The following is a 50,457-nucleotide window of genomic DNA, read 5'->3' as shown; positions in this document are numbered from 1 at the left end:
CCGCATTTACTACGGAATCCATTCAAAAGCGGACTCAAATTAACCCCTGTTTTTTCTTTGTCATTCCGCACCTGTTGGGGAATCCATCATAAACACAACAATCGGGCATGAACCCCTTTTCCTTCTGCGCTTGAAGTTTATTGAATTGAGCAGGCCCTTTACGGACGCTTAGAACACTTGATGAAGTTTGAATTCATGCAATAAAAAAAGTCAACCTGGATAAGGTTGACTTTGTAGAGCGGGAGACGAGGTTCGAACTCGCGACATTCAGCTTGGAAGGCTGACGCTCTACCAACTGAGCTACTCCCGCAATTGCCCGGCAAATATAAATAAAGATTCAAATTACTTGCAAGTAAAAAATAGAATTTCTTTAAAAAAAATGATGTTTTGCTTGAGTGCGATTCGCTGGAAAAGGACCGATTCAAACAGGTGATTTTATAAGTTGTTAATTATGAGGAATAAACCACGTTTCGGAATGTAAAATGTCAATCACCATCTTTTAGATCATAAAATAAAAGAATAGATTAATTTTTCCTTTAGATAGCTTTATATTTTCGAATTCCAGTTGATTTTTACATTAATTTAGTGCCAGTGATAAGTTGAATTGATCTGTTGCCAATGAAATATATAACTGAAACCGAAAGAATTTATCTTCGTGAATTTAATACGGAAGATGCACGACATATATTTGAGTTACATAAAGACGAGGATGTTGTGCGTTTTACTGGCGATAAAATTAAAACATTAAAAGAAGCCGGGCATGAAATCACTCAACTATCCGGGAGTTATAAAAAATATGGTTTTGGAAGGTGGGCTGTGATTAGAAAAAGAGATGAATCTTTTTTGGGTTGGTGCGGACTAACATATTATCCGGACCTGGCCAGGGTAGAAGTAGGGTTTCGGTTTAATAAAAAGTTTTGGGGACAAGGTTTTGCTACAGAGGCCACCAAATCTGTGATTTCATATGGTTTTTCGAGTATAAAACTTTCAAAAATCTATGCCCATGCCCATAAGCTTAATACGAGTTCGCAAAAAGTTATGGAAAAGTGTGGCTTTACCAAGATCAAAGAATTCGAATATAATGACGTGCCCGTGTATCTGTATGTTAAAAAAAATCCAGACTTGCTGATTGAGTTTATATCAGCGCAAGAAACCTTTCAGGTTCGTCATCCTGTTTTAAGACCGGGAAGGCCTTTGGAGACATGTGTGTTTGAGGGGGATGATTTAAAATCAACATTTCATTTAGGTGCTTTTTACAATAAAAACCTAGTAGGAGTGGTTACTATGATGAAATCAGCAGAGAAGACTGAAAACGTTTTTCAGCTAAGAGGAATGGCAGTATTGGATGACTATCGGAAAAAAGGAATTGGTGAAGAGCTTGTGTGTCATGCAGAAGAAGAGGTTAGAAAAAAAGGAGGGACTTCTGTATGGATGAATGCCCGGCAGGTAGCTTTAAACTTTTATATGAAATTAGGGTATGAAAAGTTTGGTGAAAAGTTTAATATACCCAAAATTGGAGCACATTATAAAATGAAAAAACAACTATGATACAACGACTATTGCTGTTAATGATAATTACGAGCATTAATGTTCAGGCACAAAATAAAGCTATTTCAGTGGAAGAACTTCTTGGTAAAGGAGATCCAGAGCTGTATGGTAAAGGAATAAACCTTAGAAAGGAAGCTTATGAGTGTTTTGTTCAGATGCAGGAAGCGGCTGCCAGGGAAGGTATTGTGATAACCATAGCATCCAGTTATCGTAGCTATGAGAGTCAACGAAAAATCTGGGAGCGAAAGTTTAAAAGATTTACTGCAAATGGATTGTCTCCTTCCCAAGCTGTATCAAAAATTGTTGAGTATTCTACGATTCCAGGTACTTCAAGACATCATTGGGGAACGGATATTGATATTATTGATGGAACAAAAAAGGTTAAAGGTGACGTTTTGATACAAGATAATTACGAAAATGGAGGGCCTTATGCAAAGCTTAAACAATGGATGGATAAAAATGCACACAAATTTGGTTATTATTTAGTGTATACAAATGATTCTCAAAGAAAGGGATTTAATTATGAACCATGGCATTACAGCTATGCTCCCTTGTCTATTAGCTACCTCAAACAATATAGAGAGTTAGCTATAAAAGAGCAGCTGCTGGAATATAAGCTATTAGGGGCAAAGGCTTTTACAGATTCTTTTATCAATAGCTACATAGACAATAATATTTTAGATATAAATCCTGAATTATTGTAATAATCTTTTTGTAACTTTATTAAAATAAGGATACTACCCCGTAATCTCTTACCTTGAGGTTTGAAGAATTTCTAATATTTTATTAATATTTCTGATATAGGGTCGTAATGAAAAGATTAATACCAATTTTAATTTTGTTTGTTTTTCTTCAGGTGTCCTATGCTCAAAATATAACGGTTAAAGATTATCTGCTTTTGGGTGTTGATGCAGCACAGGATTTAATGTCAAAATATACAGAGCCGGCAGATGAAGGATTAATTTACGCTATAACCGGTGGGTGGTATAACGATGCCCGGGTTTTAGACAAGTGGGGTATGGATATAGCCCTTGTAACCAATGGTTCCTTTGTTCCAAGTGAAAAAAAAATATATAGACTCGATGTAAGTAGGTTTGATAATCTTGAAATTGTAGGGGGCGGAGAATCAGTGGATATTCCTACAATTATTGGCGATACCAAGTCTTCAGTGAGGTTAGCTGCTATTTTAGATGATGAGCGTTTTGAGTTTGATGTTCCAACGGGTATTACTGGCTTAGCTGATATAAATCTTTTGCCGTCTGCTTTCCTGCAGTTTAGGATGGGTATTCCATATGGTACCGAAATAAAGCTGAGGTATTTTCCTAAACTCAATATTGATAATTCAGAGTTAGGAATGCATGGGGCCGCAATACAACATCAGATTTCAAACTGGATAGAACCCATAAAAGAATCAATGTTTGCAGTTTCAGGTATCGTGGCCTATACAGCTATAAATGCTGATTATGAATTTCAAACAGGAGGTTTTGTTTCCGGAACTGGACAGCATATTGATTTTGATTATGATTCATGGTTGTTTGAAATGATAGTTTCAACAAAATACCCTAAGTATAATGCCTATGGAGGGGTGGGGTATATTACCGGTACCTCCGATGTTGCCATGAAAGGAACTTATGTGATTGAGACACAGCAACAGACCAGAACTTTCAGCGATCCATTTGTTATTGGGAATAATGTGTCGGGTTTAAGAGCAAATATAGGAGGGAAAGCAAGCTTTGGGAGGTTTAGTATAAATATTGATTATACATTTCAAGGATATAACAACCTATCTCTGGGTTTTAATTATAATATCAGATAGTTGCTAAAGTATAGAAATGAAAAATCCCGTGAAACGGGATTTTTCTGACTAATTCAAATTATGCAAATGAGCTTATTTTTTATGCTCTAAGTGCCTCTTTAATGATTTTATGCGCTTTGGTAGCTTTAGATAATTCAGCGTATTTTAAGGCTGTTCTTCCAAATTTTGAATCCTTAACTTTTAAGTCCGCACCCTTGGCGATTAATAGTTGTAAGATTTCACATCTGTTGTACCTGGCGGCAAACATAGCTGGAGTCATTCCATTGGAAGATTTTTGATTAACATCAGCTCCTAACTCAATTAATTTTTTTACGGTTTCCACATCACCCTTAACAATGGCCATGCAAAACGGACCTACATTTGGTTTGACGGTTAACTGAGTTTTTTCAGCGGTTGGTTCTAATTTTGTAGTTTTAGCATTCGAAATGCTTACTCCAATAAATAATAATGCGGTTACTAAGGCTAACTTTTTCATAATTGATGAATTTTTAATTGTTGAAATTTTATAGGTTATATAGAAAAGACGACCAATTCGGTAGGGTGTTTCACTTTTTATGTTGCTTTAACATTTGTTTAACCTACTTAAGATAAATTTAAGGAAGTGATGAAGGCAGGTATTCATTGTTAGGAATATAACTTCTTCCCGAGATAAGTTATGATACACATTAATCCCTTCTTATTTTTAGTACAGAATAGTATCTTTGAAAAATATAATCAGAATTACATATGAACAAGAAAGTTTTATTAATGATATTAGATGGTTGGGGGAAATCACCAGATCCTAAAATTTCAGCCATCGAAAATGCCAAAACGCCTTTTATAGATTCTTTGTATACCAATTATCCGGATGCAAATCTATTAACAGATGGATTAAATGTAGGATTGCCGGAGGGGCAGATGGGGAATAGTGAAGTAGGGCACATGAATCTTGGAGCAGGGAGAATTGTTTATCAGGATTTGGCTAAAATTAACCTTGCAGTTAAGGAGCATACACTGGCTCAGGAAACTGAGTTGAAAAAAGCCTTTGAATATGCTAAAGAAAATGATAAGGATGTTCACTTTATAGGTTTAGTAAGTGATGGAGGTGTGCATTCTCATATCAATCATTTGAAAGGATTACTTGATGCCACTAAGGACTATAATTTAAACAAAGTTTTCGTTCATGCCTTTACTGATGGTCGGGATGTAGATCCTAAAAGCGGAAAAGGGTTTATAGCAGATGTGCAAAGCTATTGTGAAAGAACCAATGCAAAACTGGCATCTGTCGTTGGGAGGTATTATGCGATGGACCGTGATCAAAGATGGGAGCGTGTTAAATTAGCCTACGACCTTTTAGTGAATGGTGAAGGTGAGCCATCGCATGATGTCTTAAAAGCTATACAGGAAAGTTATGATGCTGGGGTTACGGATGAGTTTATAAAGCCTATTGTTATTCAGGGCGATAATGATCAGCCTGTTGCAAAAATAAAAGATGGGGATGTGGTGATGATGTTTAATTTTAGAACCGATAGAGGACGACAGTTAACCCAGGCTTTGACTCAGCAGGATTTTCATGAGCAAAACATGCATAAATTGAATTTGTACTATGTGACCATGACAAATTATGATGAAACCTTCAAAGGGGTTCACGTTGTTTATGATAAAGAAAATATTACCCACACGTTGGGAGAAGTACTCTCAAAAGCAGGGAAGAAACAGATCAGGATTGCCGAAACCGAAAAGTATCCTCATGTTACCTTCTTCTTTAATGGCGGACGTGAAGAACCTTTTACAGGAGAGAAACGTATTTTGTGCCCTTCTCCTAAGGTTGCTACCTATGATATGCAACCTGAAATGAGTGCCTATGATATACGTGATGCTATAGTTCCCGAATTGGAAAAGGGTGAGGTTGATTTTGTTTGTTTGAACTTTGCAAACCCTGATATGGTTGGGCATACGGGTGTTATGGAGGCAGCTGTTAAGGCATGTGAGGTTGTAGACGAATGTGCTAAAGATGTTATTACAGCAGCCAACGAGAATGGATATACCTCCATTGTCATTGCAGATCATGGTAATTGCGATACTATGATAAATCCTGATGGAACACCTAATACAGCGCACACTACAAATCCAGTACCTGTGATATTAGTGGATAAGGATATAAAGACCATTAAAGATGGAATACTTGGAGATATTGCGCCAACCGTGTTGAAATTAATAGGTGTGGAAAAGCCTGAGGCTATGTCACGAGAATCACTGGTTTAAAAACTATAAAAAAGTTCATATTAAGAAACGATCAAATTGCTTTCAGGCTTTGATCGTTTTTTAATTTTTAAAGACTGTTAAATTATAACATTTCATTTGTGGTAACACGCATAATGTTCTATATATTTGCAAAGAATAAGAAAGAATTATGATGTTTCTTTTTATAAGCGGAACCGAAATTGTATTTATCCTCTTTATAGTGGTAATGGTTTTTGGTGCAGATAAGATACCGGAAATTGCCAGAGGGTTAGGGAAAGGTATGCGTCAACTTAAGGATGCAACGAATGATGTAAAAGCGGAAATACAAAGAAGTGCCGAAAAACAAGGTATAAATTCCGATGAAATTACAGGTAATATAACCAAAGAAATAGACGATATTAAAAAAGACATTGATGATGTGACAGGTTCTATTAAGCGTCGCATGTAGGTTTATGTTTAATGATATCAAGGATATAGATACCAGTTTTTTTATTTTTCTTAATAGTCTGGGGGCCGAAAAGTATGATTATTTTTGGATCTCAATAACCCAGATTTATTTCTGGATTCCCTTCTACATAATTTTAGCTTTGATCCTGGTAAAAACCTTTGGCAAGAGTTTGGGCAAAAGAATAGCTATGTATGCAGTCTTCTTGCTTGGCGTTACCATACTGATTACAGAATCAGTTAGGATGATCGTTGGACGAATAAGACCTAATAATGCTGGACTTGAAGAAGTGATTAGAATCTTGCAATTTCCTGTCAATAACAGCTTTTTTTCCGGGCACGCTGCAAATTCATTTAGCCTTACCACCTTTTTCGTGATGTTGCTTTGTAGAAAGAGTAAGTGGTATGTGTTGCTATACCTATGGCCACTGCTTTTTAGTTATAGCAGGATATATGTTGGAGTTCATTACCCTTCTGATATTTTGGTGGGAAGTATAGTAGGAGTTCTTTTAGGGGGTTCTGCCTACAAAATTTTAAAAAGGAATAGCCTGTTAAATAACCCGACATAAGGTTAACCCATCTCTGATAGGCAGTAATACAGTCTCCACTCGCTTATCTTCTTTGAGTTTTTTATTATAGGCTTTTAAAGCAATAGTGCTTTTGTCGTTAGGCTTGGCTTCTTTCAGTACCTTACCACTCCAAAGAACATTGTCTGATAAAATGATGCCTCCGGGATTCATTTTTTCAATAATCAGATCAAAATAATGAGAATAATTCTCCTTGTCGGCATCGATAAAGACTAAATCGAAATTTGAATCAATCCCGGGAATAAGATCTAGGGCATTTCCTAAGTGCTGAACAATTCGATCCCCAAAACCACTTTTGTCAAAGTAGGTGCGTTGCAGCTCTTGTAGTTCTTCATTAATGTCAATGGTGTGGAGTGTACCGTCTTTTTTAAGGCCTTCCGCCAGACAAATTGCCGAATACCCGGTATAGGTCCCAATTTCCAGTATGCACTTGGGGTTAATTAATTTTGATAAGATGCTGAGTACTCTACCTTGAAAATGTCCACTAAGCATTCTGGGTTGTAGTACTTTTAAGTGGGTCTCACGATCTAACTCCTGAAGTAATTTAGGTTCATCCTCAGAGTGATTTGCAATATAGTTTTCAAGTTCTGGCGAGATAAAATGCATCTTAATGGTTTTTTACAAATGTACTTAATTTTGATTGTTTATTTTTGAATTAAAAAAGGATAAGGATGCAATTTGAAAATACCAGAGCATATGCCGCGAGCCTGGATCGTCAGGATGAACTATTGAAATATCGTAATGAATTCATTTTTCCCAAAGTGAATGGGAATGATGTTATTTACTTTACAGGAAATTCTCTTGGGTTACAGCCAAAAAATGCTAAAAAGTATGTTGATGAAGTGATGCAGGATTGGGCAGAACTGGCTGTGGAAGGGCACTTTTATGCTGAAAAACCATGGTGGGACTACCATGAAAGATTAGCAGCTCCTTTAGCCAGGGTGGTAGGGGCAAAAACAGATGAGGTCACAGTGATGAATACGTTAACCGTGAATCTTCACTTGCTTATGGTTTCTTTCTATAATCCCAGTGCTGCCAGGTTTAAAATTATATGCGAAGAAAAAGCGTTTCCTTCAGATCAGTATATGTTGGCGAGCCAGGTGCGTTTTCATGGGTACGACCCAAAAGAAGCTATAGTGGAGATAAAGAAGCGTCCGGGAGAGAATTTTTGGCGCGAAGAAGATGTTTTAGCTAAGATTGAGGACGTCGGTGATGAATTGGCATTGGTGTTGATTGGTGGTGTGAATTATTACAACGGACAGGTTTTTAATATGAAAGCCATTACCCAGGCAGGGCACAAGGCAGGAGCAATTGTTGGTTTTGATCTTGCCCATGCAGCAGGTAATATTAAATTAGAACTTCATGATTGGAATGTAGACTTTGCAGCTTGGTGTAGTTATAAATATATGAATTCCGGACCTGGAAATGCATCTGGGATTTTTGTTAACCAAAGACATTTAGGGAAGAAAGATATACCGCGATTTGAAGGTTGGTGGGGTCATAATAAAGACCGTAGATTTCTTATGGAGCCGGAGTTCGATCCTATGCCAAATGCAGAAGCCTGGCACCTTAGTAATGCTTCAATATTGTCTTTTGCACCGTATTTGGCCTCGCTGAAAATGTTTGATGAGGTTGGGATGGATGCCCTGGTAGAAAAAAGTAAATTGTTAACTTCTTATCTCGAGTTTATTTTAAAGGAGGTCGACAAGAATGTGGATGCCTCGTTTGAAATTATTACACCGGAAGATCGCGGATGCCAACTCTCAGTGTTTTTACACGGAAAGGGACGTGAGATATTTGATTACCTTATGAAAAATGGAGTAATTGTAGACTGGAGAGAACCCAATGTGATTCGGTTAGCTCCTGTGCCTTTTTATTGTTCTTTTGAAGATATGTTTACGTTTGGCGAAATTTTGAAAAAGGGGTTGACGTCTTAGTATTATTTTGTGTGAATATAAAAAAAGAGCCGGTTATTTAACCGGCTCTTTTTTTATTATAATAGCTTAAAACGTAGTAATTATGCAGTAGCAACTTCTACTTCAACATTCTTTACAGTTTCAATGATTCTTCCAGCTACTTTGTAAGGATCTGCATTTGATGCAGGACGTCTGTCTTCTAACCATCCTTTGTATCCTTTCTCTACAGTGATAATAGGGATTCTTATTGAAGCACCTCTATCTGAAACACCGTAGCTAAAGTCATTGATTGAAGCTGTTTCGTGAAGACCTGTAAGACGTTCGTCGTTGAATTCACCGTAAACCTCAATGTGTTCTTTAGTAACAGGACGGAATGCTTCACAAACTTTATCGTAGATTTCTTTAGAACCACATGTTCTAAGAAGCGTGTTTGAGAAATTGGCGTGCATACCTGAACCATTCCAATCACCTTTAACTGGTTTTGGATGGTATTCAATATAGTATTGATATTGTTCAGCTAGTCTGTCTAATAAATATCGTGCAACCCAGATTTGGTCACCCGCATTTTTTGCACCTTTTGCAAAAATTTGGAATTCCCATTGTCCACAAGCTACTTCCTGGTTGATACCTTCGAAGTTAAGTCCAGCCTCGATACAAAGATCAGCATGCTCTTCTACGATGTCTCTTCCGTGGGTGTTTTTCCCTCCAACAGAACAATAGTAAAGACCTTGAGGTCCAGGGTATCCACCAACAGGGAATCCTAAAGGAAGCTCTGTTTTGGTGTCCATGATAAAATATTCTTGTTCAAATCCGAACCAGAAGTCATCATTTTCATCGTCAATCTGAGCTCTGCCGTTCGTCTCGTGTGGTGTTCCATCTGCATTTAGAACTTCAGCCATAACAAGGTATCCGTTCTTTCTCGCTGGATCTGGATAGATAGCAACAGGCTTTAAAAGACAGTCTGAATCTCCACCTTCAGCTTGTTTGGTAGAAGAACCGTCGAAAGACCATATCGGGCAGTCTTCTAGTTTTCCACTAAAATCTTCTTCAATCTTCGTTTTACTTCTCATGTTTTGAGTTGGATAGTAACCATCCAACCAAATGTATTCGAGTTTTGCTTTACTCATATTTTGGCGGTTTAAAAATTGAACACTAAATACGATGCAAATATAAGTTATAGAACAATATACGCATTAAAATTAGGGGGTGTATTTTTAATTTTCATGTAATTTTTATTATTACCCCATTTTAGAAGGGGGTGTATTGAGATTATTGGTATTTTTGAGGCTTCATATTGAATATTTTTTAATAATGCCCATTTTAAATGCTTGAAAAATTGTAACTTACATTTGTCTTATTGGAGAATGTTTTAATAGAAATACAAAACTTATATAATATGTCAAACATCAGATTAGAGGCGATCAAAGAGACCTTTAACAGAAAACCTCTTGAAGTTGCCGAACAGGGAAAACGTTCAGATTTGTTTCAGGTGAATGTTTTTAACGAAATGTCGATGCGTCAATTTATGACCAAAGAGGCTTTTACCTCTGTAATGGATGCCATCGTCCATGGAAAGAAAATAGATCGTAAAATAGCTGATCAGGTAGCTTCAGGTATGAAGGCATGGGCATCCAGTAAAGGAGCGACGCATTATACGCACTGGTTTCAACCATTAACTGGAACTACAGCAGAAAAGCATGACGCTTTTTTTGAAACTCAAAGTGATGGACAAGCGATTGAAAAGTTCGGGGGAGGACAGTTGGTTCAGCAAGAACCCGATGCGTCTAGTTTTCCAAGTGGTGGAATAAGGAATACATTCGAAGCAAGGGGGTATACTGCCTGGGATCCAACATCTCCTGCTTTTATATATGGAACGACGTTGTGTATCCCTACCGTGTTTGTTTCTTATACAGGAGAGGCTCTCGATTATAAAGCACCTCTGCTAAGGGCTTTGCAGGCTGTTGATCAAGCAGCAACCAGCGTTGCTAAATATTTTGATAAAAATGTAACGAAGGTTAATGCTACTTTAGGTTGGGAGCAGGAATATTTCCTGATCGATAAAGCGCTTGCCTATTCCAGACCGGATATAGTTCTTTCAGGGAGGACTCTTTTAGGGCATTCACCGGCTAAAGGACAGCAATTGGATGATCACTATTTCGGTTCCATTCCAAGTAGGGTGATGAGTTATATGCGCGAATTGGAAATGGAGTGTTTGAAGCTTGGAATTCCTGTAAAGACAAGGCACAATGAAGTTGCGCCGAATCAATTTGAATTAGCCCCAATTTTTGAGGAAGCCAATTTAGCTGTTGATCATAATACATTATTGATGGATGTTATGGATAAGACGGCAGATAAGCATAACTTAAAGGTGTTATTTCATGAAAAACCATTTGCAGGAATAAATGGTTCGGGAAAACATAATAACTGGTCTTTGTCTACGAACACAGGAGTGAATTTGTTGGCGCCCGGATCTACTCCAATGAAAAATTTGCAGTTCCTTACCTTTTTTATTAATACCATAAAAGCAGTTAATGAGCATGAGGAGTTGCTGCGAGCGTCAATAGCTTCGGCTACCAACGATCATAGATTGGGGGCGAATGAAGCTCCGCCGGCAATAATTTCAGTGTTTATTGGAGCCCAATTAACCAAAGTGCTTGATGAGCTGGAAGATGTTTCTAAAGGTAAATTATCTCCACAGGAAAAAACAGATCTCAAGCTTAACGTTGTAGGTAAGATTCCGGATGTTCTGCTTGACAATACAGATAGGAATAGAACTTCTCCATTTGCTTTTACAGGTAATAAATTTGAGTTCAGAGCTGTAGGGTCAAAGGCAAATTGTGCAAACCCCATGACGGTGCTGAATACGATTGTTGCCAAGCAATTAATGGAATTTAAAAAAGAAGTAGATGCACTTGTAGCAAAGAAAAGCCTGAAAAAGGATGAGGCTATCTTCAATGTATTACGAGAGTATATTAAAGCCTCTAAGAAAATCAGGTTCGAAGGAGATGGATATAGTCTTGTCTGGGAGAAAGAAGCGGGTAAAAGAGGATTGAGCAATAATAGGAAGACCCCTGAAGCTTTAAAGGCGATGGTGAGTAAAAAGACCATTGAGCTTTTTGAGGAAATGAGTGTGATGAATAAAATTGAATGTGAAGCTCGACATGAAATAGAACTCGAAGAGTATACCCTTAAAGTACAGATAGAAAGTAGGGTACTGGGAGATATTGCAAGAAATCATGTTATCCCAATTGCAATCCGATATCAAAATACCTTAATTGATAACGTAAGAGGTTTAAAAGATATCTTTAGTAAGGAGTATAAAAAGTTAGCTTCAGAGCAAATGGATTTAATAGAGCATATATCGTATCATATAGCTGAAATTAACTCCAGTGTTAGCGCGATGATAGAGGAGCGTAAAAAGGCAAATAAATTAGAGAAATCACAGATTAAGGCAGATGCATACTGTGAAAAAGTATTGCCGTTCTTTGATACGATTAGGTATCATTGTGATAAATTGGAATTGATGGTTGATGATGATCTTTGGCCATTGACAAAATATAGAGAAATGTTGTTTACTAAATAGTGTAAGACTAATTAATTAGATATGTTTTTATCTGTTTTTTTAATGGCTTTGTCGATTTAGAACCTGGTTAGTAGGAGTTGTGGAAGATGTTTTAGTATCTTTAGCTTGCTATTAATCAATATAATATTGTGGGTCAAGGATATTTTGTCCTAACCAAAAAAAAGGGAAGTAATTCCCGAAAGCACGTAAACTTTTGTTTGCGTGCTTTTTTTTAATATGTACTTTTGTGCAAACAATATAATTATGGGTTCGGATATAAGTAAAAGATATAGTCAAAGAGGAGTTTCGGCATCCAAAGAGGATGTGCATAACGCTATTAAAAATGTAGACAAAGGGCTCTTTCCTAAGGCTTTTTGTAAAATAGTGCCAGATTATTTGACAGGTGATGACGAATATTGTTTGATTATGCATGCGGACGGGGCTGGGACCAAAAGTTCGCTAGCGTACATGTACTGGAAGGAAACAGGGGATGTTTCTGTTTGGAAAGGGATAGCTCAAGATGCGCTAATAATGAATATAGATGATTTGCTGTGTGTAGGGGCTGTTGATAATATCCTGCTTTCTTCAACCATAGGTAGAAATAAGAACCTGATTCCCGGCGAAGTTATTTCAGCAATTATTAATGGTACAGAGGAGTTGATTGAAGAATTGAAAGGCTTCGGTGTTGAGATTCATTCAACAGGTGGTGAGACGGCTGATGTAGGTGATTTGGTTAGGACTATTATTGTAGATTCTACCGTGACTGCAAGAATGAAGCGTGATAATGTTATAGATAATGCTAATATCAAGGAAGGTGATGTTATTGTAGGCTTGGCCTCTTATGGTATGGCGTCTTATGAAAAAGAATACAATGGCGGTATGGGGTCTAATGGGTTAACCTCTGCTCGTCATGATGTTTTTAATAAATACTTGGTAGGGAAATACCCGGAAAGTTTTGATGCAGCGGTACCAGAAGAATTGGTGTATTCCGGTAACGTTAAATTGACCGATGATGTAGAGGGTGCGCCTGTCGATGCAGGGAAATTGGTGTTGTCGCCAACCCGTACCTATGCCCCTATAATTAAAAAGGTTTTGTCAAAATATAATGCAAATGATATTCATGGGATGATTCATTGTAGTGGTGGAGCTCAAACCAAAATACTCCATTTTATTGACAACCTCCATATCGTAAAAGATAATATGTTTGATGTGCCGCCTTTGTTTAAATTAATTCAAGAGCAGTCTAAGACAGATTGGAAAGAAATGTATCAGGTTTTTAATTGTGGACATAGAATGGAGCTTTATGTTGATGAGTCAATTGCTTCGGATATCATAAGTATTTCTGAATCTTTTAATGTAGATGCAAAGATTGTAGGTAAGGTTGAAGCTTCTGATAAAAAGAAGTTGACTATTAAATCTGTATACGGTACCTTTGAGTATTAGAATATAATTGGAAGCGTTATATGTAAAGACACAGTGTGATGCAGTGTCTTTTTTTATGAATTTATTTTAATTAAATTTTACAAAAAATTTAAAAACTTGTAAACTTTTCGATGTTTATAAATTTACAAAACACTGTTAATCAGATATTTAAGTTCTTTAATTTGTTCACTTTATGATATTTGTCATGATTTAGTTTTATTTTTTGTTTACTTTTATAGTGTGTAAATCAAATTAGTCTCACCTAAAACCTAATGCTATGAAAGTGACAAAGGCAGCTTTGCCAAGTAAGACCTATTCTCAAGAAGAAGCTTATCAGGCTTCGTTAAAATACTTTAATGGTGATGACCTGGCTGCTCGTGTCTGGGTTAACAAATACGCCTTAAAAGATTCTCAGGGGAATATTTACGAATTGACCCCTGATGAAATGCATAGAAGAATTGCTAAGGAAATCGCCAGAATTGAGGTGAAATATCCGAACCCCATGTCTGAAGATGAAGTTTATGAGCTTATTAAAGGTTTTAAATATATAGTTCCTCAGGGTAGTCCCATGGCAGGAATCGGTAATCCTTTTCAAATAGCTTCTCTGTCCAATTGTTTCGTTATTGGTAATGAAGGGATGTCTGATTCTTATGGGGGAATTATGAAGATCGATCAGGAGCAAGTTCAATTAATGAAACGTCGTGGAGGTGTTGGTCATGATCTGTCTCATATACGCCCGAAAGGCTCTCCTGTTAAAAACTCAGCATTAACATCTACAGGGTTAGTGCCTTTTATGGAGCGTTTTTCGAACTCTACAAGGGAGGTGGCTCAAGACGGAAGAAGAGGTGCTTTGATGTTGTCAGTGGCTATAAACCATCCGGATGCCGAAGATTTTATCGATGCTAAAATGGAGCAAGGTAAAGTAACTGGTGCCAATGTTTCTGTCCGTATTGATGATGAATTTATGCGAGCCGTCGAATCAGATAGTATTTATACTCAGAAATTCCCGGTTTATAGTGATAACCCAAAGGCAACAGTAGATATTAAAGCAAAAGTTCTTTGGGATAAAATAGTGCACAATGCATGGAAGTCTGCCGAACCAGGTATTTTGTTTTGGGATACCATCATTCGTGAATCAGTGCCTGATTGTTATGCAGATTTAGGCTATAATACAGTTTCAACGAATCCGTGTGGCGAGATTCCATTGTGTCCTTACGATTCTTGTCGATTGTTAGCTATTAATTTGTTCTCTTACGTAGAGAAGCAGTTCACTAAAGAAGCGAAGTTTAATTTTGAACTCTTTGCGAAGCATGTGGCGTTTGCCCAACGTATAATGGATGACATAATCGATCTTGAGTTGGAAAAAATAGATGCTATACTTGCTAAAATCGATGCAGATCCGGAAACTGATGAAGTTAAATTAGTGGAGCGTAATTTGTGGCTGAATATTAGAACCAAGGCCATGGAGGGTAGAAGAACAGGAATTGGTATCACTGCAGAAGGAGATATGCTTGCAGCACTGGGGATGCAGTACGGAAGTGATGAGGCTGTAAACTTTTCAGTTAAAGTTCATAAGACGATTGCACTGGAGGCATACAGGGCTTCGGTGAATACGGCAAAAGAGCGCGGGGCCTTCAGTATTTTTAATTCGGAAAGAGAAAAGAATAATCCATTCATTCTTCGTTTAAAGGAGGCAGACGATAAACTGTATTATGAAATGTTGGAGCATGGAAGACGAAATATAGCGCTACTGACCATAGCACCGACAGGTACCACAAGTTTAATGACCCAGACATCATCGGGAATTGAGCCCGTATTTTTGCCTGTATACAAAAGAAGAAGAAAAGTAAATCCTAATGATAAAGATGCCCGGGTTGACTTTGTGGATGAAGTAGGAGACTCTTGGGAGGAGTATACCGTTTTTCATCATCGATTTAAGGAGTGGATGACTGTAAACGGATACAGTACAGAGAAGAATTATACGCAAGTGGAATTGGATGAATTAGTAAAAAAATCTCCATACTATAAAGCGACTTCTAACGATGTAGACTGGTTGAGTAAGGTACACTTGCAAGGAGCGGTTCAAAAATGGGTAGATCATTCCATAAGCGTAACTATTAATATGCCGAACGATGTTTCAGAAGAACTCGTGGGTAAACTATATTTAGAAGCTTGGAAGTCTGGATGTAAAGGGGTGACGGTTTATCGTGATGGATCGAGGTCAGGAGTGTTGATTTCTAACGAAGAAAAGAAGGATGATGAACAAGATACCTTGACTCATTTTCCAACTGACAGGCCTAAAACATTAGAAGCAGATGTCGTTCGCTTCCAAAATAATAAAGAGAAATGGATAGCATTTATTGGGTTGATAGATGAAAAGCCATATGAGATTTTTACCGGTTTAGCAGATGATGAAGATGGTATTCACATACCTAGATGGGTAGAAACCGGTCTCATAATTAAAAATAGAGATGAAAAGGGAAATTCTCGTTATGATTTTCAGTATCAAAATAAAAGAGGATATAAAACTACCATTGAAGGGTTGTCTCAAAAATTTGACCCCGAATACTGGAACTACGCTAAATTAATTTCAAGTACACTTCGACATGGTATGCCTATTGAAAAAGTGGTAGATTTAATAAATAGTCTGCAATTAGATAGTGAGTCTATTACAACCTGGAAGAATGGTGTAGCAAGAGCATTGAAAAGGTACGTTCCCGATGGAACCGAAATTAATGGACAGAAATGTACCAATTGTGGTGGCAAGAACTTAATTTATCAGGAAGGTTGCCTGACATGCAAGGATTGTGGGTCCTCTAAATGCGGATAATTTTTGTTTTCAATACTATAAAAAAACCTCTCTTTTAAAGAGAGGTTTTTTATGTCTATAGTTTATTTACGTAATTATAGTCTTCCAGTTGAGTTAATTGGTTTATAGGAATCGAACAACCATTTTTTATCAGGAAAATAAAATCAGAAGTATTGACAATATGTGCATACATATGATCTGTAATTAGAATCCCTTTATTTTTCTTCTCTTGATGAATAATGTCAATTAAAGTTTCAATATAAACAGGGGTGATATGTGAGAATGGCTCATCTAAAAACACAAAGTTTGTTTTGCTTTTAATAATCAGGTAGACTTCAATAATTCTTTTTTCACCTCCGGATAATAACTTGAAGGTGTCTGTTTTGTGCTTTTCTAGCAGAGGAAAAAGAGTGACGAACTTATTCCAGTCGACATTGAATAGTTTAAAAGCCCTATAGACTTTAAGGTCATCCGGCATAAAATGGTGCTGGGGCAGGTATTTTGCCTGGTTCTTACTATAAAGTGGCCTTAGGTGTGGTTTTTTATTTATTCTGATTAGTTTTCTCTCCGGACTCAAATATCCAAATAGCACAGCTAATAAGCTGCTTTTTCCGGAACCATTGTTTCCCAGTAATCCGGTAATCTTCCCTTTTTCAATTTTAATGTAAATGCCTTTGAGGACTTCAAGGTTCTCAAAGCTTAGTTCTATGTTGTCCGCTTCAAGAATCATATGAATAAGTTGTAAAGACTTTTGCAAATGAAGGTGAGGATGATTTCTATCGCGAAAACGAATACAAATAAATAGCGAACTCCTACACCCAGGTTAAGGTAAAAAACAAGCTTTTTTTTAAGCGTGGTTTTTGTGTAAAAGAACCATAAGAGACAAATTAATAAAGCTTTTAATCCAATAATTTGTAGTGAACTCGAATTGCTCCATAGCATGAAAAGGTTGATTATTAACGATGATATTATAAATTTTTGATAAAATAGAAATATAACAGCTGTTCGGTTCATATTATAAATTTAAAAGAATGTCTTATTTAAAAGTGGATATTTTAAACATTTTTCATTTTTGTTTATATTTCATATGGAACCCAGTCCGTAATATGTTCTTAAAAAATTGTACTTTTGCTGGGCATTTAGAATTGCTTTTATGTTAGATAGATTAAATATAGTTAAACAGAGATTTGATGAGGTTTCGGACCTTATTATTCAGCCAGATATCATTGCAGATCAAAAACGTTATATACAGTTAAATAAGGAGTACAAAGACCTTAAAGAAATTGTTGATAAACGTGAAGAGTATATTCTCCTTACCGGAAACATCGAGGAAGCCAATGAAATAATTGAAGATGGTAGCGATGATGAAATGGTGGAGATGGCCAAAATGCAAATGGAAGAAGCCAAGGAAAAACTTCCTCAATTAGAGGAAGAAATAAAATACATGCTTATTCCGAAAGATCCCGAAGATGCAAAGAATGCTGTAATTGAAATACGAGCAGGAACAGGTGGTGATGAAGCATCTATTTTTGCAGGTGACCTTCATAGGATGTACACTAAGTATTGTCAAAGTAAAGGTTGGAGTGTAAATGTGGTTGATTTCAACGAGGGTACTTCAGGAGGCTTCAAGGAGGTTATTTTTGAAGTAAATGGTGAAGATGTTTACGGTACTATGAAATTCGAAGCTGGGGTTCATCGTGTGCAAAGGGTGCCGCAAACAGAAACGCAGGGTCGGGTTCACACAAGTGCGGCTACCGTAATGGTTTTACCTGAAGCTGAAGAGTTTGATGTTGAATTGAATATGAGTGATGTTCGAATTGAAAGAACAACCTCAACTGGTCCTGGAGGTCAGAGTGTAAACACTACCTATTCGGCAATTAAGTTGCATCACGAACCAACAGGTATTATCGTGAGTTGTCAGGATGAGAAATCTCAACATAAGAACTTAGAAAAGGCGACTAAAGTGTTGCGTTCACGTTTATATGAAAGAGAGCTTCAAAAGAAAATGGAAGCAGATTCTGCCAAGCGTAAAAGTATGGTTTCTAGTGGTGACCGAAGTGCCAAGATTAGAACGTATAATTATCCGCAGGGTAGGGTAACCGATCATAGAATTGGACTAACACTATACGATCTTTCCAAAATAATGGATGGAGACATACAGAAGTTTATTGATGAACTTCAGTTGGTGGAAAACACCGAAAAATTAAAAGAATCAGACGTTTTTTAAATACACAAACCTTGAGTAAATTCAAGGTTTTTTTATAATATTTTTTGAATGACAACCGAGCAACTTGTAGAGCAAATTAAGCATAAAAAATCCTTTTTAACTGTTGGGCTGGATGTAGATCTGAATAAAATCCCTAAACATTTATTGGCGACTGAAGATCCGATCTTTGAATTTAATAAAGCTATTGTAGATGCTACACATCATGTAACAGTTGCTTATAAGCCTAACACTGCCTTCTATGAGGCATATGGAATCGATGGGTGGAAGTCCTTAAAAAAGACCATTGAGTATATCAATGATGCCTATCCAGAAGTATTTACGATTGCTGATGCAAAAAGGGGTGATATTGGAAATACCTCTACAATGTATGCCAAAGCATTCTTTGAAGATATGAATTTTGACAGTGTTACAGTAGCACCCTATATGGGCAAGGACTCTGTAGAACCGTTTTTGAGTTTTGAGGATAAACACACCATCTTGTTGGCACTAACATCAAACCAGGGCGCTTTTGATTTTCAGACTAAAGAAGTCGATGGGGTTACATTGTACAAACGGGTGTTGGAAACTTCAAAAGAATGGAAGAATAGTGAAAATTTAATGTATGTTGTGGGCGCAACCAAAGCAGAATATCTTGGGGATATCAGAAAAATTGTTCCCAATAGTTTCTTGTTAGTTCCCGGAGTTGGCGCTCAGGGAGGTAGTTTGTCTGAGGTGTGTAAATATGGTATGACTAATGAGGTCGGTTTGCTGGTAAATTCTTCCAGAGGAGTTATTTATGCTTCCAATGGAGAAGATTTTGCTCAGGCAGCTTGTATAGAAGCTGAAAAACTTCAGCAACAAATGAAAGACATCATGACCGATGCAGGTATTTAAAGATCAGTTAGATCGATTTATTTATCTTAAAGGGAGCCCGAAAAGAATTGTTTCCTTAGTACCTTCCCAAACCGAACTATTGTATGATCTTGGTTTGGGAGACCAAATTATCGGACTTACAAAGTTTTGTGTACATCCAAAAGATTTTAAAAAAAGTAATACGATTGTAGGGGGAACCAAGCAAGTTCGGGTTAAAAAAATCGCCGATCTTAAGCCCGATATTATATGCTGCAATAAGGAAGAGAATACCAAAGAAATGGTTGAGGAGTTAATGAAGATAGCCCCTGTTCATGTATCTGATATCAATACCTTATCAGATAGCTTATCACTAATGAGACAATACGGTGAAATTTTCAACTGCGATGTGGTAGCTCAGAAACTAATACAGGAAATAAGAGAAAAGCATAAACAATTCACCACTTATGCCTTAGAGCAGCCTCCGGTTAAAGTAGGGTATTTTATATGGAAGGACCCTTGGATGGTAGCAGCTGACAATACTTTTATAAATCATCTTTTAGAGATGAATAATTATAAAAATGTATTTTCCGGACTTGTAAGATATCCGGAAATAAGGAAAGAAGATCTTGAAAACTTTGAAACTCCGGATGTGGTTTTTCTTTCCTCAGAACCATTTCCCTTTAAAAAAGAACATATGGCGACCGTCAAAGAAATGTTTCCAAAATCAAAAGTTAAATTGGTTGATGGAGAATATTTCTCTTGGTATGGATCAAGGCTGAAAAGCGCTTTTGATTATTTCCTGGAATTACGAAAGCAATTAGAGATTATATAAATAAAAAAGGGTGCATTGCACCCTTTTCTAAACTAGCTAACTCTAAATAATTATAAATGTGAGAACAAATTATTTACTTGCAAAGATCTTCTTTTAAATCTAAATTGATGTTAATTATTCGTTAGTTATGTATTAAAATATTCGAATACAAACACCAGTATTTAAATTGTTAAAACTGTATGAAATATCCAACGGCAGATTTTTAATTATATTGTATAGATATCCGAAAAAGATTCATTTTTCTAGTAATTATTATTTTCTGTTCTGATTTTTCCACAAACTAAATATAACTGCTATAGAGAATAATATTCAAAACTGATGTTTGAATAGCACGCTGACAGGTAGTTCATTACAGATAAGAAGTAAGTCAGGAATTATATATAAAAGACAAGTTAATTACCTGCTAAAAGAATATTACCTGCCAATTTAAAGTTGTCTAGGCCCGGTGCAACAGTATAGATAGAGTATAGATAAAGTATGGATAAGGTATGAATAACCCATGTATGAGCTAAGGCAACATTATAGGTAAACTATCAAAGACAGTATTCATTAGAACCCGTCTTTGATAGTCATTATAAGATACAATATGATTAATCTTGTAAGGCAAATACTTGTTGTAGTAAAGCTGTGGATCTCGAAGAAATGTTATTTCTAATTTTATTTTCTTCAAAGGCGATCATAGTGAAAACACCTTGCATAGTTTCACCGGTAACATAATCAGGTAGATCAGTATTCACAGGAACCGTAAGGGGTAGCGCGTTATATTTTTTAATAATCGTACTCCATATTTGAGTAGCTCCGACATTATCCAGTGAACTTTTTATTACCGGATTAAATTTGCTGTATAATTCATTGCTGGTTTTCTCCTCTAAATAAAGCGTGGCTGCATTATCGGGTCCCATTAAAATATTTTTCGCATCATTAAAGGTCATTTCCTTTACCGCATTGGCGAATATAGGGGTTCCTTCCTTCACAGCATTTTCAGCTGCTCTATTTAAAACCTTTAACCCCTCATCTGCCAGACTCGATAAGCCAATCTTTCTAAGGGTTTTGTCAACCTTTTGTAATTCTTCTGGTAATATGATTTTTACTAAATCATTTTTGTAAAACCCATCTTCTTGAGTGAGTTTAGAAACCTGTTTATCAATGCCTTGGTCCAGAGCCTCCTTAAGACCCGTGGCTATTTGATCGTTACTTAGTCCAGCGCCAGGTAATTGATTAACTACTTGCTGTAACTCTGAACAGCTATAAGTGGTGATAATTAAAAATAAAGCAATTAGCTTTTTCATAAGATTTAAGGGTTTTTATTTTCGAGTGGATCAAAGATAAATAAAACTGACAGTATACCATGTTAAGTATTGATTATCTGGAAACGCCCTTATCAAACCTTAAATAAGAGGTTAGTTTTTTGCATTTTACGTAAATTGCAACGATTAAAACTTATCATAACACACATGACACACACTAAAAAACCATATCAACCAAAGAACAAAATACGGATTGTTACTGCTGCTTCACTTTTCGACGGCCACGACGCTGCAATTAATGTGATGAGAAGGATTATTCAGGCTACTGGAGTTGAGGTAATTCATCTCGGACATGACAGAAGTGTTGAGGAAGTTGTTAATACAGCTATTCAGGAAGATGCAAATGCCATCGCAATGACCTCCTATCAAGGTGGACATAATGAATATTTTAAGTATATGTATGATTTGCTTCAAGAAAAAGGAGCGGGTCATATTAAAATTTTTGGAGGAGGTGGTGGAGTAATTCTGCCAGAAGAGATTAAGGAATTAATGTCGTATGGAATTACCAGAATTTATGCTCCTGATGATGGACGGGAAATGGGATTGCAGGGCATGATTAATGATCTTATTGAAAAGTCCGATTATCCAATCGGTGATCAGTTGGATGGAGAGTTAGAAGTACTGAAAGATAAAGAGCCTCAAGCCATTGCGCGTTTAATATCATCAGCAGAAAATTTTCCGGAAATAGCCCAACGATTTATTGATGAGATTCACAAAAGGAATGAAAGTGTTAATGTTCCTGTTCTGGGTATTACCGGTACTGGGGGTGCAGGTAAATCTTCGTTGGTAGATGAATTGGTTAGAAGGTTTTTGCTTGACTTTCCGGATAAAACGATAGGAATTATATCGGTAGATCCCTCTAAAAGAAAAACTGGAGGAGCTCTTTTAGGAGATAGGATTAGAATGAATGCCATTAATGACTCTAGAGTTTACATGAGGTCTTTGGCTACTCGTCAATCCAATTTGGCCTTGTCCAAACATGTGGCAGAAGCTGTAGAGATTCTAAAGGCGGCTAAATATGATTTAATTATTTTAGAGACTTCTGGAATTGGACAGAGTGATACCGAAATCCTTGATCACTCTGATGTTTCACTCTATGTGATGACGCCTGAGTTCGGAGCGGCTACCCAGTTAGAAAAAATTGATATGTTAGATTTTGCCGATCTGGTGGCTATAAATAAATTTGATAAAAGAGGGGCGCTGGATGCATTAAGAGATGTTAAAAAACAATATCAGCGAAACCACAACCAATGGGAGGTGAAAGTTGACGACATGCCTGTTTTTGGTACAATTGCTTCACAGTTTAACGATCCAGGTACCAATACGCTATATAAGGCTATTATGGATAAAATAGTGGAGAAAACGAAAGCTGATTTAACTTCAACTTTCGAAATCTCGAAGGAGATGTCCGAAAAGATCTTTGTAATACCACCAAATCGAACTAGATATTTATCTGAAATTTCCGAGAATAACAGAGGGTATGATAAAACCGTAAGCGATCAAGTAGAGGTAGCACAAAAATTATACGGAATTTACAGAACCTTGTGTACAGTAATCGACAAGAAGGCTTCACATCAGTGGATTACCAAAAACGGTATAGATGAAACAGCAATTTTGAAGGAAGCTATTGAAGAGGATAAGGGATTTGTAAATCTTTTAATAGCACAGTTTAATAAAACCAAAATGGATTTTGATCCATATAATTGGGAAGTTATAGTTGGTTGGTATGAAAAAGTGAATCGTTATAAAGATCCTATTTATTCATTTAAGGTTAGAGGCAAGGAAATAAAGATTCAAACACATACAGAGTCACTTTCTCATACATCAATACCCAAGGTAGCCTTACCGAAATATACGGCTTGGGGAGATGTGTTAAAGTGGGTCTTACAAGAGAATGTGCCAGGAGAGTTTCCTTATACCTCTGGATTGTATCCTTTTAAAAGAACAGGGGAAGATCCAACAAGAATGTTTGCTGGAGAGGGAGGTCCTGAACGAACCAACAGGCGTTTTCATTATGTTAGTTTAGGGATGCCAGCTAAAAGGCTATCAACAGCTTTCGACTCAGTTACACTATATGGGAATGATCCGGGATTACGACCTGATATTTATGGTAAGATTGGTAATTCCGGGGTCTCAATATGCTGTCTGGACGATGCGAAAAAACTGTACTCAGGTTTTGACTTAAGTCACCCTTTAACCTCAGTTAGTATGACCATAAACGGGCCTGCGCCGATGTTGTTAGGGTTCTTTATGAATGCTGCCATTGATCAAAATTGTGAGAAATATATTTTAGAAAACGGCCTTGAAGAGGAGGTTCAGACTAAAATTGAATCAATTTATAAAGAAAAAGGGGTTAAAAGACCTGTTTATAATGGAGAATTGCCGGAAGGGAATGATGGTTTAGGACTGATGCTTTTAGGAGTTACCGGTGATGAAGTTTTGCCTTTAGATGTTTATAATTCAATTAAAACCGAAACTTTATCTAAAGTTCGAGGGACTGTTCAGGCAGATATTTTAAAAGAAGATCAGGCTCAGAATACCTGTATTTTTTCTACTGAATTTGCTTTAAGGTTAATGGGAGATGTTCAGGAGTACTTTATCGATCAGAACGTTCGGAATTTTTATTCAGTTTCAATTTCAGGTTATCATATAGCAGAGGCAGGAGCGAATCCAATAACACAGTTGGCTTTCACATTGGCAAATGGATTTACTTATGTGGAGTATTATTTAAGTCGAGGAATGGATATTAATAAGTTTGGTCCGAATTTATCCTTCTTTTTCTCCAATGGTATTGATCCGGAATATGCAGTTATTGGTAGAGTCGCCCGAAGAATATGGTCTAAGGCCCTGAAGTATAAATATGGGGCCAACGAGCGAGCCCAGATGCTTAAATATCACATTCAAACTTCAGGTAGATCACTTCATGCTCAGGAAATAGACTTTAATGATATAAGAACAACTCTTCAGGCCTTATATGCTATTTATGATAATTGTAATTCTTTGCATACTAATGCTTATGATGAGGCTATAACTACTCCTACAGAGGCATCTGTTAGACGAGCAATGGCTATTCAGCTCATTATTAATAAAGAGTTAGGATTGGCTAAAAATGAGAATCCTATACAAGGGGCATTCATTATAGAAGAACTAACTGATCTGGTTGAAGAAGCCGTTTTAACAGAGTTTGATAGACTAACAGAAAGAGGAGGAGTTCTTGGGGCGATGGAGACCATGTATCAACGTTCTAAGATACAGGAAGAGAGCCTCTATTATGAGACACTTAAACACACTGGAGAGTATCCAATCATTGGAGTAAATACTTTTTTAAGTTCAAAAGGATCCCCAACGGTAACACCAGCTGAGGTTATAAGGGCTACAGAAATAGAGAAAAGAGATCAGATTAAAACGCTTGAGAATCTACATAAAGCCAGAATGAATAAGGCAGATCATGCTCTGAAAAATGTTCAGGAAGCAGCGGTTAACAACAGAAATATTTTTGAAGAATTAATGGAGGCTACTAAAATATGTTCCCTCGGTCAAATAACAAAAGCCTTGTTTGAGGTAGGAGGGCAATACCGAAGAAATATGTAATAAAGAAAAATGATTATGTATATGATGACAAAGAGGTTGTTAAAACAACCTCTTTGTGTTTAGTGTAATTAATGATTCTTGACTATTTTAATAAGAAATTTTATGCAATTTATTTGATGGAATAATATTTGATGTAACTTTAAAAACAGAAAATGTATTCATACATGAAAAAACAGCTATTCTTTTTAATATGGCTTTTAGTCTTTTATGCAGGTAATGCCCAGTCTTCGAAATATATAAAAGGAGAAGTCAAAGATTCTGTTAGGATTAATAATGCTGATGCAAGTGAAACTTACGCATCGTATGTTCCATCCGCTTATGATGAAAGTAAAAGGTGGCCTGTGGTTTACGTTTTTGATCCATCTGGAAATGGACAAGAAGCCATTAAAAGGTTCACGGCTGGTGCAGAAGAGTATGGATACGTGGTCATAGCTTCCAATACTGTTAAAAATGGCAGTTATCAGGAAAACTTTATGAAAATAAGTAAGTTGTTGAATGATGTGAATGCTTCTTTTTCTGTGGCACCCGATAGAATTGTTTTTGCAGGTTTTTCTGGTGGAGCAAGACTTGCTACCTCTTCAGCCGTTCTTGCAAAGAATATTTCCGCCGTAATTGGTTGTGGGGCTTCTTTCGATATTGGGGGTGAATATATGCCCGTTAAAAATACCTTTATGTATATCGGACTTATTGGTGATGAAGATTTTAATTACATAGAAATGCTTGATGGGATTTATTATTTGAATTCCCGGAACTTCGATTCGGAACTTTTTTTCTTTAATGGAGGGCATGAGTGGCCAAATGAAGAATATATTTCAAAAGCTTTAAGAACGCTTACCGTAAAATATATGGCAAAAGGGTTGGTCACGAGAAATGAATCGCTTTTGGAACGATGTTTTCAAAAGGATTTTAATTTTGCAGATGAACTCTATAACAAAGGTGAACTAGTAAATAGTTATGAGGCCTTTGAGGCTTTAATTGAAAATTATAAGTTTTTTAAAGAGGTAGATTCTTTGAAGGATAAGATGAAGGAGATTAAACGAAGTAAGTTGTATAAAGCACAATTGAGTGAATATAGAAGGGTTTATCAGGCAGAAACCTTATATAGAGAGGATTACTATTCATTTTTGCCCGGAGATATTGAGCTAGCCGATACCAGGAATTTAACTTATTGGTCTGATGAGATTGAAAAAATTAATGAGTTAGAAAAGAGTCCGAAGCTTGAAAATCAAAAAATGGCTAAGCGATTAAAAGGTTTGTTGGGTGGTTTAGCGAAAATGTATGAAAATCAATTAATACCCGAGACTCAGGCAGAAAGCTTATTGTTCATAAATATTTTTTATACTTTACTTACCCCTGATAAAAATGAACCTTATTTGAAAACGGTACAGCTATCAACACTATTAGGGAAATATGATATGGCCTTGTATTATCTTGAAGAGTTACTGAAGAAAGGGTATAAAGATGTAGCTGTATTAGACAATTTAGAAGGAATCGCTCTGTTAAGAATTAGTACCGAATATAATGATTTATTGACCAAATATAATTTAAGAACAAGGTATTGATTATTTTTCCAGAAGTTCTTTTTCCCATTTGAATTTTTCCTTAGAGAAAAGCGATATTTCACGCCTTAAAAGGTGTATGTAATCTTTAGCCTGAGAATAATTGTACTCTAAGTATTCGCAATAACTGTTTAATTTTGATATAGCTTTTTCTAAAGATTTAATGTGTTTTCTTTTACTTGAATACTCTTTTGAGATATGAAGTTTAATTATTTTTTGAGATAAAGACATAGATTCCATAACTAAGTAAGCGGAGTAGTTGTCCTTTTTGATCTCTGAATTGTGTAAATGTAAAATGGATTGATCGTCTCCTACATAGCTGGCAATAGCTCTACTGATACCAAAAATATTAATGGCTTTTTTGTAGATTTCATGTTGAGTAATGCTATTTGAGTTGTAACCTGCCATATTAATCTTCTTTTAATCAAAATTACTACGAGTTGGTAATTTTTAGCCTTATATTTGAATGTAAAATCATGTATATGATTTAATTTTTAAATCAAAATTCAAAATTATATTTAAATGATAAAGGATGATGTTAATTGGGCGATTCTTATGTTACTGCAAGAAAATGCGAGGTTGACAAATGCAGAAATAGGTAGACGTGTGGGACTCTCATCTCCGGCAGTTTCGGAACGCATAAAAAAAATGGAGGATTTAGGTGTTATTAAGGGGTATAGAGCAGATATAGCTCATACAACTACAGGACACCGACTAAAGGCTATTATTACATTAAAGGTGTTTACTGGCAGGTTAAAACCATTTTTAGAGGTAGTGAAGGGTTATAAGGAGGTAATAAACTGTTATAGAATAACTGGCGTTGAAAATATAATCATGGAGGTTATTCTTTATGATCAGCAGCATTTAGAGGAATTTATAGACCGGGTAATTCAATACGGTGAAACAAAGACGCATATCATTCTTTCAAATGTAGTTGAAAACCGGCCTATATCTGGGAGGAGAAGAGTTTTAAAGTGATTTGACCTCTGCTACGGACTCTTCTTCTGTGTACTCCTCTTTTGTGCGCTCTTCCTCTGTACGCACTTCAGCTTTTATTTTTTTTCTTAATACAATAAGTAAGAGGCAGCAGACTAATCCAAGTGCCGTCATTACATACCAGGTAGTCTCAAAACCATATTTTTCTATAAGTTGCAAGCCTGAATTATGACCGAATATATGGGAAAATGAAAAGGCAATACTGTATAGTGCCATGTATTCACCGGCATTTCCTTTTTTAGCTCTTTTTAAAGCGAAGGCATTTGAAAAAGGAAAAGCAATCATTTCACCTAGAGTCATAAATAACATCCCAAACACAAGAATCCCTATCCACTCACTCATATTGAGTAGTAGCATGCTAATGGTTGTTAAAAATGCTCCAAATAGCATATTGGCTATATTGGACCAGGTTTTGGTTTCAAAAAATTTAACTAAAGGCATTTCAAATAAAAAAATCACAAAACCATTCATTCCTAATAATAAACCAATTTGGTCTTCGGACATCCCATGAACTTTTTCATAAAAAATAGGAACAGTCGAAAAATACTGTAAAAAGATAAACCCAAATAAACCCATTGCAAAAAAGAAAATCCAGTAAGGGTAATCTTTGTATGCAGACTGTGGATTTTCTACAGTCTTAACTTCATCAATAATCCTGGCTTTTTTAGGGTTCAGGATGTATAGAAGTAAAATTCCAGCAAAGAAGCAAGTTATACCATCTATCCAAAACAAACCTGCATATCCCAGGGTAGTAATGATAATACCACCTACCGCAGGACCAACCGAAAAACCAAGGTTTATAGCCAACCTGATAAGTGTTAAAGATCTTGTTTTGTTTTTTGGTTTACTATATGCATTCAATGCTACGAAAATAGCAGGTCTAAAAGCATCTGCAACAAGTATAGTTATAAATACTCCGAAGCAAATACTCCAAAACGATTGATAGAATTGCAAGGAAATAAACATTAAACTTGATAATATAAGGCTTCCTGCCATTACTTTGTAATAACCAATGGTGTCTGTTAATTTTCCTCCAAGCCAAGATCCTGCAACTGAACCCAAACCGAATGCTGTCATGATCCACCCAACATCACCCAAGGTAAAATTTAAACTCTTGGTTAGGTATAGCGATAAAAACGGAATTACCATTGTGCCGGCTCTATTTATCAAAGTGATTAATGCCAACCACCATACTTCTTTTGAAAGGCCATTGAAAGAAGCAATGTAGCCTTGGTAGATTTTTTTCATGGTTAATTAATTATAATAGATTGAATAAAAAAGGCCCGGCAAAATTTGCCGGGCCTTCATGTTTTTATAATGAGTTTGTATTCAACATAAATCAGCACCGACATCGATATATCGTATATACACAAAGCTTATATGTTGAAAATATTTTCATTTATTTCTTTTTTGTTGTACACAAAACTAAATAAAAATTGTATTCGTTGTACATTTGAATTAAAATTAATTTACATGAAAAGGGTTTTATTTTTAATATTGATAGTAGTAACTGGCTGTAAGTCTGATAAAAAATACCATGATGTTAAGGTTCAGGAAGAGGTAATGACGAATATTTCTGATAAAGTGAGTTCTGTGGTTGAATTCCAAAATAAGCTGAATGAAGAATTTAAAAATCCCGAAACATCCCCTTTGAAAGATAAGGATAGGAGTGAATTCTCAGAATTAGACTTTTTTCCGATTGATACTAATTTTATTGTAAAAGCAAAATTAACCTTCACGCCTGACGCTGAAGTTTTTTTTATGCCTACAACTACTGATAGAAAAACACAAGAACGGTTATATGCAGTGGCCAATTTCAAAATTAAAGATGTCGATTACAATTTGAATATCTATCAAAGTATGGCTTTGCTTGATTCAGAAGAGTATAAAGACTATTTGTTTTTACCTTTTTCAGATTTAACTAACGGAGATGCTACTTATGGAGGAGGACGGTATATTGATTTAAGAATTCCTGAAGGAGATGAAATAGTAATTGATTTTAATAAGGCCTACAATCCATATTGTGCATATAACAAAAAGTTTTCATGTCCAATTGTACCCAATGAAAATAACTTATCTCTGGCGGTAAAGGCAGGGGTGAAGAAGTTTAAATAAAAACCAGTGTGAAAACACACTGGTTTTTATAAAACTATCGAAAATATAAAATAAAAGGGCGCAAAAATTTAAAAGCTATAAATTGCCGCAATTAAAACAGAAGAGAGGCTTTTATTGGGTTCTAAATCTCCATTTAAGAAGGTGTCTTCAGAAGCAGTGTCAATTCTAAACTCCGGTTTTATCATTAAATCTCCTAGAGTATAGCTTCCGGTTAAGGTAGCTGCAAACACATGGCCGTCTCCATCTCCGTCTAGTCCAATCACTCCATCCAGTCCGTTATCAAATACTGAAAAATACTCACCTCTTAAACCAATGCTGAAATTTTCGGTAGCAGCATACTGTGGATAAAGAGCAGCTCCGTAAAATCCAGCGCTATCAGTTGTGTTATATGTTGCGTTAATCCCTAAAAAAATGTTTTCTGAGAAATCAAAACCACCAGTATAATCTATTTGAAAAGTGGGGTCTACATCAGCAATTAAAGCTCCTGTTCCGTCATAAGCTGTTTGCTTTCCGTAAAGTACATTTAAGAATTGACCTTTGTATCCTAATTGTAATCCTCCAGTATATTTTCCGTCAGGATTAAATTCAGTAAAATCAGTACTGTTCATTACTGCCAACATTAAACTTAGATCTTCAGTGAGTTGAAAATCTGCTTTTAGACCCGTGTGAGAAAAAGGTCCGTAGGAAAACATATATGAGGTGCTGTAATTGAAATTGGCAACCGGTGAAATGACTTCATAACCTAAAAAAGTATTAAAGTTTCCTAGCGTTAGTGTAATGTTTTCTGAGACATTCCAATAGGCGTATAATTGATTTATGATTCTGCTTGAACCTCCATCTGGAGTATATAAAGGAGAGTTGAATACGGCATCTTCACCTCTTGGTCCTAAAACCAGATCCGCAACAAAACCCACTTTTTCCCCTTCGTAATTAACTATTAAGTTAGCCATTCCTAAAACGAAGCCGTTTAAGTTGGCAAAAGAGGTAGCCGGAGCAATGGCATCATCTCCATTAGGCCCGCCGATGTTTTGTCGGAAATATGTGTCTATACTACCGCTTAAAGAGAATTTCTTCTCTTCCTGAGCATGTAGTGTAAAAGATGTGTAAAATAAAATTGAGGAAAATAGAATTTTTCCGAAATTTGCATTAAATATTGCTTTCATAATTATGGTATAGTTAGTTGTAGTTTTGGTAATTGTTTTTTAAAGTGTATTATTGAGCTGTAAGCTAATTGTATAATGGGAGTGATAGTAATCGGAGCGTTCCGCCAAACGCTCCGATCTTTTTACCCATCTAACCAATTAACTATTCATCATTAGTGATGATTTAACCTCTGCTGAGGTTGTACTCATTTCTGGGTAAGCCTCCATTCCATGTTCGAAATTGTCTAGTCCTTCTAGTTCTTCTTGTTTACTCACGCGAATACCAACAGTTTTCTTAAGAGTATAAAGAATGGCGAAAGCTGTAGCACAACAGAATACACCATAAGCAGCAACGCCTCCTAATTGTATTAGGAACTGGCTGAAACCAGCTTTACTTCCAAAGATTCCAACTGCAAGGGTGCCCCAAATACCACAAATTAAGTGTACCGCGACTGCACCAACAGGATCATCTAATTTTAATTTGTCAATTAAGGCCACCCCGAATACAATAATTGCACCCGCAATAAGACCAATTAAAATAGCGTCTGTAGGCCCCATTAGGTCGGCGCCAGCTGTAATACCAACAAGACCTCCTAAAATTCCATTTAAAAACATGGTTAAATCATATTTTTTATACATAGCTGTTGATACCAAAAATGCGGCTACACCTCCTGCGGCGGCAGCTAAACATGTTGTGACAAGAACCAGGGATGTAAGTGCCGGATCTGCGGAAAGCACTGAACCGCCGTTGAATCCAAACCAACCTAACCATAGTATGAGTACCCCGCCCATAGCAAGAGGTATATTATGTCCTGGGATAGCACTTGGTTTTCCGTTTTCTTTGAATTTTCCAATTCTGGCACCTAACAATGTGATGGCAATAATAGCAGCCCATCCACCAACAGAGTGAACTAAAGTCGAACCAGCAAAGTCATAAAAGCCCATTTCATCTAAAAATCCGCCTCCCCATTTCCATGATCCGGCTATTGGGTATACCAGGCCTACATAGATGATAGTGAAAATCATAAAAGGAACTATTTTAATACGCTCTGCAACTGCACCAGAAACTATTGTTGCCGCAGTTGCTGCAAACATTCCTTGGAATAAGAAATCAGTCCAGTAGGTGTATCCCTCACTATAGGTTAGATCAAGACCTTCAGCGGTCATTGGAGATTGTAAACCGATTCCTGAAAAGCCCAAAAAGCCGTTAAATTCTCCAGGATACATAAGATTGAACCCAATGAGGCAGTATAATAATAAACCAACAGTTAGTATGAATACATTTTTGAATAATATGTTTATTGTATTTTTTTGTCTGGTTAATCCAATTTCTAAAAATCCAAAGCCTAAATGCATTATAAACACTAGACCTGTACAGATCATCATCCAGACGTTATTTGTAGTTAATAAAGTTTCCATAATCTTTCTAGTTAATTGATTGTTATTTTATTTAAGTGAAATTTCTCCTGATTCCTTAGTTCTGATACGATATGTTTCCTCAATAGGAGAAATGAAAATTTTGCCATCCCCAACACTTCCGGTGTATGCGAATTTGAGGATAGTTTCGACGGTCCTTTCTACGAAATCATCTGAAACGACAATGGAGAGGTACCTTCTTTGAATGTCAGTGGTGCTGTACGAAACTCCTCTGTATACATGACCATGCTTCTCATTGCCTACGCCTGTAACATCCCAATAACTAAAAAAGTTTACTTCGATTTGCTGCAATGCATCTCTCACTTCATCAAATTTTGATTTACGGATAATTGCTTCTATTTTTTTCATAATTATAAAGGTTAGATGTGTAAAACTATATATTAATTACAAATAGCCCTATAAAAAATAGGGGTTGAATGTTATTTTTTAGTATAATTTATTTTCACACCCTATTTATTTAGGGGTATTTATTTTTTTATTGAATTTTTGATAAAAATGAAATTGAGGATGGGTAAAATGTTGTTTGAAATATAACACACTACCTACCAGTGTGTTATAAATTAACTTAAGGGATGTTGAAAATGATGCTTTGAAGGATAAAATAAACTATATCTACTTGGTTATTATAAAGCCAAGAAATACAGCAAGAATTCCAAAAATGATGGAGCCAATTGTGTAAAGTATGAAATTAAGGTAATCCCCTTGTTTTAATAAGGAAACATTTTCAAGGGCGAAAGTGGAGAAAGTTGTGAATCCACCACAAAAACCTGTAACTGTAAATAAAAGAAAACTTTGAGAGAGACCAAAGTTTTTAGATGCTAAACCGGTAAGTAGACCAATGACCAAGCTTCCTATAACATTCACGGTAAATGTAGATAGCGGAAAGTTATAACTTGAAGTGTATACCAGTTTACTTACCAGAAACCTGACTACACTGCCAAGCCCACCTCCTAAAAAAATCCATAGAAACTCTCTCATGCTGTAAATATAATGCTTACTGGTGGCTAGCTGTTAAAAAGTTTTTTGCAATGTTAAGGTTTTTTTTACAGGTATGTATATTTCTGTTATCCAATTCGCAGGATTTGGGACTTTACTTGGATCGGTAATGTAGACTTCCATAGGATCCCTTTTAGGATCTTCGACTAACCTATTAGTGTTGATGGCTTGAGATGCTTTACTCCATGCTTCTTCTATGTTTTTATAGTTGCCTTTTAAAACGGTTTTAAAGTATCTTCCAGAATCTAGAAATCCACATAGCACCTCGCTTTGAAAATCAGGAATTATCTTTTCTCTAATTGGAATGCATGTCGAAAATATTGTTGTTTTGTTGAGGTCATCCCATTCATGATAAAGTACAAATGGAGGTCCGGACAAAGTTATATTATTTTCCTTTGCAAACTTTTTGACCTTAAGAAACATCTCAGTCATTTTACTTGAAATCCCCGATTGTTTAGATGCTGTAGTGAGGTATAGATAATATCCTCCACTATATTCTGAAATACCTTTAGGGTTGATGGTGTATTGTTCTATAGCTAACTCACTCAAACTATCAATCTTGAAAAGACCTCTTTCTAAATTACTTCCAATTAGGTTGTCCATTCCACCTTTATAAATCATAATAGCTTTTTCTAAAAAGCTTAACTCCCCTTTAATACCCCAGGTTACTATAGATTGTGAAGGAGTTTTTGAAGAAAGCTTCCAGTAAACATCACCTTGAGATTCTCGTGGTTTGGTAAACTCAATTTTTTGGAGAATAGAATCTTTATCAGAATGAATAGTTTTAATGATTCCTTCTCCTATAATATCACCATTCCAGTGATAAAATGAATTTATGCCGGCTGTACTATCACTTAAGGAAATATTGGCAGAAGGTTCCTGTTCAATCCAAGGTGACCACTCAGGCCATTTTTTATAATCATTTATATATTCATGCACTACTTCTTTAGGAGCATCGATAACTGCTTCTCTATGTACATTGTAATAGCCTGATCGTGTAGCTATGTATAACGATAACCCTATGACAATTATAACAATAAGAAAGAATAAATATTTAATGATTTTCATTGAATGCTGAAAAGTTAGATTGAGAGCTTACAAAGTACAAAAAATAAGATAAACTTTCTGAGGAATGCCTATATGCTATTCACGAATAAAATATTTAAGAAGCGATAATATGGTTACAAATAAAATAAACCCAACCAGTACCCAAAGGGCACCTTTATAATATTTGGAATGTAATTTTTTGTCTTTAGTGTAAGTGTAAATTATTACTCCTACAAAGGCAATGAAAAAGAGTATTGCAAAAATGATTTGTCCCTTACTAAGCATTATTCTATTTTTATGCAAAACTAAACAAAAAATAAACGATGAAGCGAAAATTACAAGCAGTTGCAGAATTTCATAGTGCCTTTGGTTTGGGGATTGCTGAGACTCCTATGGCTGACCTTGGAAGCGATAAACTAAACTTACGTTTTAGTTTGATGGCAGAAGAGAATGAGGAATACTTAGAGGCTGCAAGAAATAATGATTTAGTTGAAGTTGCTGATGCCTTAGGTGATATGCTGTATATTTTGTGTGGTACTATTTTGGAACATGGAATGCAGCATAAGATTGAAGATGTTTTTGAAGAGATACAAAGAAGTAATATGAGTAAATTAGATGAAGATGGTAAGCCAATTTACAGGGAGGATGGAAAAGTTTTAAAAGGGCCTAACTATTTTAAGCCGGATATTGAGAAAATCTTAGAAAAATAAAAAAGACCCAATTTGGGTCTTTTTTATTATACTGAAACCTTATGGCGCCAGCCAAATTTATCTTTTGCTTTATTACATTGTATATCAGAGATTCGTTTTTTAAACAAATCAGCAAACTTATTTTCGATCTCAGGAAGATCATAATGAGCTCCTTTATATCCGAATCCAGAAATTGGGCTTATTACTGCAGCAGTTCCCGATCCAAACATTTCTTTTAAGGAGCCTTCTTTAGCGGCTGCTATGATTTCATGAACAGTAACAGGTCTTACCTCTACATCTAAGCCTTCGTCTTTGGCAATTTCTATAACACTTTTACGGGTTACACCGTCTAATATTCTATCGGAGGTTGGTGCTGTAATTAATTTGTCACCAACTCTGAAAAACACATTCATTACACCAGCTTCTTCCAGGTTTTCATGTGTGCTTGCATCAGTCCACAATACCTGATGGTATCCTTCCTGGTTTGCCAGGTGTGTCGGATAGAATTGTCCTGCGTAATTACCTGCACATTTAGCAAACCCAACGCCTCCGTTGGCTGCTCTACTATATTTTTCTGCAAACAAGACTTTAACTCCACTCATGCCTTTTTTGAAGTAGGATTGAGCCGGAGAACAAATGATCATGAATTTATATTCTAAAGATGGTGAAGCTGAAACACAGCTTTCGGTGGCAATCATAAATGGACGGATGTATAGGGAGTTACCCTCACCTTTCTTAATCCAGTCCTTATCCATTTTAAGGAGTGTTTCAAGGCCATCAAAGAAAATTTCTTTTGGAATTTCAGGCATTTGTAATCGAACGCAAGATTTATTCATTCGCGTATGATTTTCATCAGGTCTGAATAGCCATATGCTATCATCATTACTCTTGTAAGCTTTAAGTCCTTCAAAAATGGCTTGACCATAATGAAAAACTTTAGCTGAAGGGTCTAAACTCAAAGGTCCGTAAGGTTTTATTTTTGGTGTTTGCCATGCACCGTCCTTAAAATCACAAACCAACATATGGTCTGTAAAAACTGAACCGAAGGCTAAATTGTCGAAATCAACTTGTCCTATCTTTGAAGAAGTGGCTTTTTCAATTTCAATTTTTAATGTAGTACTGCTCATCTCTCAAAAATCTTTTGTGCTAATTTACGGAAATATGTTTCATGGTTAAATATAAACTTGTTCAAAAAAGCTTAATTTGCATGAATAATATCAGATTCTAACTCAAAAGTTTTAAAAAATGAAAAAAGTTATCTTTTTAGCAGTCTTAGGGCTATTAGCTTCATGCAAAAATGTTGACCAGAAGCAGGTCTCTGAAAGGATAGATATGAATGAACAGGAAAATATATATGACTCTTTTGGAAAAGAGATAGATATTGATAATACATTAAATATTGAACTTGCTTCCAGTAATTATAAAGGTCTAAAAATAGGGGATACCTTGTCTTTTAAATTCAAAGGTAAAGTGAAAGAGGTATGTGTTAAAAAGGGGGGTTGGATGAAACTTGATCTGGATGATGGAGAAGAGGCTATGGTTAAGTTTAAAGATTATGGATTTTTTGTTCCCAAGGATATTGTAGGTAAAGAGGTTATTGTAGATGGAAATGCATTTATAGAAGAAATGTCTGTCGATGACCAAAAGCATTATGCAAAGGACGGAGGGGAAGGAGATGATGAAATTTCTAAAATCGTAAGCGTGAAAAGAACAAATTTATTTGTTGCAGAGGGCGTCTTAATTGAAAAGAAATAAATTGAAAAGAAGAGTAATAAAAACAGCTGATGGCTCATCCACAATATTCATTGAAGATTGGGATGAAAATTACCATTCAAAGCACGGAGCTATTCAGGAGGCTTATCATGTTTTTTTAAAAATGGGATTATATCACCACCTTGAACAATACAATGTGGAGAATGAAATCAAAATACTTGAAATAGGATTTGGAACGGGGCTTAACGCTCTGATAACCTATTTGGAAGCTGTAAAGAATAACCTTTTTGTTGATTACCATGGTGTAGAAGGTTATCCGGTGCTAGCAAGTGAAGTTGAACAACTTAATTACATTGAAAGGTTGTCCGCTCAAAATGAGAAAGATCAGTTTAACAAAATGCATGAAACATCTTGGGATGAATATTTTAAATTGAGTGATCAATTTCGAATGATAAAAAGAAAGCAGTTTTTTAATGAAATAGATGATCAAAATGTTTTTGATTTGATATATTTTGATGCTTTTGGAGCAAGGGTTCAGCCTGAGTTGTGGACTGAAGAAATATTTCAGCGTATGTATAATGCTCTCAAGTCAGGAGGTGTTCTCGTGACTTATGCTGCTAAGGGAAGTGTCAGGCGAGCAATGATCGCTTGTGGGTTTTCTGTAGAAAAATTACCCGGTCCTCCCGGAAAAAGGGAAATGCTCCGCGCTACGAAGTAAGGAGTATTCGAATTTCTTCAAATGCTCCGCGCTACGAAGTAAGGAGTATTCGAATTTCTTCAAATGCTCCGCGCTACGAAGTAAGGAGTATTCGAATTTTTTTCGATGTTTTAAGAGGGGTTGCTCTATTAGAAATAAATATTTAAAGAACCTACATAGAGTAGCTATATAAAACTGTTAAACCTTGTATAAATACCCGATTTTCTCAAAATAAATCTCGTAAATTGATAAAAAAGCTTTTTTAATGCGAATTTTGATAACAGGTGCCACAGGGCTTATTGGACAAGAAATAGTAAGAAAGTGCAGAGATAGAAAGATAGCAGTTAATTACCTTACAACAGATAAGTCTAAGATTAAATCGGAAGAAAATTATAAAGGCTTCTACTGGAATACCAATGAGCTGGAAATCGATAAGAGTTGTTTCAATGAGGTTGAGGCTATAATTAATCTTGCAGGATCAAACATAGCAAAACGTTGGACTAAAAGCTATAAAGATGAAATCATTAGTAGCCGAATAAATAGTTTACGGACACTGAGGAAAGGTTTAGCTGAAAGTAATAAAACTGTTAAATCGATAGTGTCTTCTTCAGCAATTGGTATTTACCCGGATTCATATGTTAAATATTATCAAGAGGATGAAACTGAAATAGATGATTCTTTTTTGGGAGTGGTAGTTGAAAAATGGGAAGACACAGCCAAAGAATTAGAATCTTTTACTGAGGATTTAGCAATTATACGAACTGGTTTGGTATTGTCAGATCATGGTGGGGCATTACCAAAAATGATAGGGCCGGTCGAAAATTATATAGGGTCTGCATTGGGTAATGGGCAACAATGGCAAAGTTGGATACATATTTCTGATCTGGCTGAAATGTATTTATTTCTTATTGAAAATCAGGTTTCAGGAGTGTTTAATGGTGTTGCTCCTAATCCTGTAACGAATGAAAAACTAATCAGAAGTATTGCTGAAATTGTTCAAAAACCAATACTGTTTCCAAAGGTGCCTAAATTTGTTTTAAAGGCGGTGCTGGGAGAAATGTCTAAAGTAGTACTTGCCAGTCATCGGGTAAGCTCTAAAAAAATTCAGGAAGAAGGATTTAATTTTAATTATACGATTTTGTCAGCTGCTCTGGAAGATCTCATTTTATAGGATAAAAAAAGCCAATTCGATGAAGAACTGGCTTAATTGAGATTTTTTTATAATGTAATTATGCTTTGTTAGCTTTAATTGATATCTTAAGTTCAATATCATCATTAATGAATTTGTCTCCAAGATCTTCAAAAATTGATTTAGATCCGTAATTTACTCCCCAATCTGTGCGATTGATTGTAAATACTTCGCTCGATACAACAATGTTGTTTTCGTTTACAGAAATATTAACAGGGAAGGCAATATTCTTTTTAATCCCCTTTAAAGTTAAGTTCCCTTCTAAAACGGTTTGACCTTCAGCTTGTTTTAAACCTGTTATTTCGAAAGATCCTTTTGGGTGTTCTTTAACATTAAAAAAGTGATCCTCTTTTCCTTCTGCATTTCCTTTTAAGTGTGCTTCAAGGTTTTCTTTACCATTTCCAGGTTCAAGATCTGTTACAGTTATTGAATTCATATCGATTGAGAAACTCCCGCTTTCTATCATGTCGTTTTTTAGACTGAAAACTCCAGATTCTATCGCGATGGTTCCTGTGTGAGATCCTGTAGGTTTAGAACCCACCCACTCAATTGTACTTTCAGTTGGAAGGGCATTAAATTTAATTGCTTCTTCAGAAGAATTTGCGGCAACTTCAGCTTCATTGGTTTGAGCTTCATTTTTTTTGTCGTTCTTACAAGCAATTGACAAGGCAGCGAAGACAACTACCATAGCAAGTTTCAAAGATTGTTTTTTCATCAGATTTGTAGATTTTTAATTTTCGATAGCAAATGTAGCGGATACAATTTTATTCAAATAATAAAAATGTATTAAATATTTTGGTGACATTTTGACATTTTCAACTAAATGGCAGTACTTTTGCCGTGAAAATGAAGGTGCAATATAATTATGTTTAAAATGAGTAAAAAATCGAAAGAATCAAAAAATACTGTGGAAGATAAGGATACAGCACAAACTCAGGAAAAGACTCAAAATGTAAATGGTGAGCAAAATCCGGAGAACCAGGAAACGGTAGTTGAAGAAGTTTCTGAGTTGGATGCATTAAAGGAAGATTTGGCAAAGGAAAAAGATAAGTTTTTACGTCTCTTTGCCGAGTTTGAAAACTATAAAAAAAGAACTTCTAAGGAACGAATTGAATTGTTCAAAACTGCTGGTCAGGATATTTTACAAGCCATGCTGCCGGTTATTGATGATTTTGACAGGGCCTTGGTAGAGATATCCAAATCTGAAGATAAAGAAATGCTCAAAGGAGTAGAGCTTATAAGTTCCAAATTAAAGAACGTATTGGAAGGAAAAGGTTTGGAGGTTATAGATACCAAAGCTGGAGATACCTTTGATGCAGAAGTTCATGATGCCGTTACTCAAATACCGGCCCCATCTGATGATCTAAAAGGTAAAATCGTAGATGTTATTGAAAAAGGATACAAATTGGGAGACAAAATTATTCGTCATCCAAAGGTTGTGTTTGGACAATAATTTAATAGACCCAATGCTATAATAAACGAAACCTAGAGTTTAAAAAATGAAGCAAGATTATTACGAAATATTAGGAATTAGTAAAGGAGCGACTGAAGCTGAAATAAAAAAGGCATATCGAAAAAAGGCTATTCAATATCACCCTGATAAAAATCCAGGAGATAATGAGGCTGAAGAAATGTTTAAAAAAGCAGCGGAAGCCTATGAGGTGTTAAGTGATCCGGAGAAAAAGGCTCGTTATGATCAATACGGCCATGCGGCATTTGATGGAGCTGGAGGTTTCGGCGGAGGTGGAATGAACATGGAAGATATTTTCAGTCAGTTTGGAGATATTTTTGGTGGCGCCTTCGGAGGAGGTTTTGGCGGATTCGGTGGTTTTAGCGGAGGAGGAAGAGCTCGTGTCAAAGGAAGTAACCTTCGAATTCGTGTTAAGCTATCCTTAGAAGAAATAGCAAAAGGTGTTGAAAAAAAGGTTAAAGTTCGACGTAAGGTTAAGGCTGAAGGTGTAACCTATAAAACCTGTTCGACTTGTCAGGGATCCGGTCAAATTACCCGTATAACCAATACAATATTAGGTCGAATGCAAACTGCTTCAACTTGTAATGTATGTGGAGGTTCTGGACAAATTATTGATCATAAACCTGCTGGTGCAGACGCGCAAGGTTTAAAGGTAAATGAAGAAACCGTTTCCATCAAAATACCTGCGGGTGTGGTGGAAGGCATGCAGTTAAAAGTAGCTGGAAAAGGTAATGAGGCTCCTGGGAATAGTGTTCCGGGCGACTTATTGGTGCTAATAGAAGAACAAGAACATGCAACTTTAAAGAGAGAAGGAGATAACCTTCATTTTGATCTGTATATTAGTTATCCTGAGGCAGCATTAGGAACGTCAAAAGAAATTGATACCGTAACAGGAAAGGTTAGAATTAAGCTTGAAGAAGGCATTCAGTCTGGTAAAATATTAAGGCTGAAAGGAAAAGGTATTCCAAGTATCAATGGATATGGAAGCGGTGATCTTTTGGTGCATGTAAATGTTTGGACACCAAAAACCTTGAATAAAGAACAGAAGGAGTTTTTTGAAAAGATGTTGAATGATGACAATTTTGAGCCTAAGCCTAAAAAGTCGGATAAATCTTTCTTTGAAAAGGTTAAAGACATGTTTTCTTAAATTAATCTAAAAAAATTATATTTGTTATTAACTAAACATTGTTTAGTGAAATTTTTTCTTTTTCATAGCAATTTTTCCCATCCTTAGGTTAAGCCAAAGGGTGGGTTTTTTGTTTAACAACGAGAGTGATATTAATAAGATTGGAAGTTATAAGGTTTTTACTATTTCTATATCTTTGAAAAAATCAGATTAGGTATGAGCAATTTATTGGTAGCAGAAAATGTGACCAAAAAGTTTGGTGGTTTTACAGCCCTGAATAATGTGTCTTTAGAAATTCCAGAAGGAAGTATTTTTGGTTTGCTGGGACCTAATGGTGCGGGGAAAACAACCTTTATAAGAATTATCAATCAAATTACCTATCCCGATCAGGGTAATGTTATTTTAAATGGAGAAACCTTACAGCCAAAGCATATCTCTCAGATAGGTTACTTGCCTGAAGAACGCGGACTTTATAAAAGTATGAAGGTGGGAGAACAGGCTCTTTATTTGGCCCAGTTAAAAGGGTTGAGTAAAGTGGAGGCTAAGAAACGTTTGAAATATTGGTTTGAACGACTGGAAATTGGAGATTGGTGGAATAAAAAGGTGCAAGAACTTTCCAAGGGAATGGCCCAGAAGATACAATTTGTAGTTACTGTATTACATGAACCAAAACTTTTAATCTTTGATGAACCCTTTAGTGGCTTTGACCCCATAAATGCAAACCTGATTAAAGATGAAATATTATTACTCAAAGAAAAAGGTGCAACTGTAATTTTTTCAACTCACAGAATGGAGTCAGTAGAGGAACTATGTGATCATATCGCATTAATAAATAAATCCAATAAAATCTTAGATGGTAAGCTTATCGACATTAAAAGAGCTTTTCGAACCAATACATTTGAGGTGGGGATTGAAACACCAAACAAGATGATGTTGCGAAATGAGTTGTCAGATAGATTTGTGACTTCAGAAGCTTTTTTTAAAACGGTAGGGGACGAATTGAAGATGAAAATTCAGTTAGAGCAAGGTGCTTCTCCAACCTCGTTGATAAACTATCTTAATGGAAAAGGAGTAATTACCCATTTTGTGGAAGAAATTCCAAGTGCAAACGATATTTTTATTCAAGCTGTTAAAAACAATAATTAAAATGAATCACTTATTGCTGGTTATAAAGAGGGAATATATTAATAAGGTTCGAAACAAGTCATTTATTGTAATGACTTTTTTGAGTCCATTAATTTTTGTGGGATTAGCAGCTTTGGTAGCATATCTGTCACAGATAAATAGTGATAGTACGAAGACAATTGCCGTATTAGATGAATCGGGATACTTTGAAGAATTGTTTTTGTCGGATGGAAACTTAAGTTATCATGTGCTTGAAAATACAACACTGGCGGATGCTCAAAACCTTGTTAAAGGAGGAAATACATCCGGTTTATTATATATACCATCTGTTTCCCTGAAAGATTTGTCAAATTCTATCGAGTTTTTCTCTGAGGAATCACCAAGTTTTAATATGATAGAAGGTTTAACAGATAAAATTGAAAAGAAAATATTTAATCTTAATCTTCAGTATAATAATGTAGATGCCACTAAAATTGAAGACTCCAGAGTAGACGTAGATATAGTTCTTGAAAACTTTTCAGGAGAGAAAACTTCAAAGCTTGGTAATGTGTTGAAACTTGTTTTTGGTGGGGTGGCCGGATATCTGTTAATGATGTTTATTATCATTTATGGAAATATGATTATGAGGAGTGTAATTGAAGAAAAAACGAATCGTATTATTGAAATTATCATTTCGTCGGTTAAGCCTATACAACTCATGATGGGAAAGATTATAGGAACATCCTTGGCCGGAATAACCCAATTTTTAATGTGGCTTATAGTTGGAGGCGTTTTGTTAGGTTTGGTTTCTGTTATTTTTAATGTTGACCTTGTGGAGGCTAGAATGCAACAACCACAGATGCTGCTAGAAAACGCTGCACAACAAGAAAATATTGATGTAATCGCTCAATCATTAATCTCAGAGTTGTTCCATTTACCTTTAGGAACTCTCATTGCGAGTTTTGTGGTTTATTTCATAGGAGGCTACTTGCTTTACAGTTCTTTATATGCCGCTATAGGTGCAGCCGTGGATAATGAGACAGATACACAGCAGTTTATGCTGCCAATCATTATGCCTCTGATGCTTGGAATCTATGTTGGCTTTTTTACAGTCATGGAAGATCCACATGGTACTGTTTCGACAATATTTTCGTTCATTCCTTTTACATCTCCAATTGTCATGCTAATGCGAATACCATTTGGTGTTCCGATTTGGCAAATTATTTTATCGATATTAACATTGTATCTTACATTTAGCTTAACGGTATGGTTTGCAGCTAAAATTTACAGAGTTGGAATTTTGATGTATGGAAAAAAAGCGAGCTATAAAGAGATTTTTAAATGGATAAAATATTCATAAATGGAAATTGTAAAAGACGTAGTTAAGGAAATTAAAGATCTTTTGGGAATTACGCTTCTCGGGGGAGAAAAGTACACCGTAACGGTAGGAACAGTTTTGATGATGATTATCGGGTGTATAATTGCTTATTATGCCTTAAGATTAATTAGGAGTTTGGTTACTTCCAGGTTGTCAAAAGTAGATAAACGTAAGTTTACCAGTATTTTTACTTTCGTACATTACATCGTCTACGTAATTGTAATCATGGTGGTATTAAGTTCATCTGGCGTAGACCTTACTGTATTGTTAACTGCTTCAGCAGCCTTGTTTGTTGGTTTGGGCTTTGCTTTACAATATCTCTTTCAGGATATCATTTCTGGGATACTCATAATTTTGGATCAATCTTTGCATCAAGGTGATATAATTCAAATAAACGATAAGGTTGTAAAGATTTATGAGATCAGATTGAGAAGCACCAGAGGTGTTACCAAGAATGAAAAGGTAATGATAATTCCTAATCATAAGTTCTTAACTGAAAATATTTTCAACTTCACTCAGAACTCTCGTTTAAACAGGGAGTTCGTTAAAGTTGGGGTGGCCTATGGAAGTGATGTTGAATTAGTGACTAAATTGTTAAAGGAGAGTGTTAGTGGAGTGGAAGGAGTATTGGAAAAGCCTGGTCCTATAGTGTTTTTTGAAGATTTTGGTGATTCTGCTTTGATGTTTGGCCTGTATTTCTATACAGACGACACCTTTAATGAGCCTAGAATTAAAAGTGATATCAGATATAAAATAGATAAGCTCTTTAGAGAGAATAAAGTTACCATACCATTTCCTCAAAGAGACGTTCATTTATTTCAAGAAAAATAAGAATATATGTCAAAAATATTAATAATAGAAGATGAAGCTGCAATCCGTAGGGTATTGGTGAAAATCCTGAATGAGGAAAATGGAGATTATATAGTAGAGGAGGCTGAAGATGGTCTTTCTGGAATCGAAAAGCTTAAAAAAGATGATTATGATTTGGTATTGTGTGATATAAAAATGCCAAAGATGGATGGTGTTGAAGTGCTTGAAGCGGTAAAAAAGATAAAGCCAGAGATTCCTTTTGTTATGATTTCGGGTCATGGTGACCTGGAAACTGCTGTGAATACCATGAAAATGGGAGCTTATGATTACATTTCTAAGCCGCCAGATCTTAACAGGTTACTGAATACTGTTCGTAACGCACTTGATAAAAAGGAGCTGGTACAAGAGAACAAGCGCTTGAAGAAAAAAGTAAGTAAGCACTTTGAAATGATTGGAGAGAGCGAATCGATTAATCTGGTAAAGGAGATGATCGAAAAAGTAGCTACGACTGACGCAAGAGTTTTGATTACCGGTCCGAACGGGACAGGGAAAGAGCTTGTAGCTCATTGGTTGCATCAAAAAAGTGATCGCTCCAAAAAACCAATGATAGAAGTTAACTGTGCAGCAATACCATCAGAGCTGATCGAAAGTGAACTTTTTGGACATGTCAAAGGGGCTTTTACATCAGCAGTTAAAGATAGAGCGGGTAAGTTTGAAGCTGCCAACGGAGGAACTATTTTCCTGGATGAAATTGGTGATATGAGTTTATCAGCACAGGCAAAAGTGTTAAGAGCGCTACAAGAAAATAAAATATCAAGAGTAGGTAGCGATAAAGATATTAAGGTAGATGTTCGTGTTATAGCTGCGACAAACAAGGATCTTCAAAAGGAAATTGAAAAAGGCAAATTCCGAGAGGATTTATATCACAGACTTGCCGTAATTCTTATAAAAGTGCCTGCCCTGAATGATCGAAGAGAAGATATACCTTTATTGATAAAGCATTTTGCGGCAAAAGTTGCCTCAGAGCAGGGAACGATAGAAAAAGAGTTCACGGATAATGCGATAAAATTACTTCAGGAATACGACTGGACAGGAAATATAAGGGAGTTGAGAAATGTGGTTGAACGACTTATTATTCTTGGAAATAAAGAAGTTTCCGAAGCTGATGTAAAGCTCTTTGCAAGTAAATAAAAAAAGCCCCAAATGGGGCTTTTTTAATGATGATATTGTATTGTTAATTACAACTTTGCATGGCTGATAATGCCTCTTGTTGTACTTTAATTAATAGATTTTGATAGTATCTCCTGGTGTCTTCCAGGGTCTCGTTTTGTAGAGAGGATTCACTTTTATTGTAAATGAAAGCATCGAGTACCTGTTGTGCTTTTGGACACTCCATTGTATTGAGTAGTTTTTGCATTGCGGATTTGTAATTAGTAATGGCTTGATCTGCCTCAGTTTTTAATCGCCTTTGCTCAATTAATTCAGCTTCTCTTTGCTTTATCAGTTTGGCTTTTTGTGCCTCTTGTTTTGCAATTTGTTCTTGTAATTTTTGTTGCTCTTTCAGTAATTGCTGTTGTTTTGCTTCTAAAGCTTTTTGAGCAGCCAATAAATTATCTTCTTTAGCACTACTATTGGTCTCGGCAATTGCAACATCATTTGAGTAGGTGTCAGTATTGGCCGGAGGAGTATATGATGATGAGGTGCAAAGTTCTAATGCATTCATCATTGCGTCCGCGTCTTCAAGTGCTTTTTGAGTGTAGAAATTACCGGTTTTCCAGTCTACAGGGTCTGCGGCTTTTCTCAGGTCAATTAAAGCCTCCTCAATTGCTTTTTTGGCTTTTTCACAATCACAACCTTGCATTTTGGACTGCGTTTTTTCAAAAGCTTCAATTGCACGATCAGCATAGTAGCGTTGGTGATCAAAGTTATCAGCTTTTAATGCTCTTTTTGTATGCATAAGAGCATAACTCGCATAAGAATGAGCATCTGTACAATCAGCTAACACGAACGAAGATAGCATAAAGCATGATAATGTAAGAAGTATAGCTTTTTTCATAATGTTAAGGTTTAAGTAAGAATTTTGGGTATTACAATATTACAATTTTCAATTGTTTTATTAAAGTGTTTTAGTAACTTAGATCGTCAAACATTAAATAATGAAGAAAATAAAATCCTCTGACTTCAGAGCTGATACCCCTGTAAAACTTGCTGAAATCTCAACATTCAAAGATTTAAAGGCCTCAGAAGATGAATTAAAAAAGGAATTGGAAGAGGTTCGTGAGAAACTAGGAAAATTTCAGGATGTTCTATATGCCCATGGCAAGTATGCCGTTCTTGTTTGTATCCAGGGCATGGATACGGCGGGTAAAGATAGTATGATTAGAGAGGTGTTTAAGGATTTTAATACACGTGGTATTGTAGTACATAGTTTTAAAGTGCCCACCCCATTGGAATTAAAACATGATTTTCTGTGGCGTCATTATATAGCATTACCTGCCCGTGGTAAGTTCTCGGTATTTAATAGAACGCATTATGAGAATGTATTGGTAACCAGGGTACATCCAGAGTATATATTGAATGAAAATATTCCGGGAGTGGAGACTTTAGAAGATGTTAATGATGCTTTTTGGCATCAGCGATTTGAGCAAATAAAGAACTTTGAAAAGCACCTGGTAGAAAATGGCACCATCATTTTTAAACTTTTTTTACACCTTTCTAAAAAAGAACAAAGGAATCGATTAATTAGAAGAATAGACAATAAAGAAAAAAACTGGAAGTTCTCACCGGGTGATTTAAAAGAACGAAAACTTTGGGATACCTATCAGCAGTTTTATGAAGATGCTATCAATCGTACCTCCACCTCCCATGCTCCATGGTACATTATTCCAGCAGATAATAAAGATGAAGCAAGACTTATTGTTGCTGATATTTTATATGATGAGCTCAAAGAGTACAGCGATATTGAAGAACCTGAATTAGCCCCTGAAGTTCAGGCCAGTTTGGATGATTATAAAAAACAATTAGAATCGGAAATTTAAATATCATTGATGAAAAAATTACTTGTAACATTCTGGATCCTACCAATATTATGTTTTTCCCAGATGACTGATGAAGAGCAATTGGAACAAATATATAAAACCGCTTTAACCGAATCTAAAGCTTATGAATGGTTAGATCATTTATCGAATCAAATAGGTGGCAGGTTGTCAGGTTCATTAAATGCAGAAAGAGCGGTAGCATATACCAAAGCAGAAATGGAAAAGCTGGCATTGGACAGGGTTTATCTTCAACCAGTAATGGTCCCAAAATGGACAAGAGGTATAGCTGAGTATGCTTTTATCGAATCTGAACCAGGACTCACCACCCCTGTTAATATATGTGCTTTAGGAGGGTCGGTAGCTACGCCTGCCGGAGGGTTGAAAACCGAATTGATTGAAGTGCAGGGATTGGATGAGTTGGCTGCCTTGGGAAAAGAAAAAATAGAGGGCAGAATCGTTTTTTATAACCGTCCGATGCAAGCAGATGTTATTAATACTTTTGAAGCATATGGTGGATGTGTAGATCAACGTTACTCAGGGGCTGCTGAGGCAGCAAAATACGGAGCAGTCGGAGTGATTGTCAGGTCTATGAATCTTCGCATAGATGATTTGCCACATACCGGATCGATGAGTTATGGTGAATTACCGATAAATAAAAGAATACCAGCTGCAGCCATTAGCACCAAACATGCGGATATTCTCAGCACAATGCTCGAACTTAACCCTAAAATTAAGTTTCACTTTCGACAGACTTGTAAAGTTTATCCAGATGTACTTTCATACAATGTGATAGGTGAAATTAAAGGGAGTGAATTTCCTAATGAAATTATTACTATAGGTGGTCATTTAGATTCGTGGGACCTGGGAGATGGTTCTCATGATGATGGGGCTGGTTGTGTTCAGAGTATGGAAGTATTACATTTATTAAAGAAGACTGGTTATACACCGAAGAGAACTATTCGCGTAGTAATGTTTATGAACGAGGAAAATGGATTAAGAGGAGGTAATAAATATGCCGAAGTAGCTAAGGCAAAAGGAGAGAATCATGTTTTTGCCCTGGAAAGTGACTCAGGCGGGTTTACACCTCGAGGATTCAGCTTTGATTGTTCGGATGAAAATTTTGAAAAAATAACCGCTTGGAAACCCTTATTTGAACCATATTTAATTCACTATTTTAAGAAAGGGGGAAGTGGAGCTGACATAGGGCCACTTAAAGGTGATGGTATTGTTTTGGCGGGATTGCGTCCTGATTCTCAGCGTTACTTTGATCATCACCATGCTGCTAACGATACTTTTGAGCATGTAAACAAAAGGGAGTTAGAACTCGGCGCAGCAACCATGACTGCTTTAGTATATCTAATAGATAAATACGGAACAATCCTTCCAAAGAAGATAAAAGGATAAACTAATTTAATAGGGATGTTTAATAAGTTAAATGACCAGTCATTCTGAATTTATTTCAGAATCTTATGATGTTTGTTACCCCACTCCGTATTCTTGACTTAGCGGAACAAGCCTCCTGGTTCGTGTTATAAAAAAGCTAAAGGTACGAGCAAGGATGCTCGCACCAGCAGAGGGATCTTATGATGTTTGTTCCCCCGCTCCGTGTTCTTGACTTAGCGGAACAAGCCTCCTGGTTCGTGCTATAAAAAAGCTAAAGGTACGAGCAAGGATGCTCGCACCAGCAGAGAAATTATTTCAGAATCTTATGATGTTTGTTACCCCACTCCGTATTCTTGACTTAGCGGAACAAGCCTCTTGGTTCGTACTATAAAAAAGCTAAAGGTACGAGCAAGGATGCTCGCACCAGCAGAAGGTCTTAAATCAAAATAAAATAATAATTAATGAATGAGTTTGGTTGAATAATTACGAGCTTTCTGTGCGTAAGACTTATTCATTTAATAAAAGATCACAAAACCAAAATCCATATTGGAATGGTTTTGTGTCTTGCGCTTCTTGATAGCAATTATCATTTTTATCTTTAGCCTGTTCGTATTTTTTGTAGACGACTTCTCCTTTTTTAAAAGGGATAGGGGTTTTGAAAATGGGACCATCGAAAACGAAGGTATGAAATTCACCATTTTCCCCACAAGGATCTACATTATCTGGAAGGTCTGCAATAAAGCTTTCATCAATAATTCTTCCTGCAAAACTTTTATCTAAATATTTTTCATTTACACAAACAACAATGGCTTTAAAGCCCATTGTTAAAAAATCCTGTATAAGTGTATTCGTAGGAACATTCCACAAGGGAAAAATAGCATTGAACCCGTTAGATTCTAATTTTACTTCTCTGTAAGCTCTTAAATCCTCCAGAAAGATGTCACCAAAAATAGAGGTTTCATTACCCTCCTCCTTCAGTTCAGTCATGGTTTCCGTCATGATTTTTTCATACACAGACATTGAAGGCATTTCTGGGAGTAAAATTTTTTTTAATGGTATTCCAATACTTTTAGCTTGTAATTCAACTAGATCTTGGTGTACCCCATGCATGGAAACTCTGTTAAAAGCAGAATTAATACTGGTGAGTAAGCAAGAAACTTCATGTTCATTTTGTTGAAGAACTTTGTAAAGTGCCATAGCGGAATCTTTTCCGCTACTCCAGTTGAAAATGGCTTTAGTTTTCTCAGGCATGATTGAATTTTTAAAGCTGTAAAGATGCTAATTTTAGATTCAAAAAAGCCTTATTTTAAGGAAAAAAGGTAGTTAAGTATTATCTTTGCTGCACAATTAAAAAGATATATCATGCAAGACGGAATTTACGCGAAGTTTAACACCTCAAAAGGTGAAATTCTTGTAAAACTTACTCACGATAAAACTCCTGGGACAGTTGGT

Annotated in this window: 46 protein-coding genes and 1 tRNA gene (1 of these 47 running past the window's edge); 30 read left to right on the top strand and 17 right to left on the bottom strand. The window is 36.0% G+C overall.

The window, feature by feature from the left end; all coding sequences use genetic code 11:
• Positions 1-237: 237 nt before the first annotated feature.
• Positions 238-310, bottom strand: a tRNA-Gly gene (locus P278_RS09735).
• Between the two features lie 308 nt (positions 311-618).
• Between P278_RS09735 and P278_RS16860 the strand changes: the two genes are divergently transcribed.
• The 3 genes from P278_RS16860 (at position 619) to P278_RS09720 (ending at position 3,364) form a co-directional block, all read left to right on the top strand.
• On the top strand, positions 619-1,548 hold the full coding sequence (locus P278_RS16860) for a GNAT family N-acetyltransferase (RefSeq protein WP_161808357.1): 930 nt from the start codon (positions 619-621) through the stop codon (positions 1,546-1,548).
• The gene (locus P278_RS09725) at positions 1,545-2,252 is read left to right on the top strand and encodes a M15 family metallopeptidase (RefSeq protein WP_038265921.1); all 708 of its coding nucleotides are present in this window, start codon (positions 1,545-1,547) and stop codon (positions 2,250-2,252) included. Before P278_RS16860 ends, P278_RS09725 begins: the two co-directional genes overlap by 4 nt.
• A gap of 107 nt (positions 2,253-2,359) precedes the next feature.
• A complete protein-coding gene (locus P278_RS09720; RefSeq protein WP_038265919.1) occupies positions 2,360-3,364 on the top strand; it encodes a DUF6588 family protein in 1,005 nt (334 codons plus the stop codon).
• A gap of 79 nt (positions 3,365-3,443) precedes the next feature.
• Here the strand turns inward: P278_RS09720 and P278_RS09715 are convergent, their stop codons facing one another.
• Entirely contained in the window at positions 3,444-3,839 is a 396-nt protein-coding gene (locus P278_RS09715) for an ankyrin repeat domain-containing protein (RefSeq protein WP_038265917.1), read from the bottom strand.
• 251 nt (positions 3,840-4,090) lie between these two features.
• Here P278_RS09715 and gpmI point away from each other — a divergent pair, with 251 nt between their 5' ends.
• The 3 genes from gpmI to P278_RS09700 all read left to right on the top strand — a co-directional run bounded on the left by gpmI (position 4,091) and on the right by P278_RS09700 (position 6,600).
• Positions 4,091-5,608: a 2,3-bisphosphoglycerate-independent phosphoglycerate mutase gene (gene gpmI / locus P278_RS09710; protein ID WP_038265913.1), complete on the top strand. Its 1,518-nt coding sequence runs from the start codon at positions 4,091-4,093 to the stop codon at positions 5,606-5,608.
• A 148-nt stretch (positions 5,609-5,756) separates the two neighbouring features.
• Positions 5,757-6,035, top strand: a complete 279-nt coding sequence (locus P278_RS09705) for a Sec-independent protein translocase subunit TatA/TatB (RefSeq protein ID WP_038265910.1) — start codon at positions 5,757-5,759, stop codon at positions 6,033-6,035.
• A 169-nt stretch (positions 6,036-6,204) separates the two neighbouring features.
• The gene (locus P278_RS09700) at positions 6,205-6,600 is read left to right on the top strand and encodes a phosphatase PAP2 family protein (protein WP_235444274.1); all 396 of its coding nucleotides are present in this window, start codon (positions 6,205-6,207) and stop codon (positions 6,598-6,600) included.
• Here P278_RS09700 and P278_RS09695 read toward each other — a convergent pair.
• Positions 6,583-7,224 carry an O-methyltransferase gene (locus tag P278_RS09695; RefSeq protein ID WP_038265905.1) on the bottom strand — a complete coding sequence of 214 codons (642 nt, stop codon included), beginning with the start codon at positions 7,222-7,224 and terminating at the stop codon, positions 6,583-6,585. The two genes, P278_RS09700 and P278_RS09695, sit on opposite strands and share 18 nt — an antisense overlap.
• A gap of 65 nt (positions 7,225-7,289) precedes the next feature.
• Here P278_RS09695 and kynU point away from each other — a divergent pair, with 65 nt between their 5' ends.
• The gene (gene kynU / locus P278_RS09690) at positions 7,290-8,555 is read left to right on the top strand and encodes a kynureninase (protein ID WP_038265903.1); all 1,266 of its coding nucleotides are present in this window, start codon (positions 7,290-7,292) and stop codon (positions 8,553-8,555) included.
• An 80-nt stretch (positions 8,556-8,635) separates the two neighbouring features.
• Here kynU and P278_RS09685 read toward each other — a convergent pair whose 3' ends face one another.
• On the bottom strand, positions 8,636-9,661 hold the full coding sequence (locus P278_RS09685; RefSeq protein ID WP_038265900.1) for a glutamine synthetase beta-grasp domain-containing protein: 1,026 nt from the start codon (positions 9,659-9,661) through the stop codon (positions 8,636-8,638).
• 269 nt (positions 9,662-9,930) lie between these two features.
• On the opposite strand from P278_RS09685, the gene P278_RS09680 reads away from it, so the two are divergent.
• The 3 genes from P278_RS09680 to P278_RS09670 all read left to right on the top strand — a co-directional run bounded on the left by P278_RS09680 (position 9,931) and on the right by P278_RS09670 (position 16,348).
• Entirely contained in the window at positions 9,931-12,117 is a 2,187-nt protein-coding gene (locus P278_RS09680; RefSeq protein WP_038265895.1) for a glutamine synthetase III family protein, read from the top strand.
• A 243-nt stretch (positions 12,118-12,360) separates the two neighbouring features.
• Complete coding sequence (locus P278_RS09675; RefSeq protein WP_038265893.1) at positions 12,361-13,539, top strand: AIR synthase related protein; 1,179 nt, start codon at positions 12,361-12,363, stop codon at positions 13,537-13,539.
• Positions 13,540-13,795: 256 nt separating this feature from the next.
• Entirely contained in the window at positions 13,796-16,348 is a 2,553-nt protein-coding gene (locus tag P278_RS09670) for an adenosylcobalamin-dependent ribonucleoside-diphosphate reductase (RefSeq protein ID WP_038265889.1), read from the top strand.
• Positions 16,349-16,403: 55 nt separating this feature from the next.
• Here the strand turns inward: P278_RS09670 and P278_RS09665 are convergent, their stop codons facing one another.
• Complete coding sequence (locus tag P278_RS09665) at positions 16,404-17,057, bottom strand: ATP-binding cassette domain-containing protein (protein ID WP_038265887.1); 654 nt, start codon at positions 17,055-17,057, stop codon at positions 16,404-16,406.
• Between the two features lie 423 nt (positions 17,058-17,480).
• On the opposite strand from P278_RS09665, the gene prfA reads away from it, so the two are divergent.
• From prfA to P278_RS09645, 3 genes are read left to right on the top strand one after another with little or no spacing between them, the layout of a single operon-like run.
• Positions 17,481-18,554 carry a peptide chain release factor 1 gene (prfA, locus tag P278_RS09655; RefSeq protein ID WP_038265881.1) on the top strand — a complete coding sequence of 358 codons (1,074 nt, stop codon included), beginning with the start codon at positions 17,481-17,483 and terminating at the stop codon, positions 18,552-18,554.
• Positions 18,555-18,602: 48 nt separating this feature from the next.
• Positions 18,603-19,427, top strand: a complete 825-nt coding sequence (pyrF, locus tag P278_RS09650) for an orotidine-5'-phosphate decarboxylase (RefSeq protein ID WP_038265878.1) — start codon at positions 18,603-18,605, stop codon at positions 19,425-19,427.
• On the top strand, positions 19,414-20,217 hold the full coding sequence (locus P278_RS09645; protein WP_038265877.1) for an ABC transporter substrate-binding protein: 804 nt from the start codon (positions 19,414-19,416) through the stop codon (positions 20,215-20,217). Before pyrF ends, P278_RS09645 begins: the two co-directional genes overlap by 14 nt.
• Before the next feature lie 590 nt (positions 20,218-20,807).
• Here the strand turns inward: P278_RS09645 and P278_RS09640 are convergent.
• Positions 20,808-21,506: a DUF4197 domain-containing protein gene (locus P278_RS09640; protein WP_038265875.1), complete on the bottom strand. Its 699-nt coding sequence runs from the start codon at positions 21,504-21,506 to the stop codon at positions 20,808-20,810.
• A 165-nt stretch (positions 21,507-21,671) separates the two neighbouring features.
• On the opposite strand from P278_RS09640, the gene P278_RS09635 reads away from it, so the two are divergent.
• Together P278_RS09635 and P278_RS09630 are read left to right on the top strand one after the other, a co-directional pair.
• Positions 21,672-25,115, top strand: coding sequence for a methylmalonyl-CoA mutase family protein (locus P278_RS09635; protein WP_038265872.1), 3,444 nt, complete (start codon positions 21,672-21,674; stop codon positions 25,113-25,115).
• 164 nt (positions 25,116-25,279) lie between these two features.
• A complete protein-coding gene (locus P278_RS09630; protein ID WP_038265869.1) occupies positions 25,280-26,677 on the top strand; it encodes an alpha/beta hydrolase in 1,398 nt (465 codons plus the stop codon).
• Here the strand turns inward: P278_RS09630 and P278_RS09625 are convergent, their stop codons facing one another.
• The gene (locus P278_RS09625) at positions 26,678-27,082 is read right to left on the bottom strand and encodes a hypothetical protein (RefSeq protein WP_038265866.1); all 405 of its coding nucleotides are present in this window, start codon (positions 27,080-27,082) and stop codon (positions 26,678-26,680) included.
• A gap of 114 nt (positions 27,083-27,196) precedes the next feature.
• Between P278_RS09625 and P278_RS09620 the strand changes: the two genes are divergently transcribed.
• Positions 27,197-27,652 carry an Lrp/AsnC family transcriptional regulator gene (locus P278_RS09620; protein WP_038265863.1) on the top strand — a complete coding sequence of 152 codons (456 nt, stop codon included), beginning with the start codon at positions 27,197-27,199 and terminating at the stop codon, positions 27,650-27,652.
• On the opposite strand, the gene P278_RS09615 is transcribed toward P278_RS09620, so the two are convergent.
• On the bottom strand, positions 27,644-28,918 hold the full coding sequence (locus P278_RS09615; protein WP_051413505.1) for an MDR family MFS transporter: 1,275 nt from the start codon (positions 28,916-28,918) through the stop codon (positions 27,644-27,646). The genes P278_RS09620 and P278_RS09615 overlap by 9 nt on opposite strands.
• Before the next feature lie 225 nt (positions 28,919-29,143).
• Here P278_RS09615 and P278_RS09610 point away from each other — a divergent pair, with 225 nt between their 5' ends.
• Positions 29,144-29,785 carry a DUF1684 domain-containing protein gene (locus tag P278_RS09610; protein ID WP_038265860.1) on the top strand — a complete coding sequence of 214 codons (642 nt, stop codon included), beginning with the start codon at positions 29,144-29,146 and terminating at the stop codon, positions 29,783-29,785.
• 68 nt (positions 29,786-29,853) lie between these two features.
• Here P278_RS09610 and P278_RS09605 read toward each other — a convergent pair whose 3' ends face one another.
• The 5 genes from P278_RS09605 to P278_RS09585 form a co-directional block, all read right to left on the bottom strand.
• Positions 29,854-30,948 (bottom strand): porin, encoded by a 1,095-nt coding sequence (locus tag P278_RS09605; RefSeq protein WP_082436126.1) that lies wholly within the window; start codon positions 30,946-30,948, stop codon positions 29,854-29,856.
• 138 nt (positions 30,949-31,086) lie between these two features.
• Positions 31,087-32,346 (bottom strand): ammonium transporter, encoded by a 1,260-nt coding sequence (locus P278_RS09600; RefSeq protein ID WP_051413504.1) that lies wholly within the window; start codon positions 32,344-32,346, stop codon positions 31,087-31,089.
• Between the two features lie 27 nt (positions 32,347-32,373).
• A complete protein-coding gene (locus P278_RS09595) occupies positions 32,374-32,712 on the bottom strand; it encodes a P-II family nitrogen regulator (RefSeq protein WP_038265857.1) in 339 nt (112 codons plus the stop codon).
• A gap of 264 nt (positions 32,713-32,976) precedes the next feature.
• Positions 32,977-33,342, bottom strand: a complete 366-nt coding sequence (gene crcB, locus P278_RS09590; RefSeq protein WP_038265854.1) for a fluoride efflux transporter CrcB — start codon at positions 33,340-33,342, stop codon at positions 32,977-32,979.
• A gap of 33 nt (positions 33,343-33,375) precedes the next feature.
• Positions 33,376-34,428, bottom strand: a complete 1,053-nt coding sequence (locus P278_RS09585) for an SRPBCC family protein (RefSeq protein ID WP_038265851.1) — start codon at positions 34,426-34,428, stop codon at positions 33,376-33,378.
• 302 nt (positions 34,429-34,730) lie between these two features.
• Between P278_RS09585 and P278_RS09575 the strand changes: the two genes are divergently transcribed.
• Positions 34,731-35,117, top strand: a complete 387-nt coding sequence (locus P278_RS09575) for a pyrophosphohydrolase domain-containing protein (RefSeq protein ID WP_038265847.1) — start codon at positions 34,731-34,733, stop codon at positions 35,115-35,117.
• Positions 35,118-35,143: 26 nt separating this feature from the next.
• Here the strand turns inward: P278_RS09575 and P278_RS09570 are convergent, their stop codons facing one another.
• Complete coding sequence (locus P278_RS09570; protein WP_038265843.1) at positions 35,144-36,223, bottom strand: branched-chain amino acid aminotransferase; 1,080 nt, start codon at positions 36,221-36,223, stop codon at positions 35,144-35,146.
• Positions 36,224-36,341: 118 nt separating this feature from the next.
• Between P278_RS09570 and P278_RS09565 the strand changes: the two genes are divergently transcribed.
• From P278_RS09565 to P278_RS09555, 3 genes are all read left to right on the top strand, one after another.
• A complete protein-coding gene (locus tag P278_RS09565; RefSeq protein ID WP_038265840.1) occupies positions 36,342-36,851 on the top strand; it encodes a DUF4920 domain-containing protein in 510 nt (169 codons plus the stop codon).
• A gap of 1 nt (position 36,852) precedes the next feature.
• Positions 36,853-37,527: a tRNA (5-methylaminomethyl-2-thiouridine)(34)-methyltransferase MnmD gene (gene mnmD, locus P278_RS09560; protein WP_038265986.1), complete on the top strand. Its 675-nt coding sequence runs from the start codon at positions 36,853-36,855 to the stop codon at positions 37,525-37,527.
• Between the two features lie 244 nt (positions 37,528-37,771).
• The gene (locus tag P278_RS09555) at positions 37,772-38,677 is read left to right on the top strand and encodes a TIGR01777 family oxidoreductase (protein ID WP_038265837.1); all 906 of its coding nucleotides are present in this window, start codon (positions 37,772-37,774) and stop codon (positions 38,675-38,677) included.
• A gap of 58 nt (positions 38,678-38,735) precedes the next feature.
• Here the strand turns inward: P278_RS09555 and P278_RS09550 are convergent, their stop codons facing one another.
• Positions 38,736-39,410, bottom strand: coding sequence for a YceI family protein (locus P278_RS09550; protein WP_038265832.1), 675 nt, complete (start codon positions 39,408-39,410; stop codon positions 38,736-38,738).
• A 159-nt stretch (positions 39,411-39,569) separates the two neighbouring features.
• Between P278_RS09550 and P278_RS09545 the strand changes: the two genes are divergently transcribed.
• The 6 genes from P278_RS09545 to P278_RS09520 all read left to right on the top strand — a co-directional run bounded on the left by P278_RS09545 (position 39,570) and on the right by P278_RS09520 (position 45,775).
• A complete protein-coding gene (locus P278_RS09545) occupies positions 39,570-40,148 on the top strand; it encodes a nucleotide exchange factor GrpE (RefSeq protein WP_038265983.1) in 579 nt (192 codons plus the stop codon).
• A gap of 46 nt (positions 40,149-40,194) precedes the next feature.
• Positions 40,195-41,313 (top strand): molecular chaperone DnaJ, encoded by a 1,119-nt coding sequence (gene dnaJ, locus P278_RS09540; protein WP_038265829.1) that lies wholly within the window; start codon positions 40,195-40,197, stop codon positions 41,311-41,313.
• 195 nt (positions 41,314-41,508) lie between these two features.
• Positions 41,509-42,438 (top strand): ABC transporter ATP-binding protein, encoded by a 930-nt coding sequence (locus P278_RS09535; protein ID WP_038265827.1) that lies wholly within the window; start codon positions 41,509-41,511, stop codon positions 42,436-42,438.
• 1 nt (position 42,439) lies between these two features.
• The gene (locus P278_RS09530; RefSeq protein ID WP_038265824.1) at positions 42,440-43,756 is read left to right on the top strand and encodes an ABC transporter permease; all 1,317 of its coding nucleotides are present in this window, start codon (positions 42,440-42,442) and stop codon (positions 43,754-43,756) included.
• Positions 43,757-44,605 (top strand): mechanosensitive ion channel family protein, encoded by an 849-nt coding sequence (locus P278_RS09525; protein ID WP_038265821.1) that lies wholly within the window; start codon positions 43,757-43,759, stop codon positions 44,603-44,605.
• Positions 44,606-44,611: 6 nt separating this feature from the next.
• A complete protein-coding gene (locus tag P278_RS09520; protein WP_038265818.1) occupies positions 44,612-45,775 on the top strand; it encodes a sigma-54-dependent transcriptional regulator in 1,164 nt (387 codons plus the stop codon).
• A gap of 43 nt (positions 45,776-45,818) precedes the next feature.
• On the opposite strand, the gene P278_RS09515 is transcribed toward P278_RS09520, so the two are convergent.
• A complete protein-coding gene (locus P278_RS09515; RefSeq protein ID WP_038265815.1) occupies positions 45,819-46,640 on the bottom strand; it encodes a hypothetical protein in 822 nt (273 codons plus the stop codon).
• Positions 46,641-46,740: 100 nt separating this feature from the next.
• Here P278_RS09515 and P278_RS09510 point away from each other — a divergent pair, with 100 nt between their 5' ends.
• Complete coding sequence (locus P278_RS09510; protein ID WP_038265812.1) at positions 46,741-47,622, top strand: PPK2 family polyphosphate kinase; 882 nt, start codon at positions 46,741-46,743, stop codon at positions 47,620-47,622.
• 9 nt (positions 47,623-47,631) lie between these two features.
• Positions 47,632-49,026, top strand: coding sequence for a M20/M25/M40 family metallo-hydrolase (locus P278_RS09505; RefSeq protein WP_038265810.1), 1,395 nt, complete (start codon positions 47,632-47,634; stop codon positions 49,024-49,026).
• Positions 49,027-49,512: 486 nt separating this feature from the next.
• Here P278_RS09505 and P278_RS09500 read toward each other — a convergent pair whose 3' ends face one another.
• Positions 49,513-50,256 (bottom strand): Dph6-related ATP pyrophosphatase, encoded by a 744-nt coding sequence (locus P278_RS09500; protein WP_038265807.1) that lies wholly within the window; start codon positions 50,254-50,256, stop codon positions 49,513-49,515.
• Positions 50,257-50,367: 111 nt separating this feature from the next.
• Between P278_RS09500 and P278_RS09495 the strand changes: the two genes are divergently transcribed.
• Positions 50,368-50,457, top strand: partial view of a peptidylprolyl isomerase gene (locus tag P278_RS09495; protein WP_038265805.1) — the start only. It continues 843 nt past the right edge of the window; 90 of the gene's 933 nt are visible here — the first part of the coding sequence; its start codon is at positions 50,368-50,370; its stop codon lies off the right edge, out of view.

This window comes from Zhouia amylolytica AD3 (genome assembly GCF_000511935.2).
Lineage (GTDB): Bacteria > Bacteroidota > Bacteroidia > Flavobacteriales > Flavobacteriaceae > Zhouia > Zhouia amylolytica.
Note: the sequence above shows the minus strand (reverse complement) of the source record. Positions and strands in the feature narration are given on the sequence as shown.

Coding starts and splice junctions, on each gene's coding strand:
- P278_RS16860 (WP_161808357.1), top strand. CDS start 619: ATGAAATATATAACTGAAACCGAAAGAATTTATCTTCGTGAATTTAAT.
- P278_RS09725 (WP_038265921.1), top strand. CDS start 1,545: ATGATACAACGACTATTGCTGTTAATGATAATTACGAGCATTAATGTT.
- P278_RS09720 (WP_038265919.1), top strand. CDS start 2,360: ATGAAAAGATTAATACCAATTTTAATTTTGTTTGTTTTTCTTCAGGTG.
- P278_RS09715 (WP_038265917.1), bottom strand. CDS start 3,839: ATGAAAAAGTTAGCCTTAGTAACCGCATTATTATTTATTGGAGTAAGC.
- gpmI (WP_038265913.1), top strand. CDS start 4,091: ATGAACAAGAAAGTTTTATTAATGATATTAGATGGTTGGGGGAAATCA.
- P278_RS09705 (WP_038265910.1), top strand. CDS start 5,757: ATGATGTTTCTTTTTATAAGCGGAACCGAAATTGTATTTATCCTCTTT.
- P278_RS09695 (WP_038265905.1), bottom strand. CDS start 7,224: ATGCATTTTATCTCGCCAGAACTTGAAAACTATATTGCAAATCACTCT.
- kynU (WP_038265903.1), top strand. CDS start 7,290: ATGCAATTTGAAAATACCAGAGCATATGCCGCGAGCCTGGATCGTCAG.
- P278_RS09685 (WP_038265900.1), bottom strand. CDS start 9,661: ATGAGTAAAGCAAAACTCGAATACATTTGGTTGGATGGTTACTATCCA.
- P278_RS09680 (WP_038265895.1), top strand. CDS start 9,931: ATGTCAAACATCAGATTAGAGGCGATCAAAGAGACCTTTAACAGAAAA.
- P278_RS09675 (WP_038265893.1), top strand. CDS start 12,361: ATGGGTTCGGATATAAGTAAAAGATATAGTCAAAGAGGAGTTTCGGCA.
- P278_RS09670 (WP_038265889.1), top strand. CDS start 13,796: ATGAAAGTGACAAAGGCAGCTTTGCCAAGTAAGACCTATTCTCAAGAA.
- P278_RS09665 (WP_038265887.1), bottom strand. CDS start 17,057: ATGATTCTTGAAGCGGACAACATAGAACTAAGCTTTGAGAACCTTGAA.
- prfA (WP_038265881.1), top strand. CDS start 17,481: ATGTTAGATAGATTAAATATAGTTAAACAGAGATTTGATGAGGTTTCG.
- pyrF (WP_038265878.1), top strand. CDS start 18,603: ATGACAACCGAGCAACTTGTAGAGCAAATTAAGCATAAAAAATCCTTT.
- P278_RS09645 (WP_038265877.1), top strand. CDS start 19,414: ATGCAGGTATTTAAAGATCAGTTAGATCGATTTATTTATCTTAAAGGG.
- P278_RS09640 (WP_038265875.1), bottom strand. CDS start 21,506: ATGAAAAAGCTAATTGCTTTATTTTTAATTATCACCACTTATAGCTGT.
- P278_RS09635 (WP_038265872.1), top strand. CDS start 21,672: ATGACACACACTAAAAAACCATATCAACCAAAGAACAAAATACGGATT.
- P278_RS09630 (WP_038265869.1), top strand. CDS start 25,280: ATGAAAAAACAGCTATTCTTTTTAATATGGCTTTTAGTCTTTTATGCA.
- P278_RS09625 (WP_038265866.1), bottom strand. CDS start 27,082: ATGGCAGGTTACAACTCAAATAGCATTACTCAACATGAAATCTACAAA.
- P278_RS09620 (WP_038265863.1), top strand. CDS start 27,197: ATGATAAAGGATGATGTTAATTGGGCGATTCTTATGTTACTGCAAGAA.
- P278_RS09615 (WP_051413505.1), bottom strand. CDS start 28,918: ATGAAAAAAATCTACCAAGGCTACATTGCTTCTTTCAATGGCCTTTCA.
- P278_RS09610 (WP_038265860.1), top strand. CDS start 29,144: ATGAAAAGGGTTTTATTTTTAATATTGATAGTAGTAACTGGCTGTAAG.
- P278_RS09605 (WP_082436126.1), bottom strand. CDS start 30,948: ATGAAAGCAATATTTAATGCAAATTTCGGAAAAATTCTATTTTCCTCA.
- P278_RS09600 (WP_051413504.1), bottom strand. CDS start 32,346: ATGGAAACTTTATTAACTACAAATAACGTCTGGATGATGATCTGTACA.
- P278_RS09595 (WP_038265857.1), bottom strand. CDS start 32,712: ATGAAAAAAATAGAAGCAATTATCCGTAAATCAAAATTTGATGAAGTG.
- crcB (WP_038265854.1), bottom strand. CDS start 33,342: ATGAGAGAGTTTCTATGGATTTTTTTAGGAGGTGGGCTTGGCAGTGTA.
- P278_RS09585 (WP_038265851.1), bottom strand. CDS start 34,428: ATGAAAATCATTAAATATTTATTCTTTCTTATTGTTATAATTGTCATA.
- P278_RS09575 (WP_038265847.1), top strand. CDS start 34,731: ATGAAGCGAAAATTACAAGCAGTTGCAGAATTTCATAGTGCCTTTGGT.
- P278_RS09570 (WP_038265843.1), bottom strand. CDS start 36,223: ATGAGCAGTACTACATTAAAAATTGAAATTGAAAAAGCCACTTCTTCA.
- P278_RS09565 (WP_038265840.1), top strand. CDS start 36,342: ATGAAAAAAGTTATCTTTTTAGCAGTCTTAGGGCTATTAGCTTCATGC.
- P278_RS09555 (WP_038265837.1), top strand. CDS start 37,772: ATGCGAATTTTGATAACAGGTGCCACAGGGCTTATTGGACAAGAAATA.
- P278_RS09550 (WP_038265832.1), bottom strand. CDS start 39,410: ATGAAAAAACAATCTTTGAAACTTGCTATGGTAGTTGTCTTCGCTGCC.
- P278_RS09545 (WP_038265983.1), top strand. CDS start 39,570: ATGAGTAAAAAATCGAAAGAATCAAAAAATACTGTGGAAGATAAGGAT.
- dnaJ (WP_038265829.1), top strand. CDS start 40,195: ATGAAGCAAGATTATTACGAAATATTAGGAATTAGTAAAGGAGCGACT.
- P278_RS09535 (WP_038265827.1), top strand. CDS start 41,509: ATGAGCAATTTATTGGTAGCAGAAAATGTGACCAAAAAGTTTGGTGGT.
- P278_RS09530 (WP_038265824.1), top strand. CDS start 42,440: ATGAATCACTTATTGCTGGTTATAAAGAGGGAATATATTAATAAGGTT.
- P278_RS09525 (WP_038265821.1), top strand. CDS start 43,757: ATGGAAATTGTAAAAGACGTAGTTAAGGAAATTAAAGATCTTTTGGGA.
- P278_RS09520 (WP_038265818.1), top strand. CDS start 44,612: ATGTCAAAAATATTAATAATAGAAGATGAAGCTGCAATCCGTAGGGTA.
- P278_RS09515 (WP_038265815.1), bottom strand. CDS start 46,640: ATGAAAAAAGCTATACTTCTTACATTATCATGCTTTATGCTATCTTCG.
- P278_RS09510 (WP_038265812.1), top strand. CDS start 46,741: ATGAAGAAAATAAAATCCTCTGACTTCAGAGCTGATACCCCTGTAAAA.
- P278_RS09505 (WP_038265810.1), top strand. CDS start 47,632: ATGAAAAAATTACTTGTAACATTCTGGATCCTACCAATATTATGTTTT.
- P278_RS09500 (WP_038265807.1), bottom strand. CDS start 50,256: ATGCCTGAGAAAACTAAAGCCATTTTCAACTGGAGTAGCGGAAAAGAT.